The 57,113-nt window shown below is 64.1% G+C and carries 52 protein-coding genes (1 of these 52 running past the window's edge); 24 read left to right on the plus strand and 28 right to left on the minus strand.

Going from position 1 to position 57,113, the window contains the following annotated elements:
- Positions 1-125 precede the first annotated feature (125 nt).
- On the minus strand, positions 126-1,412 hold the full coding sequence (gene ispG, locus ACZXDY_RS14860) for a flavodoxin-dependent (E)-4-hydroxy-3-methylbut-2-enyl-diphosphate synthase (RefSeq protein WP_464346002.1): 1,287 nt from the start codon (positions 1,410-1,412) through the stop codon (positions 126-128).
- Between the two features lie 270 nt (positions 1,413-1,682).
- Between ispG and ACZXDY_RS14865 the strand changes: the two genes are divergently transcribed.
- Entirely contained in the window at positions 1,683-2,555 is an 873-nt protein-coding gene (locus ACZXDY_RS14865; RefSeq protein ID WP_464346003.1) for a sulfurtransferase, read from the plus strand.
- 139 nt (positions 2,556-2,694) lie between these two features.
- Here the strand turns inward: ACZXDY_RS14865 and ACZXDY_RS14870 are convergent, their stop codons facing one another.
- A complete protein-coding gene (locus ACZXDY_RS14870; protein ID WP_464346056.1) occupies positions 2,695-3,570 on the minus strand; it encodes a DMT family transporter in 876 nt (291 codons plus the stop codon).
- Positions 3,571-3,830: 260 nt separating this feature from the next.
- Positions 3,831-4,334, minus strand: a complete 504-nt coding sequence (locus tag ACZXDY_RS14875) for a Fur family transcriptional regulator (protein ID WP_456641483.1) — start codon at positions 4,332-4,334, stop codon at positions 3,831-3,833.
- Between the two features lie 153 nt (positions 4,335-4,487).
- Here ACZXDY_RS14875 and ACZXDY_RS14880 point away from each other — a divergent pair, with 153 nt between their 5' ends.
- From ACZXDY_RS14880 to ACZXDY_RS14895, 4 genes are all read left to right on the plus strand, one after another.
- The gene (locus ACZXDY_RS14880; RefSeq protein ID WP_028168004.1) at positions 4,488-4,967 is read left to right on the plus strand and encodes a MarR family winged helix-turn-helix transcriptional regulator; all 480 of its coding nucleotides are present in this window, start codon (positions 4,488-4,490) and stop codon (positions 4,965-4,967) included.
- On the plus strand, positions 4,960-6,120 hold the full coding sequence (locus ACZXDY_RS14885; RefSeq protein WP_464346004.1) for an HlyD family secretion protein: 1,161 nt from the start codon (positions 4,960-4,962) through the stop codon (positions 6,118-6,120). Before ACZXDY_RS14880 ends, ACZXDY_RS14885 begins: the two co-directional genes overlap by 8 nt.
- Positions 6,121-6,343: 223 nt before the next feature.
- Complete coding sequence (locus tag ACZXDY_RS14890) at positions 6,344-7,909, plus strand: MDR family MFS transporter (protein WP_456641485.1); 1,566 nt, start codon at positions 6,344-6,346, stop codon at positions 7,907-7,909.
- A 102-nt stretch (positions 7,910-8,011) separates the two neighbouring features.
- A complete protein-coding gene (locus ACZXDY_RS14895; RefSeq protein WP_464346005.1) occupies positions 8,012-9,073 on the plus strand; it encodes an SDR family oxidoreductase in 1,062 nt (353 codons plus the stop codon).
- A 6-nt stretch (positions 9,074-9,079) separates the two neighbouring features.
- Here ACZXDY_RS14895 and ACZXDY_RS14900 read toward each other — a convergent pair whose 3' ends face one another.
- The 10 genes from ACZXDY_RS14900 to ACZXDY_RS14945 all read right to left on the minus strand — a co-directional run bounded on the left by ACZXDY_RS14900 (position 9,080) and on the right by ACZXDY_RS14945 (position 18,760).
- Positions 9,080-9,544: an SRPBCC domain-containing protein gene (locus tag ACZXDY_RS14900; protein WP_464346006.1), complete on the minus strand. Its 465-nt coding sequence runs from the start codon at positions 9,542-9,544 to the stop codon at positions 9,080-9,082.
- 10 nt (positions 9,545-9,554) lie between these two features.
- On the minus strand, positions 9,555-9,878 hold the full coding sequence (locus ACZXDY_RS14905) for an ArsR/SmtB family transcription factor (protein ID WP_130225373.1): 324 nt from the start codon (positions 9,876-9,878) through the stop codon (positions 9,555-9,557).
- A gap of 171 nt (positions 9,879-10,049) precedes the next feature.
- Positions 10,050-10,769, minus strand: coding sequence for an HAD family hydrolase (locus tag ACZXDY_RS14910; protein ID WP_464346007.1), 720 nt, complete (start codon positions 10,767-10,769; stop codon positions 10,050-10,052).
- Positions 10,766-11,689 carry a CbbX protein gene (cbbX, locus tag ACZXDY_RS14915; RefSeq protein ID WP_464346008.1) on the minus strand — a complete coding sequence of 308 codons (924 nt, stop codon included), beginning with the start codon at positions 11,687-11,689 and terminating at the stop codon, positions 10,766-10,768. Before cbbX ends, ACZXDY_RS14910 begins: the two co-directional genes overlap by 4 nt.
- A gap of 109 nt (positions 11,690-11,798) precedes the next feature.
- Entirely contained in the window at positions 11,799-12,224 is a 426-nt protein-coding gene (locus ACZXDY_RS14920; RefSeq protein ID WP_464346009.1) for a ribulose bisphosphate carboxylase small subunit, read from the minus strand.
- Positions 12,225-12,236: 12 nt separating this feature from the next.
- Positions 12,237-13,697 carry a form I ribulose bisphosphate carboxylase large subunit gene (locus tag ACZXDY_RS14925; RefSeq protein ID WP_464346010.1) on the minus strand — a complete coding sequence of 487 codons (1,461 nt, stop codon included), beginning with the start codon at positions 13,695-13,697 and terminating at the stop codon, positions 12,237-12,239.
- A gap of 32 nt (positions 13,698-13,729) precedes the next feature.
- Entirely contained in the window at positions 13,730-14,812 is a 1,083-nt protein-coding gene (gene fba, locus ACZXDY_RS14930) for a class II fructose-bisphosphate aldolase (RefSeq protein WP_464346011.1), read from the minus strand.
- Positions 14,813-14,814: 2 nt separating this feature from the next.
- On the minus strand, positions 14,815-16,839 hold the full coding sequence (gene tkt, locus ACZXDY_RS14935; RefSeq protein ID WP_464346012.1) for a transketolase: 2,025 nt from the start codon (positions 16,837-16,839) through the stop codon (positions 14,815-14,817).
- Positions 16,836-17,711 (minus strand): phosphoribulokinase, encoded by an 876-nt coding sequence (locus tag ACZXDY_RS14940; RefSeq protein WP_130225367.1) that lies wholly within the window; start codon positions 17,709-17,711, stop codon positions 16,836-16,838. The genes tkt and ACZXDY_RS14940 overlap by 4 nt, the downstream gene beginning before the upstream one ends.
- Positions 17,712-17,722: 11 nt before the next feature.
- Entirely contained in the window at positions 17,723-18,760 is a 1,038-nt protein-coding gene (locus tag ACZXDY_RS14945; protein ID WP_464346013.1) for a class 1 fructose-bisphosphatase, read from the minus strand.
- A gap of 154 nt (positions 18,761-18,914) precedes the next feature.
- On the opposite strand from ACZXDY_RS14945, the gene ACZXDY_RS14950 reads away from it, so the two are divergent.
- On the plus strand, positions 18,915-19,841 hold the full coding sequence (locus tag ACZXDY_RS14950; protein WP_028167990.1) for a LysR family transcriptional regulator: 927 nt from the start codon (positions 18,915-18,917) through the stop codon (positions 19,839-19,841).
- A 129-nt stretch (positions 19,842-19,970) separates the two neighbouring features.
- Here the strand turns inward: ACZXDY_RS14950 and pcaG are convergent, their stop codons facing one another.
- From pcaG to pcaF, 3 genes are all read right to left on the minus strand, one after another.
- Complete coding sequence (gene pcaG / locus ACZXDY_RS14955) at positions 19,971-20,576, minus strand: protocatechuate 3,4-dioxygenase subunit alpha (protein WP_464346014.1); 606 nt, start codon at positions 20,574-20,576, stop codon at positions 19,971-19,973.
- Positions 20,573-21,277: a protocatechuate 3,4-dioxygenase subunit beta gene (pcaH, locus tag ACZXDY_RS14960; protein ID WP_464346015.1), complete on the minus strand. Its 705-nt coding sequence runs from the start codon at positions 21,275-21,277 to the stop codon at positions 20,573-20,575. The genes pcaG and pcaH overlap by 4 nt, the downstream gene beginning before the upstream one ends.
- Before the next feature lie 189 nt (positions 21,278-21,466).
- Entirely contained in the window at positions 21,467-22,675 is a 1,209-nt protein-coding gene (gene pcaF / locus ACZXDY_RS14965) for a 3-oxoadipyl-CoA thiolase (RefSeq protein WP_027580801.1), read from the minus strand.
- Positions 22,676-22,886: 211 nt separating this feature from the next.
- On the opposite strand from pcaF, the gene mutS reads away from it, so the two are divergent.
- Positions 22,887-25,616 (plus strand): DNA mismatch repair protein MutS, encoded by a 2,730-nt coding sequence (gene mutS, locus ACZXDY_RS14970; RefSeq protein ID WP_464346016.1) that lies wholly within the window; start codon positions 22,887-22,889, stop codon positions 25,614-25,616.
- 111 nt (positions 25,617-25,727) lie between these two features.
- Here mutS and ACZXDY_RS14975 read toward each other — a convergent pair whose 3' ends face one another.
- The 5 genes from ACZXDY_RS14975 to ACZXDY_RS14995 all read right to left on the minus strand — a co-directional run bounded on the left by ACZXDY_RS14975 (position 25,728) and on the right by ACZXDY_RS14995 (position 30,116).
- Entirely contained in the window at positions 25,728-26,525 is a 798-nt protein-coding gene (locus ACZXDY_RS14975) for a hypothetical protein (RefSeq protein ID WP_464346017.1), read from the minus strand.
- A gap of 177 nt (positions 26,526-26,702) precedes the next feature.
- Positions 26,703-27,212, minus strand: coding sequence for an OsmC family protein (locus ACZXDY_RS14980; RefSeq protein WP_464346018.1), 510 nt, complete (start codon positions 27,210-27,212; stop codon positions 26,703-26,705).
- Between the two features lie 53 nt (positions 27,213-27,265).
- Positions 27,266-28,051, minus strand: coding sequence for an ABC transporter ATP-binding protein (locus tag ACZXDY_RS14985; protein ID WP_464346019.1), 786 nt, complete (start codon positions 28,049-28,051; stop codon positions 27,266-27,268).
- Positions 28,051-28,893, minus strand: a complete 843-nt coding sequence (locus tag ACZXDY_RS14990) for an ABC transporter permease (protein ID WP_464346057.1) — start codon at positions 28,891-28,893, stop codon at positions 28,051-28,053. Before ACZXDY_RS14990 ends, ACZXDY_RS14985 begins: the two co-directional genes overlap by 1 nt.
- A 248-nt stretch (positions 28,894-29,141) precedes the next feature.
- Positions 29,142-30,116, minus strand: coding sequence for an aliphatic sulfonate ABC transporter substrate-binding protein (locus ACZXDY_RS14995; RefSeq protein ID WP_464346020.1), 975 nt, complete (start codon positions 30,114-30,116; stop codon positions 29,142-29,144).
- Between the two features lie 205 nt (positions 30,117-30,321).
- Here ACZXDY_RS14995 and ACZXDY_RS15000 point away from each other — a divergent pair, with 205 nt between their 5' ends.
- The 12 genes from ACZXDY_RS15000 to ACZXDY_RS15055 all read left to right on the plus strand — a co-directional run bounded on the left by ACZXDY_RS15000 (position 30,322) and on the right by ACZXDY_RS15055 (position 44,136).
- The gene (locus tag ACZXDY_RS15000) at positions 30,322-33,126 is read left to right on the plus strand and encodes a [protein-PII] uridylyltransferase (RefSeq protein WP_028166272.1); all 2,805 of its coding nucleotides are present in this window, start codon (positions 30,322-30,324) and stop codon (positions 33,124-33,126) included.
- Positions 33,127-33,323: 197 nt separating this feature from the next.
- The gene (obgE, locus tag ACZXDY_RS15005; RefSeq protein ID WP_464346021.1) at positions 33,324-34,379 is read left to right on the plus strand and encodes a GTPase ObgE; all 1,056 of its coding nucleotides are present in this window, start codon (positions 33,324-33,326) and stop codon (positions 34,377-34,379) included.
- A gap of 80 nt (positions 34,380-34,459) precedes the next feature.
- Complete coding sequence (proB, locus tag ACZXDY_RS15010) at positions 34,460-35,602, plus strand: glutamate 5-kinase (RefSeq protein WP_464346022.1); 1,143 nt, start codon at positions 34,460-34,462, stop codon at positions 35,600-35,602.
- Positions 35,603-35,739: 137 nt separating this feature from the next.
- Positions 35,740-37,032 carry a glutamate-5-semialdehyde dehydrogenase gene (locus ACZXDY_RS15015; RefSeq protein WP_464346023.1) on the plus strand — a complete coding sequence of 431 codons (1,293 nt, stop codon included), beginning with the start codon at positions 35,740-35,742 and terminating at the stop codon, positions 37,030-37,032.
- A gap of 19 nt (positions 37,033-37,051) precedes the next feature.
- Positions 37,052-37,693, plus strand: a complete 642-nt coding sequence (locus tag ACZXDY_RS15020; protein WP_035691165.1) for a nicotinate-nucleotide adenylyltransferase — start codon at positions 37,052-37,054, stop codon at positions 37,691-37,693.
- 226 nt (positions 37,694-37,919) lie between these two features.
- Complete coding sequence (gene rsfS, locus ACZXDY_RS15025; RefSeq protein WP_028166267.1) at positions 37,920-38,270, plus strand: ribosome silencing factor; 351 nt, start codon at positions 37,920-37,922, stop codon at positions 38,268-38,270.
- Between the two features lie 48 nt (positions 38,271-38,318).
- Positions 38,319-38,801: a 23S rRNA (pseudouridine(1915)-N(3))-methyltransferase RlmH gene (rlmH, locus tag ACZXDY_RS15030; RefSeq protein ID WP_208827485.1), complete on the plus strand. Its 483-nt coding sequence runs from the start codon at positions 38,319-38,321 to the stop codon at positions 38,799-38,801.
- A complete protein-coding gene (locus tag ACZXDY_RS15035) occupies positions 38,798-40,225 on the plus strand; it encodes a murein hydrolase activator EnvC family protein (protein ID WP_464346024.1) in 1,428 nt (475 codons plus the stop codon). The genes rlmH and ACZXDY_RS15035 overlap by 4 nt, the downstream gene beginning before the upstream one ends.
- Complete coding sequence (locus tag ACZXDY_RS15040; RefSeq protein ID WP_464346025.1) at positions 40,222-41,586, plus strand: S41 family peptidase; 1,365 nt, start codon at positions 40,222-40,224, stop codon at positions 41,584-41,586. Before ACZXDY_RS15035 ends, ACZXDY_RS15040 begins: the two co-directional genes overlap by 4 nt.
- Positions 41,587-41,741: 155 nt before the next feature.
- Entirely contained in the window at positions 41,742-42,938 is a 1,197-nt protein-coding gene (locus ACZXDY_RS15045) for a divergent polysaccharide deacetylase family protein (protein WP_464346026.1), read from the plus strand.
- 188 nt (positions 42,939-43,126) lie between these two features.
- Positions 43,127-43,630, plus strand: a complete 504-nt coding sequence (locus ACZXDY_RS15050) for an RNA pyrophosphohydrolase (protein WP_028166262.1) — start codon at positions 43,127-43,129, stop codon at positions 43,628-43,630.
- Positions 43,631-43,632: 2 nt separating this feature from the next.
- Positions 43,633-44,136 carry an RNA pyrophosphohydrolase gene (locus ACZXDY_RS15055; protein WP_464346027.1) on the plus strand — a complete coding sequence of 168 codons (504 nt, stop codon included), beginning with the start codon at positions 43,633-43,635 and terminating at the stop codon, positions 44,134-44,136.
- Positions 44,137-44,262: 126 nt separating this feature from the next.
- On the opposite strand, the gene glgX is transcribed toward ACZXDY_RS15055, so the two are convergent.
- Complete coding sequence (glgX, locus tag ACZXDY_RS15060; RefSeq protein WP_028166260.1) at positions 44,263-46,509, minus strand: glycogen debranching protein GlgX; 2,247 nt, start codon at positions 46,507-46,509, stop codon at positions 44,263-44,265.
- Positions 46,510-46,799: 290 nt separating this feature from the next.
- Between glgX and groL the strand changes: the two genes are divergently transcribed.
- From groL to ACZXDY_RS15085, 5 genes are all read left to right on the plus strand, one after another.
- Complete coding sequence (gene groL / locus ACZXDY_RS15065) at positions 46,800-48,422, plus strand: chaperonin GroEL (RefSeq protein ID WP_028166259.1); 1,623 nt, start codon at positions 46,800-46,802, stop codon at positions 48,420-48,422.
- A 234-nt stretch (positions 48,423-48,656) separates the two neighbouring features.
- The gene (locus ACZXDY_RS15070; RefSeq protein WP_130225350.1) at positions 48,657-49,109 is read left to right on the plus strand and encodes an Hsp20 family protein; all 453 of its coding nucleotides are present in this window, start codon (positions 48,657-48,659) and stop codon (positions 49,107-49,109) included.
- A 78-nt stretch (positions 49,110-49,187) separates the two neighbouring features.
- Positions 49,188-49,685 (plus strand): Hsp20/alpha crystallin family protein, encoded by a 498-nt coding sequence (locus ACZXDY_RS15075; RefSeq protein ID WP_464346028.1) that lies wholly within the window; start codon positions 49,188-49,190, stop codon positions 49,683-49,685.
- Positions 49,686-49,762: 77 nt separating this feature from the next.
- Positions 49,763-50,089, plus strand: a complete 327-nt coding sequence (locus tag ACZXDY_RS15080) for a hypothetical protein (protein WP_464346029.1) — start codon at positions 49,763-49,765, stop codon at positions 50,087-50,089.
- Between the two features lie 139 nt (positions 50,090-50,228).
- Positions 50,229-51,332 (plus strand): trypsin-like peptidase domain-containing protein, encoded by a 1,104-nt coding sequence (locus ACZXDY_RS15085; RefSeq protein WP_464346030.1) that lies wholly within the window; start codon positions 50,229-50,231, stop codon positions 51,330-51,332.
- 205 nt (positions 51,333-51,537) lie between these two features.
- On the opposite strand, the gene ACZXDY_RS15090 is transcribed toward ACZXDY_RS15085, so the two are convergent.
- The 6 genes from ACZXDY_RS15090 to ACZXDY_RS15115 form a co-directional block, all read right to left on the minus strand.
- Positions 51,538-51,945: a F0F1 ATP synthase subunit epsilon gene (locus ACZXDY_RS15090; RefSeq protein ID WP_130225347.1), complete on the minus strand. Its 408-nt coding sequence runs from the start codon at positions 51,943-51,945 to the stop codon at positions 51,538-51,540.
- A 110-nt stretch (positions 51,946-52,055) separates the two neighbouring features.
- Complete coding sequence (gene atpD / locus ACZXDY_RS15095; protein WP_028166254.1) at positions 52,056-53,498, minus strand: F0F1 ATP synthase subunit beta; 1,443 nt, start codon at positions 53,496-53,498, stop codon at positions 52,056-52,058.
- A 120-nt stretch (positions 53,499-53,618) separates the two neighbouring features.
- On the minus strand, positions 53,619-54,020 hold the full coding sequence (locus ACZXDY_RS15100) for an organic hydroperoxide resistance protein (protein WP_028166253.1): 402 nt from the start codon (positions 54,018-54,020) through the stop codon (positions 53,619-53,621).
- 15 nt (positions 54,021-54,035) lie between these two features.
- On the minus strand, positions 54,036-54,914 hold the full coding sequence (locus tag ACZXDY_RS15105; protein WP_028166252.1) for a F0F1 ATP synthase subunit gamma: 879 nt from the start codon (positions 54,912-54,914) through the stop codon (positions 54,036-54,038).
- A gap of 152 nt (positions 54,915-55,066) precedes the next feature.
- Complete coding sequence (atpA, locus tag ACZXDY_RS15110) at positions 55,067-56,596, minus strand: F0F1 ATP synthase subunit alpha (RefSeq protein WP_130579676.1); 1,530 nt, start codon at positions 56,594-56,596, stop codon at positions 55,067-55,069.
- Positions 56,596-57,113, minus strand: the 3' portion of a protein-coding gene (locus ACZXDY_RS15115; RefSeq protein ID WP_028166250.1) for a F0F1 ATP synthase subunit delta. The gene runs 43 nt beyond the window's last position; the window shows 518 of its 561 coding nt (coding positions 44-561); the start codon falls outside the window, past its right edge; it ends in the stop codon at positions 56,596-56,598. The genes atpA and ACZXDY_RS15115 overlap by 1 nt, the downstream gene beginning before the upstream one ends.

The following is a 57,113-nucleotide window of genomic DNA, read 5'->3' on the forward strand; positions in this document are numbered from 1 at the left end:
TTCCCGATTCTGGAATCCCTCACACCCGCCCCGAGTCAATCCGCCGCACCGCACCACATCTGTGCATGCCCTAGCGCGAAAGCGGGGACGACAGCGGAGAAGCGGGTGGTCGGCGGAGAGAACCGTTACTCCGCCGCGGTCACCGTGCTCGCGGGCACGCTGCTGCCCTGGCCGTAGCGCTGGTCGATGTAGTCGATGACCAGCGCCTTGAAGTCGGCGGCGATCGCGGGGCCGCGCAGGGTGCGGAACTTCTTGCCGTCGACGAAGACAGGCGCGGCCGGCGCTTCGCCGGTGCCTGGAAGCGAGATGCCGATATTGGCGTGCTTGGATTCGCCGGGACCGTTGACGATGCAGCCCATGACAGCGACGTTGAGCTGCTCGACGCCGGGATATTTCGTCTTCCAGGCCGGCATCTCGTCGCGGATGAAATCCTGGATCGAGCGCGCCAATTCCTGGAAGGTGGTCGAAGTGGTGCGGCCACAACCCGGGCAGGCCGCGACCAGCGGCACGAAGGTGCGGAAACCCATCGTCTGCAACAGTTCCTGCGCGACCTGGACTTCCAGCGTGCGGTCGCCGCCGGGCTCGGGCGTCAATGAGATCCGGATGGTGTCGCCGATGCCGTCCTGCAAGAGGATGCCGAGGGCTGCCGAGGATGCGACGATGCCCTTCGATCCCATGCCGGCCTCGGTGAGGCCGAGATGGATCGCGTAATCCGAGCGGCGCGCCAGATCCTGATAGACCGCGATCAGATCCTGCACGGCCGAGACCTTGGCCGACAGGATGATGCGGTTCTTGGGCATGCCGAGCTCTTGCGCGCGGGCCGCTGACAATAGCGCCGACTGCACCATGGCTTCGCGCGTCACCGCGCGGGCATCGCGCGGGTTCGGCGAGGCCGTGTTCTCGTCCATCAGCTTGGTCAAGAGTTCCTGGTCGAGCGAACCCCAGTTCGCACCGATGCGCACCGGCTTGTTGTTCTTGTTAGCGATCTCGATGATGTCGGCGAATTGCGAGTCGCGCTTGTTCTTGAAGCCGACATTGCCGGGATTGATGCGGTATTTGTCGAGCGCCTCGGCGCAGGCCGGATATTCGGCGAGCAGCTTGTGGCCGATATAGTGGAAATCACCGATCAGGGGCGTGTCGATGCCGCGCTTTCGCAGGCCATCGCGGATATGCGGGACGGCGGCAGCGGCTTCCTCGCGGTCGACCGTGATGCGGACCATTTCCGAGCCGGCGCGCGAAAGTGCTGCGACCTGGGCGATGGTGCCATCAACATCGGCGGTGTCGGTGTTGGTCATCGACTGCACGACGATCGGGGCGCCCCCGCCGACGGCGACATGGCCGACCATGACCTGGGTTGTCTGATGCCGGGGCGCTGGGCCGGCGACGTCGCTGAGAATTTCGGGCTTGTTCATGGCGTCTCGAATATCAGGTTTTGGTGACATTCACCAAGGGGGGCACGAAGGCGGGCTGGCGGTTTATTGGATCACATATTTTCTAACGGAGATTCAACAGCTTGCGCCTGAAAGCGGGATCGAACGCAAGACCGGCGGCCGTCCGATGGGCTGACCGGTATATCGGGGGAGGATTCGGGGGATTAAAGGGCCCGCGAACACGCGAGGACGGCTTTTCATCCCCTGCCGCGCGCCATACCTTGAAGCAAATACAACCCGCGGGAGGTGCAGATGGCGAGGGATGAGCTTATCACCACGGCGGAACTTGCCGATATCCTGCATCAGCCGGATCTTCGCCTCTTCGACTGTACGACCTATCTGGAGCCGGCGCCGGAAGGCAGCGGCGTTCCCTATATTGCGGTGCCGGGGAAAGAAACCTTCGAGGCCGGCCATATCGCCGGCGCCGATTTTCTCGACTTGCAGGGCGAATTCTCCGCTCCGAACACGGAACTGCGCTTCATGATGCCCCTCGTCGCGCAACTCGAAACCGCCTTCGGCCGCCACGGGATCGGTCCCGACAGCCGGGTGGTGCTGTATTCGATCGGCACGCCGATGTGGGCGACGCGCTTCTGGTGGATGCTGAAATCGCTGGGCTTCGACGGCGCCTCCGTGCTCGACGGCGGCCTGGACAAGTGGAAAGCGGAAGGACGCCCGCTCGAGACCGGCCCCGCCAAGGGCTATCCGCCCGCGACGTTTACCGCGAAACCGCGAGCGGGTTTCTTCGTCGGCAAGGACGACGTGCTCGCCGCACGAGGGGACCAAGGCACCGTCACCGTCAATGCGCTGGGTCCACAATTCCACGCAGGCCTCGAACCCAGCCGCTACGGCCGGCCGGGACGCATTCCCGGCAGCGTCAATGTGCCGGCGGCGACGTTGCTCGATCCCACGGCGAAGACGTTCATCGCGCGCGCGGACGCGGAAGCGAAATTCGCAAGCCAAGGCATCAGCAAGGACAAGCGCGTGATCGCCTATTGCGGCGGCGGCATTTCCGCCACGGTCGATTTATTCCAGCTCCATCGGCTCGGCTACGACAACCTGACTCTCTATGATGCCTCGATGGGCGAATGGGCCAAGGACGAGACCCTGCCGATCGAACGGGGATAGGCGCGCATCTTTCGTCGTCCTGGCGAAGGCCAGGACCCATAACCACAGGCGCGTGTCGTAGCGTGAGCAAGTAGTTGCTGCGGAGCATATCACAAAGACCTGTGGTTATGGGTCCCGGGTCAAGCCCGGGACGACGACATTACGCCGGCACATTGGGATCCGGCGTCACCTTCGGATCCGGCTTGTTCACGAGATAGAGGCCGATGATCACCAACAGCGCCGCGACGCCGAATACCGGCGTCAGCGTGTCATGCATGATGATATAGGCAGCGACGACGCCGAACAGCGGCGTGATGAAAGTGAAGGCCGACAGCTTGCTGGCGGAATACATCTTCACCATCGCAAACCAGATCACGAAGGTGCAACCCACCACCCAGATCGCCTGATACGCCATCAAGGCGAGCGACAGCGGGCTGGGAAAATGGGTGATGGTTTCGCCCGCAAGCCACGAGGCGATACCCAGGATCGGAATCGACAGGGCGACCTGATAGCCGAGCGCCTTTTCCGGCGCGGCCTTGCGCAGCGCTGTCCCCTTGGCGACCAGCGTGGTGGCCGCCCAAAGCGCGCCGCCGCCGACCACCATCAGATCGCCCAGCAAGACCTTGGCGTCGACATCCGGCTGCGGCACGCCGATCGCAAGCGCGACGCCGGCAAAGCTCAAGGCGAGCCCGCTCCATTGCAAGGCGGAGAGCCGCTCGCCGAGGAACTGATGGGAGCCGAATGCGACGAAGAACGGCGCCGTATAGAGGAAGACCGACGCGCGCGAGGCCGAGGTGAACACCAGGCCGCTGAAGATCAGCACGAACTCGATGCCGAACATCAAGCCCGCGGCCAGGCCGGCCAGAAGCGTGCCGTCGCGCTCGAAGAATTTGACGCCGCGCAGCCAGCCCACGATCAGCATCACCGGCAACGCGCCGGCGGAGCGGAACATCGCCTGCAGCATCGGCGGAATGTCGGGCAGCGCGAGCTTGACCGCGATCTGGTTGAATCCCCAGCTCACGCACAGCATCAGCATGATCGCGACCGCGCCCGGGGTGAGCGCGCGCCCGGTTGCGGCCACGCTGGAGATGGTTTGCGTTGACATGTTGCCTCGGTTTCCGGCTTGGCGCCGTGTTATCGTTTGGAATCCGGAGCAGGGGACTTCCGGGTTGCATGATCCGATCGGATCGGATCGTGATCTCATCTCTTTCTCTGAGCATGATCTCCGCGCAAACGCTTCGCGTTTGTCGCGAGGGAAAACCGGTTTCCACTTTTCCGGATCATGCTCAAATTCAATCAGACAACGGCCCTGGTTTCTTTCTGGCAATGCGCGCAAGTGCCGGCGATCTCGACCACTGACAGCTTCGGCGCAAAGCCCGCGGCGCGCGCCGCGGCCTTCAGGCTCTGTGCCACCGGCGCCGCCGGAATTTCGCCGACCGCGCCGCAGCGATCGCAGATCAGGAATGCCACCATCGAAGTCTCGTCGTGATCATGCGCGCAGGCCAGAAACGCGTTCCGGCTTTCGATGCGGTGGACGAGGCCGTTCTCCATCAGGAAATCGAGCGCGCGGTAGACGGTGATCGGCGCCGGGCGCGGCATCGACTTGGCGAGCTCGTCAATCACCTCATAGGCGCCCAGCGGCCGGTGGCTGGACAATAGCGCCCCGAGCACCTGACGGCGGATCGGCGTGAACTTCTGCGCCCGCCGCGCGCAGACCTCCTCGGCATGCGCGATCCCTTCCGCAGTGCAGCGGCCGTGATCGTGGTCAGGTGCGGGAAATGTGGGTTTTGCCAACGTCATATGCACCATTTTAGCAGCCTGACCGGCGATCCCAAAGCCCCGGGGCTCGCCCCGTTCCCAGCCATGTTCTGGAAGCGGAGCTGCCTTCCGTTAACCGGACATGCGGAAATCATAAGCTAGCTTATTATAGCCAAAGCTTATGGAGGGTAGATTATGCCGGGGTCCGTCGACGCGAACTTCATGTTCACGCTCGGTGAATTGTTTCGCCTGATCCGCGTCTACGCGGACAAGGAGGCCGCGCGCTACGGAATTACCCGCGCGCAGTGGGCGGTGCTGACCAAGGTCGAGCGCAGCGAGGGAATGAAGCAGACCGAGCTTGCCGAGTTGCTCGAGATGCAACCGATCACGCTGACCCGGCTGATCGACAAGCTCTGCGACAATGGCTGGATCGAGCGCCGCGGCGACGAGAATGACCGCAGAGTCAATCGCCTCTATCTGCGCAAGGCGGCGCGCCCGCTGCTCGCCAAGCTCGCCGGCCTTCGCTCCGAACTCACTGCAACCGCGCTGGAAGGCATCAGCCCCGCCGATGCCCACCGTCTGCTCGCCCAACTCGAATCTATCAAGGAAAACGTCCGCAATGCCATCCAGACCCCGGCCGGCGAATCTCCCAGAAAAGAGCAGCGCTATGGCTGATCCCGTACTGAAACTCGCGCCCGAGCAGAGGGACAATCCGGCCTCGGCTCCAGCGAAGACCGATCAGCCGCGCGGCCTGATGGCGGGCTTGCGGCGCTATCGCCGATTCCTCCTCCTCGTCGTGTTGCCGCTGGTGGTGCTGGTCGGCGGCGTCGTCTTCTATCTCAACGGCGGCCGCTACGTGTCGACCGACGACGCCTATGTCGGCGCACAGAAGGTGCTGATCACGCCCGACATCTCCGGCAAGATCGAGAAGGTCGTGGTCAAGGAAGGCCAGCAGGTCAAGCAAGGCGACGTGCTGTTCGAGATCGACCCGGTGCCGTTCCGCCTTGCGGTGGACCAGGCCAAGGGGGCGCTCGATCAGGCACGCACGAACTATGACAATTTGGTCGCCAATATCAAAATCTACGGCCAGATGCTCGATCTGGCACAACGGGGGGTCGACCTGAAGCAGCGGGACGTCGACCGCAAGCAGTCGCTGGTGAAGAGCAATTTCGGTTCGCAGCTCGACCTCGACAATGCCGCGACGTCGCTGGTGACGGCGAGCGCGCAGGCCGAGTTCATCAAGCAGCAGATCTCCAGCTCCAAGGCGCAACTGCTCGGCAATCCCGACCTGCCGCTGGAGCAATTCCCGCCTTATGCGCAGGCGAAGGCCAAGCTCGATGAGGCCCAGCGCAACCTCGACCACACCGTGATGCGCGCGCCGATGGCGGGCACCGCCACCCAGGTCGAGCAGATCCAGCTCGGCCGCTTCATCGCCGCCGGCACGCCGGTGTTCTCCATCATCGACGTGGCGAACCCCTGGGTCGACGCCAACCCGAAGGAATCCGACTTCACCTATGTCGCGATCGGCCAGCCGGTCGACCTCGAGGTCGACGCGTTCCCGAACCATTTGTTCAAGGGCACGGTCGGCTCGCTCTCGCCCGGCACCGGCGCGCAATTCGCGATCCTGCCGCCGCAGAACGCGACCGGCAACTTCGTCAAGGTGGTGCAGCGCGTGCCGGTCAGGATCTATTTCGATAAGAACGACAAGATGGTGCGCAAATTGAAGGCGGGCATGAGCGTCTACGCCACCATCGACACCAACCATCGCCGCACGCTGTCCGGCCTGCTCGGCCTGTCCTCGGCCGCAGCGACCCACGAGCAGGACTAGGTCTAATGAAATCAGGTCGAGTTGGTGCGGCATCGGAACTCGCCACCTCTCCTATCGGGAGAGGTCGGATCGCATCGCAAGATGCGATCCGGGTGAGGGGTTGCGCTCTCTCGTGGGACCTGATCCCCCTCACCCGCGCCTTCGGCGCGACCTCTCCCCGGCGGGGAGAGGTGGTGCCCGCGGCCCGACCGATTCAACCAACCAGCACCAGGCGATAGAACAGATGTCGACGGCGGCCCCCTCGCCCAGCATGGTGCCCGGCCTGCGCCGGAACATGGTGACGGTCTGCGCGATGACAGCGACCGTCATGCAGGCGCTGGACACCACCATCGCCAATGTCGCGCTGCCCTATATGCAGGGCACGCTGTCGGCATCGCAGGACCAGATCAACTGGGTGCTCACGTCCTACATCGTGGCGGCCGCGATCATGACCGCGCCGGTCGGCTGGATCGCCAACCGGTTCGGCCGAAAGCGCATCTTCATCATCTGCTCCGCCGGCTTCACCGTGGCTTCCGTGCTGTGCGGCCTGGCGCAGGACATCAGCCAGATGGTGCTGTTCCGCCTGCTGCAGGGCGTGTTCGGCGCAGCGCTGGTGCCGCTGTCGCAAGCCGTGATGCTCGACTCCTACGCGCTGCACGAACGCGCCAAGGCGATGTCGATCTGGGGCATGGGCGTGATGATGGGCCCGATCATGGGACCCTCGCTCGGCGCCTGGCTGACCGAGACCTATTCCTGGCACTGGGTGTTCTTCGTCAACCTGCCCTTCGGGGCCATCACCGTGCTCGGCCTCATCATCTTCATGGACGAGACCAAGCAGAACCTGGAACTGCGCTTCGACTGGTTCGGCTTCGGCGCGCTCGCGGTCGCGATCGGCTCGCTGCAGCTTGCGCTCGACCGCGGCGAGCAGCTCGGCTGGCTCGAATCCAACGAGATCATCGCCGAGTTCATCATCAGCGGCATCGGTTTCTATTACTTCTTCGCCCATTCGTTCACGACGTCGAAGCCGTTCATCCGGTTCGAGCTGTTCAAGGACAGGAATTTCGTCGGCGGCTGCGTGTTCATGACCGTGATGGGGCTTGTGCTCTACTCGACCATGGCGCTGTCCTCGCCTTACCTGCAGAACGTGATCGGCTATCCCATCATCACCGCCGGTGTGCTGCTGGCGAGCCGCGGCTGCGGCACCTTCGTCGCGATGATGCTGGTCGGACGCATGATGCGCTTCATCGAGGCGCGCACGCTGATCATCTCCGGCCTGGCACTGACCGCCGCGTCGCTGTTCGTGATGACCGGCTGGACCGACCAGACCAGCGCGACCGAGATCGTGGTCGTGAGCATCGTCCAGGGTTTCGGCTTCGGACTGGTGTTCGTACCGCTCTCGACCGTGGCGTTCCTGAGCTTGCCCAATCACCTGCGCACTGATGGCACCTCGATGCTGACGCTGCTGCGCAACGTCGCCAGCTCGATCGGCATCTCCATCGTGATCGCGCAGCTCACGGAAGGCTCGCGGCGCATCTACGCGACGCTGTCCGAGCACATCACCCCCTTCAACCATGCGCTGCAGATGCCCAATGTCAGTGGCATGATCAATCTCAACACCGACACCGGCCGCGCGATGGCGGATAAGATCGTCGCGGTGCAGGCGCAGATCATCGCGTTCGCCCACGACTACCAGCTCGTGATGGTGTTCATCCTGGCCTCGATCCCGCTTGCGATCATGATCGGTTCGACCAAGGCGGCGCTGCGGTCGCAGTCGCAGGCATCCTCGGACCATGCGGCGGTGATGGAGTAGTCGAGGCGAGGCTCGCTCACGAAAGAGTTATTCCCGGCGCGGCTGCCCTGGTTGATGCGTCGACCAATCCTATCTCCCACCGATATCACTGGAGGTTGGAACATGGCGGGTTCAGCGCTGGTCGTGGGCGCAAGCGGTATCGTCGGCAATAATCTGGTCCGGCACCTGCGTCAGCAGGAGTGGCAGGTCTACGCGCTGGCGCGCCGGCCACCAGCCAACATCGGCGCGCAGCCGGTGGCGGCGGACCTGCTGGACCCCGCATCGGTTCGCAAGGCGCTACATGATCTGAGACCGACGGACGTGTTCATCTGCACGTGGTTGCGCCAGAACACCGAGGCCGAGAATATCAGGGTCAATTCTGCGATGGTGCGCAACCTGCTCGAGGCGTTGTCGCCTGCAGGCTCGGTCAGGCATGTCGCGCTGGTGACCGGGCTGAAGCACTATCTTGGTCCGTTCGAAAATTACGGCAAGGGCAAGCTGCCCGCCACGCCGTTTCGGGAAGACCAGCCCCGGCTCGAGATCGAGAATTTCTACTACGCCCAGGAAGACGAAGTGTTCGCGGCGGCTGGTCGCGACGGCTTTGGCTGGAGCATCCATCGGCCGCACACCATCATCGGCTATGCCGTGGGCAACGCGATGAACATGGGCGTGACGCTCGCGGTCTACGCCACCATCTGCCGCGAGACCGGACGTCCGTTCCTGTTTCCGGGCTCCGCGACGCAGTGGAATGGTCTTACCGATATGACGGATGCGCGGCTGCTCGCACGCCATCTGGAATGGGCGGCGACAACGCCGGCCGCCCGCAATCAGGCGTTCAATGTCGTCAATGGCGACGTGTTTCGCTGGAGCTGGATGTGGCAGCGGCTGGCCGACTGGTTTGGACTAAAGCCGGCGCCATTTCAGGGCGAAGGAATTCCGCTGGAGCGACAATTGGCCGATGCGGGCCCGATCTGGTCCGACATCGCCAGAAAATATCGGCTGGCCGAGTCCGATCTCGGCGTGCTCACCTCGGCCTGGCATACCGACGCCGACCTCGGTCGCCCGATCGAGGTCGTTACCGATATGAGCAAGAGCCGCAAGCTCGGCTTTCTCGATTACCAAACAACCGATGATAGCTTCTTCGATCTGTTCGCGCGTTTACGCGACGAGCGTCTCATCCCGTAAGACCGGCTACGCAAGCGCATCGAGCCGGGCGTAGCTGTCTTCCATTCCGTGCTCCATGCCGGTCGCCAGCATCGCCTCCCGCGTCGCTGCATCCGGCAGCGTCATTCGCATCGTCATCAAGGTGCCGCTGCCGTCGGGCGCGAAAATGGTCTCGACGTGATTGTCCGGCGTCGGGTCCGGCAGATGCATGCGCTCGACGTGGACGATGCGGCTGAACGGCGCGAGCTCCAGATATTCGCCGGTCAGATAGAACCCGCCGCCTTTGCCATTGCTCCACTCGTAGCGGATCTTGCCGCCAGGACGGGCTTCGCTGATGCAGACCGGCATGGTCCAGCCCGGCGGACCGAGCAGCCATTTCTGCAAGAGTTCCGGCTCGGTATGGGCGCGATAGACGGCTTCTGGCGGCGCGGCGAAGCGGCGGGTGACGATGACATATCGATCGCCTTCGGTCTTCAGCGTCAGTCTGGTCATGGGAAGCCTTTCACTTCTCGGTTTTCATATCGGCCAGAACCTGGTCGAGCCGGTCGTAATTCGCGTTCAGGGCTTGCCGTAGCATCGAAAGCCACTGGTCGATCTCGGCCACGGCGGTCGGCGCGAGCCGGCACGGTCGCTTGGTGCCTTCAACGCGGCGAATGATCAGGCCGGCGCTTTCCAGCACCTTGAGATGGCGGGAGATGGCGGGCTGCGTCAGCTCGAACGGCTCGACCAGCTCCATGACGGTCGCTTCGCCCAGCGCAAGGCGAGCCAGGATAGCCCGGCGGGTCGGGTCGGCGAGCGCTGAAAAGGCGGCGTCGAGGTTTGGCATATCGAGTGTCCATTATATAACTGTATTATTATATAACTGAATGCTGATAGTCAAGGGCCGTGGCCCGGGTGGAGCGAAGCGCAACCCGGGACATCTGCATCAACTTTGTGAGCGGCCCCGGGTTACGGCGCTCCACCCGGGCTACGGCGCTCCAGCTGGCACGCGGCAGCGTCAGCCGGCGATCTCGGTGAGTTCATCGACGGCGAGCAGCGCTTCCGAGCAATCATCGTCGCGGAAGTAGGCGCTGCGGGTGAACAGCACGGGAATGCCGGCGCGCGAGGCCGCGATCAATCCGTTGCGCGAGTCCTCGATGGCTATGCAGCGGGAAGCAGGGAGCGACAGTCGCGCCAGCATCATGAGATAGACGTCGGGTGCCGGCTTCTTCTCGGGCACATCGTCGCCCGCGACGATCGCCTCGAACCACTCGGCCCAATCCTCGCCCAGCGCCACCGACAGCAGCGCATCGATATTGGCATGCGAGGTCGTCGTCGCGATCGCCAGGCGCTGGCTGCGCCATCGGGCCTTCCGGAGCAAGGCTTCCACACCAGGCCGCAGCGGGCAGCCGCCCGTTGCGATCAGTTCGGCATAACGCGCAGTCTTGATCTGGTGCAGCTCCGCGATCTCGCGCGTCGACAGCAGCGGCATGGTTCGCTTGCGCATGGAAAACGCACGGATGCGCTCCTTGCCCCCGGCGACGCGCAGCAACTGTCCGTAGGTGGCTTGGTCCCAGTACCAGTTGAGGCCTGCGCGCGAGAACGCCTCGTTGAAGGCGCGGCGGTGCACCTCCTCGGTCTCGGCCATTGTGCCGTCGACGTCAAAGATCAGTGCGTGGGCGCGGGCAAGGAGGTCTCCGAAGGCCGCCGCCCGCACGGCTGTCAGCGTCTCGCTCATGTCTCCTTGTCCGTCGCGCCTTTCGAAAAGACCCGGCTCGCCAGCACATCGCCGGCCTCGATCGACATCACGTCGTCGGCCGTGAGCACCCGGTCCAGCCGGGAAACGATGCGGTTGGCCTGGCGCAGCCGGATACGATCCAGCGCATTGCGGATCGAGCGCGCGTTGGAGAACAGCGGCTGGGTCTTGCGCACGGCGATGTAGCGGATGAAGGCATCGCGTGCCGCCGCTGAGAAGTGGTAGTTCTGCTGCTGCAGCATCAATTCGGCGATCGCGAACAGCTCGGGGTCGGAATAATCGGGGAAGTCGATGTGATGGGCGATGCGGGAACGAAAACCCGGATTGCTCTGGAAGAATTTCTCCATGCGGTCGCCATAGCCGGCGAGGATCACGACCAGATCCTCGCGCTGTTGCTCCATGATCTGCAACAGGATCTCGATCGCCTCCTGGCCGTAGTCGCGCTCATTGTCGGGGCGATAGAGGTAGTAGGCCTCGTCAATGAACAGCACGCCGCCCATCGCCTTCTTCAAGATCTCCTTCGTCTTTGGTGCGGTGTGGCCGATATATTGCCCGACCAGGTCGTCGCGGGTGACGCTGATGACGTGGCCGCGGCGCACGAAGCCGAGCCGGTGCAGGATGCTGGCCATCCGCATTGCTACCGTAGTCTTGCCGGTGCCGGGATTGCCGGTGAAGGACATATGCAGGGTCGGAAAGGTGGTGGCGAGCGCCATCTTCTGCCTGATGCGCTCCACCAGCAGCAGCGCTGCGATCTCGCGGATGCGCGTCTTCACTGGCCTAAGGCCGATCAGCTCGGAATCGAGCTGGTCGAGCACGGCGCCGATGCCAAGATCGGCGAATTCGCGGCGGAGATCGACGGCCTCCAGCGGGCCTTCGTTGGTCTGTGGCTGTGGTTGCGTCATCCTGCTCTCGTGTCGAAAAGCTCCGTCGCCGCAACCTGGCGACGACGGAGAAGTGCATCCGGACCAGGTCGGCCGAGGGAGCCACCCGCCTGGCTTGAACCGGACGCGGTTAACGGTCTGCGTAGCGCTCGCCCTCCGGGCGTTCCGCCGCGTAAGCGTGTGTCGAATAGCGGAGGTTGCGACCGACGGATTCCTGCCGGTCGAGCCGGAAGCCGGGCTCGTTCGTGGGCCGGTTGACGATGAAGGAGATGCGCACGGACTCCCATCCGTGGCTCGAATCGAAGCCGGAGATCCGGATATAGCGGTCGCCATACACGCGCCGGCATTCGGCAAGCTCCCGCATGATACCCGCGGCGTCGCGCAGATCGAACATCGGCAGGCCCCACATCTCCCAATAGGTGTTGCGGGGATGCGGATCGTCGGTGAACTCGATGTTAACAGCCCAACCCTTGTCGAGACAGTACTGCACCTGCGCGGTGATCTGCTCGTCGGTGAGATCGGGCAGGAAGGAGAAGCAGCCCTGGGTTATGCGCATGATGTACCCCTTTCAGACCGCGACGCTCGGCGTCGGAACGAAGTCCGGCGCATCGGTCGATTCATAGTTGAAGGTGACGTCCTTCCAGACCTCGAGCGCCTCGCGCAGCGGCGTGCAGCTTTGCGCCGCCTTGGCCAGGATCTCTGGACCTTCATGGACGTAGTCGCGCCCCTCGTTGCGGGCGAGGATCATCGCTTCCAGCGCGACGCGGTTGGCGGTGGCACCCGCCTGGATGCCCTGCGGGTGACCAATGGTGCCGCCGCCGAACTGCAGCACGACGTCCTCGCCCAGGAGGTCGAGCAGCTGATGCATCTGGCCGGCATGGATACCGCCCGACGCCACCGGCATCAGCTTGTTGAGGCTGGCCCAATTCTGGTCGAAGAACACGCCGTGCTCGAGTTGCATCGGATTGAAGTCTTCGCGGCAGATATCGTAGTAGCCGCGCGTGGTGTTCGGATCGCCCTCGAGCTTGCCGACCACAGTGCCGGCGTGAATATGATCCACGCCCGCGAGCCGCATCCATTTTGCGATGACGCGGAACGAGACGCCATGCGACCGTTGCCGGGTGTAGGTGGAATGGCCGGCGCGGTGCAGATGCAGGATCATGTCGTTCTTGCGCGCCCATTTCGCCATCGACTGGATCGCGGTGTAGCCGATCACAAGATCGATCATGACGATGGTCGAGCCGAGTTCGCGGGCGAAATCGGCGCGCTCGTACATGTCCTCCATGGTCGCCGCGGTGACGTTGAGATAGGTGCCCTTGATCTCGCCGGTCGCGGCCTGCGCGCGGTTGACCGCCTCCATGCAGTAGAGGAAGCGCTCGCGCCAGTGCATGAAGGGCTGCGAGTTGATGTTTTCGTCGTCCTTGGTGAAATCGAGTCCACCCTTCAGCGCCTCGTAGACGACGCGGCCGTAGTTGCGGCCGGAGAGGCCGAGCTTCGGCTTCACAGTCGCGCCGAGCAAGGGACGCCCGAACTTGTCGAGCCGCTCGCGCTCGACCACGATGCCGGTCGCCGGGCCCTGGAACGTCTTCACATAGGCAACCGGAAGCCGCATGTCCTCGAGCCGCAGCGCCTTCAGCGGCTTGAAGCCGAAGACGTTGCCGATGATCGAGGCAGTGAGGTTCGCGATCGAGCCCGGCTCGAACAGATCGAGGTCATAGGCGATGTAGGCGAAATAGCTGCCTGGCGAACCCGGCACCGGATCGACGCGATAGCATTTCGCGCGATATTTTTCCGCCGCCGTCAGACGATCGGTCCACACCACGGTCCAGGTCGCGGTGGAGGATTCGCCTGCTACCGCCGCGCAGGCTTCGGTCGGATCGACGCCGTCCTGCGGGGTGACGCGGAACAGCGCGATGACGTCGGTGTCCTTCGGCTGGTAGTCGGGCTCCCAATAGCCCATGCGCTTGTATTCCATCACGCCGGATTTGTAGCGATCCTTGCCGCGCAGGGTCATCGACTGCATGTTCATATGGTCCTCCTGAAATTGTTCCGGCGTGCCCCTCACGCTGCTTCGGTCATCGCCCCAATTTGCGGATCGAGCGCGCCGGCGCGGTAGCGCCTCGCCATCTCGGACAGCGGAATCACCTTGATCTTTGCGGCATTGCCCGCCGTGCCGAACTGCTCGAAGCGGTCGCGGCAGAGGTCGCGCAAGGCTTCCATCGCCGGTTTCAAAAACTTGCGCGGATCGAATTCGCTTTTCGATTGGGTAGCGACCTTGCGGAAGGCCGCGGCCATCGCGAGCCGGCAATCGGTATCGATATTGACCTTGCGGACGCCGTGCTTGATGCCGCGGACGATCTCCTCGACCGGCACGCCCCAGGTCTGCGGCATCTCGCCGCCGAACTGGTTGAACATGTCCTGCAATGGCTGCGGCACCGAGGACGAGCCGTGCATCACCAGATGCGTATTCGGTAGCCGCTGATGTATCTCCTCCACCACGCGCATCGCGAGGATGTCGCCGTCGGGCCGCCGCGTGAACTTGTAGGCACCATGCGAGGTGCCCATTGCGATCGCGAGCGCATCCACCTTGGTAGCGCGGACGAAATCGACCGCCTGGCCCGGATCGGTGAGGAGCTGGTCATGGCTGACCTTGCCTTCGACGCCATGGCCGTCTTCCTGCTCACCGCCGCCATGCTCGAGCGAGCCGAGCACGCCGAGCTCGCCCTCGACGGAGGCGCCGACCCAATGCGCGATGTCGACGACGCGGCGGGTAATGTTGACGTTGTAGTCATAATCGGCTGCCGTCTTGGCATCGGCCTTCAGCGAGCCGTCCATCATCACCGATGTGAAGCCATAGCGGATCGCGGTGGCGCAGGTGGATTCCTCGTTGCCATGATCGAGATGCAGGCACAGCGGCACGTCCGGATACATCTCCTCGAGCGCATCGATCATCTTCGACAGCATGATGTCACCCGTATAGGCGCGCGCGCCGCGTGAGGCCTGGATGATGACGGGCGCATCGCAGGCAGACGCCGCCTCCATGATCGCAAGGCCCTGTTCCATATTGTTGATGTTGAAAGCGGGCACGCCGTAGCGGCGCTCGGCGGCATGATCCAGCAGTTGCCTCAAGGTTATACGCGCCATGCTTATTTCCTTTCGCTTGCGTGCTGGATCACGCGCCTGGCCGCAGCCGCGACGGCGGCCGGCGTAATGCCGAACTCGCGGTAGAGCACATCAGCGGGCGCGGAGGCGCCGAAACCGTTCATGCCGACGAACTCGCCATCATCGCCGAGCCAGCGCGCCCAATCGCCCTCGATCGCGGCCTCGACGCCGACACGTGGCGCATCGCCCAGCACCTTGGCCTGGTAGTCGCGCGGCTGCTTCCGGAACAGATCGAAGCACGGGGCGGAAACGACGGCGGCACGGACATTCTCACTTCCGAGCAGCTTGGCCGCTTCGAGCGCGATCGAGACTTCTGAGCCGGTTGCAATCAGCGTGACGTCACGGCCTCCATCCGGCTCGATCGTCACATAGGCGCCAAGCGCGACGTGGTTGGTATCAGTAACATCGCGAAAAGCGGTCAGCGCCTGCCGCGACAGGCACAGGATCGACGGCGAGGTTTCGGCCTTCAGCGCGCAGTCCCAGGCTTCCGCGGTCTCGATCGGATCGGCGGGGCGAAACACCAGGAGATTGGGGATCGCACGGAGCGCAGCGAGATGCTCGACCGGCTGGTGCGTCGGACCGTCCTCGCCCAGCCCGATCGAATCGTGCGTCATGACGTGGATGACGCGGACGCCCATCAGCGCGGCGAGCCGGATCGCGGGGCGGCTATAGTCGGCGAACGCGAGGAATGTTCCGCCGTAGGGGACGAAGCCGCCGTGCAACGCGATGCCGTTCATCGCCGCCGCCATGGCATGCTCGCGGACGCCATAATGGATATAGCTGCCGTGCAGCCAGCCCGACCGCACTGGCACCTGTGATTTCGCCAGCGTGAGATTGGAGTGCGTCAGGTCGGCCGAGCCGCCGAGCAGGTTCGGCAGCGCTTCGGCGATCACATCGATCACCTGCTGCGACGCCTGCCGTGTCGCAAGCTTGGGACGCTCGGCCGCGAAACGCTCCTTCAGCTTCGCCATCGCCTCGGTATAGGCGCCGGGCAGCTTTTTGTTCAGCGCATCGTGGAACGGCGACCTCCCGCCGCCGTTGCAGGCGCTCCGTGAACGCTCGATCCAGGCGCGGCGCGCCGCCCGGCCGCGTGCGCCGATCTCGCGCCATTCGGCAAGCACGGCTGGCGGAACTTCAAATGGCTGGTAGCGCCAATCGAGCGCTGCCCGCGTTTTGGCGACCTCGTCCGATCCGAGCGGTGCACCGTGAACCTTCTCGCTGCCTTCCCGGTTCGGCGCGCCGAAGCCGATCACTGTCTGGCAGGCGATCAGCGACGGCAGGTCACTCTTCCTGGCTTCATCGATCGCCCTCGCAACCGCTTGCGGATCATGGCCGTCGATCCGGCAGGCCGACCAGCCGGAGGCCCTGAAACGCGCGAGCTGATGGTCGGAACAGGACAGTGACGTCGCGCCATCGATCGAGATCCGGTTGTCGTCGAACAGCACGATCAGCCGGTTCAACCGCAAATGCCCGGCGAGCGAGATCGCCTCGTGGCTGATGCCTTCCATCAGGCAGCCATCGCCGGCGATGACATAGGTGAAGTGGTCGACGAGTTCGTCGCCGAACCGCGCATTCATCAATCGCTCGGCGAGCGCCATGCCGACGGCGGTCGCGATGCCCTGCCCGAGCGGGCCGGTCGTCGTCTCCACGCCGGGCGTGTGGCCATATTCGGGATGGCCTGGAGTCGCCGATCCCCACTGGCGGAAGGCCTTGAGCTGATCCAGCGTGACGCCTTCATAGCCGGTCAGATGCAGCAGCGCGTAGAGCAGCATCGAGCCATGGCCGGCCGAGAGCACGAAACGGTCGCGGTCGGGCCAGGCCGGGTCATCGGGGTCGAATTTGAGGAAGCGCGAAAACAGCACGGTCGCGACATCGGCCATGCCCATCGGCATGCCGGGATGCCCGGACTTCGCCTTCTCCACGGCATCGATGGCGAGGAAGCGGAGGGCGTTCGCCATCTCGGCATGGCTGACTTGGGTGCGGCTGGCCACAGACGCAAGTGCGGTCATATCGTTCGCCTCTTTCGTTCCATCAGTTGCAGAATCAGCGGGGTGAGGATGAGCTGCATCGCCAGGTCGAGTTTGGCGCCGTGGATCACGATCGAATTGGCGCGCGACATAAAGCTGTGCGGGATCATCGAGAGCAGATAGGGAAAATCGATGCCACGCGGATTCTTCAGCCGGATCACGACCATCGATTCGTCCGGCGTCGGGATCCAGCGCGCGATGAACGGGTTCGACGTGTCGACCGTCGGCACGCGCTGGAAGTTGATGTCGGTCTCGGTGAACTGCGGGCAGATGTAGTTCACATAATCAGGCATGCGCCGCAGGATGGTGTCGGTCACTGCCTCCGTGGAATAGCCGCGGTGGCTGCGATCGCGATGCAGCTTCTGGATCCATTCGAGATTGATGACGGGGACGACGCCGATCTTGAGGTCGGCATATTTGGCAACATTCACCTTCTCGGTGACGACGGCGCCATGCAGGCCCTCATAGAACAGCAGATCGGAACTCTCCGGCAACGACTCCCACTTGGTGAAAGTGCCGGGATCGCCGCCGTAGAGCCGCGCCTCCTGCTCGTCGTGCACATAGTGCCGCGTCGTCCCGGTGCCGGACTCGCTATAGTCGCGGAACAGTTTTTCGAGCTCCTCGAACAAATTGGTTTCGGGGCTGAAATGGCTGAAATGCTTGTTGCCGCGCTCGGCCTCCTCGACCATCTTGCTGCGCATCTCGGCGCGATCGTAACGGTGGAAGGCATCGCCTTCGACATAGGCGGCGCTGACATTCTCGCGCCGGAAGATGTTCTCGAAGGTCTTCCTGACCGATGTCGTTCCGGCGCCGGAAGAACCTGTGACCGATATGATGGGGTGACGCCGCGACATGCCGGCCTCCTTCAGCGAAACAGTCCGCGGCGCGCGAACAACGGCGCGTCGGCGTTTTCGAACAGCGGCTCGACGCCCTCGTGCATCATATCGATGTCGCGCACGGTGCGCGGCGATCCCATGATCAAGGGCACCCGCTGGTGCGGCGTCCGCGCCGAAAGTTCGAGAATGCGGGCGCGCCCGCTGGAGGCGGCGCCATCAGCCCATTCCATGATCAGCGCCACCGGGTGGGCTTCGTAGAGCAGGCGCAGACGGCCTTCGCGGTAGCCCGGGCGCGCATCGGCTGGATAGAGAAACACGCCGCCACGGACCAGGATGCGGTAGGCTTCCGCCACCAGCGAGCCGATCCAGCGCATGTTGAAGTCGCGGCCGCGTTCGCCATTGGCGCCCGCGAGGCATTCGTCGATATAGCCGCGCACCGCGCCGCTCCAGTGCCGGCGATTGGAGGCGTTGATCGCGAACTCCGGCGTATCAGGCGGAATCCGGATACCGCGCCCGGTCAGCACGAATTCGCGCCGCGGCGGATACAGGGTGAAGACGTCGACGCGCTGGTCGAGCGCGAGCACCAGCACGGTCTGCGGGCCGTAGATGAAACAGCCGGCGGCAATCTGCGCGGTGCCGGGCTCGAAGAAGGTAGAGAGGATGTCGCGCGCCTTGGGCCGGATGGAAAATATGGTGCCGACCGAGATGTTGTTCGCAAGGTTGGCCGAGCCGTCGAGCGGATCGATCGCGACACAGAGCTGCGCCTCGGCGTCAAGCGTCTCCGGCAGATCCACTTCCTCCGAGAGCACGGCGGCCACCGGCGCTGTGCGCAGGGCGTCGCGCATCAGGCGATCTGCGACAACATCGATGTCCTTTTGGGTGTCGCCGGCCGGATTGACCGCACCGTCACGGCCGGTGATGCCGACCAGCGGGCCCGAGGCGATGATGCCTGCGAGTTCGACCGCGGCCGCTGCCAGCGCCTCGACCACCGCCACGGCTGCGGCGCGGACGGTGTCCTGACGCGCGGCGTCGTCGAGATAGGCATGCAATGCAGGAAGATGATCCACGGCCGCTCTCCCGTTCACCGAGCCCTCTCGACGGGGCTTCGCTTGAAGCGGCTCCGGAGCGGAGTCGCTGTCGCCACTATCAACACGCGAATTGCAGAATTAGTGAAATTTTAATATCTTAAGTGTGGCCAAAGTATTTTTTATGGAGGTACTCATGCCGGGACATTTCTCGCGCGACCTCACCATTCGTCAGCTGCGCGCGTTGACCGCCGTGCATGCGGCCGGCTCGATCACGGGCGCGGCCAACCGGCTCAACCTCACCCAGCCGGCGGTCACCCTGCAGCTTCGCAACCTGCAGGAGCTCGCCGGCCTGCCGCTGATCCAGCGCACCGTTGAAGGCATGGCGTTGACGGATGCCGGCCGCACCGTTCTCGCGCTGGTCGAGCGTATCGAATCCGCGCTCGCCGACTGCGAGCAGTCGCTCGACATGATCGCGGGCAAGAACGGCGGGCGCGTCGCGATGGGCGCAGTCAGCACCGCCAAATATTTCGTGCCGTTCGCGATCGCGGCGTTCTCGCAACGCTTCCCGAAGATCGACGTGACGCTCAGAATCGGCAATCGCGAGGACATCCGCGATGCGCTACGCGGCTACGATCTCGATATCGCCGTGATGGGGCAGCCGCCAGCGGACATCGAGGTCGAGATGCGCCCGCTCGGCAGGCATCCGCACGTGATCATCGCCGCCGCCGATCATCGGCTCAATGGAAAGAAGCGCGTCGCCGCGACCGATCTTGCCTTTGAAACCTTCATCACCCGCGAGCACGGCTCCGGCACGCGGCTGCTGATGGAGCAGTTCCTCCAGAAGCATCGGATCGAGCCCAAGGTCGGCATGGCCATGGACAGCAACGAGACCATCAAGCAGGCGGTGATGGCCGGGCTCGGCATCGCCTTCATCTCCCAGCACACCGTCTTCCACGAGTTGGAGGAAGGACGGCTGGTGGTGCTCAAGGTCGCGGGCCTGCCAGTGATGCGCCAATGGCACGCGATCCGCCGCGCCGACAAGATCCTGCTGCCGCCGGCGCAGGCGATGCTGGATTTCCTCGGAAAGGAGGGATCGCGCTATTTGCCGAATGTGCGGTGAGGCCTGCCGCGCAACCCAGCCGTCATACGCGGGCTTGACCCGCGTATCCATCCATCATCGCAAACGACTCATTGGAGATGGATGGCCGGGTCAAGCCCGGCCATGACGAGAGAATGCTGAGGCGTGACCTTAGACGTCGAAGAACACGGTCTCGTTGTCGCCCTGCAGGTGGATGTCGAGCACATAGGCCGGATTGGCAGCGCCCGCCTTGCGCTTGGCGATCAATGTCGCGCGGCGATCGGCCGGCACCAGCGCCAGCACGGGGTCCTCGGTGTTGGCCGTCTCATCATCGAAATAGATCCGCGTGTAGAGATGCAGCAGCATGCCGCGCGCATACACCGCGAGCAGGATGTGCGGCGCCTGCGGCTTGCCGTCGGGGTCGGGCACTTGCCCCGGCTTGATGGTGTCGAAGGAATAGCCGCCCTTGGCATCGGTGCCGACGCGGCCGAACCCCTTGAACGAACTGTTGGGCAGTGCGCGGGCATCCTGCGGATCGGAGAACCGGCCCTGCGCGTCGGCTTGCCAGATCTCCAGCATGCAGTCCGGGACCGGCGCGCCGTCGCCGTCGAATACCGTGCCTTCGACGCGGATGCGCTCGCCGGAAACGTCGGGGGTGATCAGGTTGTTGGTGAAGGCGTCGCTCCACGCGTACTCGCCGTTCGGCGTCAGGCCGTATTTGAAATACGGGCCGACCGTCTGCGATGGTGTGATGCCGTCCGGCCGCTGCTCGCTCACTGTTTATTCTCCATCGGCGTCGCGTTCCTGCCGCGCAGGACAATGTTGAAGCGGTAGCACAGCGCCCATTCCGGCTGGGTGTTCTCAAGGTCGAAGGAGGAGATCATCCGCGCGCGCGCCTTCTCGTCCGTCACCGAGTTGAAGATCGGATCGAACGGAAACAAGGGATCGCCCGGGAAATACATCTGCGTCACCAGGCGCGAGATGAAGGCATGGCCGAACACCGAGAAATGGATGTGGGCCGGGCGCCAGGCGTTGTGGTGATTGCCCCACGGGTAGGCGCCGGGCTTGATGGTGACGAACCTGTAATAGCCGCTCGCGTCGGTCTGCGCGCGGCCGGCGCCGGTGAAGTTCGGATCGAGCGGCGCCGGATGCTGGTCGACGACATGGACGTAGCGGCCGCAGGCATTGGCTTGCCACAGTTCGACCAACGCGTTGGGCACGCCGCGGCCGTCCTCGTCGAGCACATGGCCGTGCACGATGATGCGTTCGCCAAGCGGCTCGCCCTTGTGCTGAATGGTGAGGTCGTGATCGTTCTCGCGCACTGTTTCGTGGCCATAGACCGGACCGGTCAGTTCGGAGAGCGTTTGCCGGATCGGGATCAACGGCTTTTGCGGCGAGCGCTTGACCGTCGAGCGATAGCCCGGCGACAGCCGCGGCGGGTGCGCCGCGAGCGATTGCAGCGGATAGAGCAAGGTCATGATGATTTCCTCCCTGGCGCTCCTTGCCGGTGAGCCAGCCGTCAGATCATTATAGGATATAACTAATCCGGAAAAGCGGTGTTTTGCTTTTTCTATCCCGTCATTGCGAGCGAAGCGAAGCAATCCATCTCGCCGCTCGTGGAGGCATGGATTGCTTCGTCGCTCGCTCCTCGCAATGACGGAGAGAGGTCAGTTCAGCTTCTCGATCGCCGCCGCGACGCCCTGGCCGACGCCGACGCACATGGTTGCCAAGGCAAGCTTCCCGCCCCGCTTTTCCATGCCATGCACCGCCGTCAAGGCGAGCCGCGCGCCGCTCATGCCGAGGGGATGGCCGAGCGCGATCGCGCCGCCATGCGGGTTCACGAAGTCGGCATCCTCCTTGACCCCGAGCTGGCGCAGGCAGGCTATGCCCTGCGAGGCGAAGGCCTCATTGAGCTCGATCAAATCGAAATCAGTGATCTTGAGGCCGAGCCGCTCCATCAATTTGCGCGTCGCTGGCACCGGGCCGATGCCCATGATGCGCGGCGGCACCGCGGCGGACGCAAGCCCGAGGATGCGCGCCCGCGGCGTCAATCCGTGCTTCTTCACGGCGGCCTCGGAGGCAAGGATCATCGCGGCGGCGCCGTCATTGACGCCCGAGGCGTTGCCGGCCGTCACCGTGCCGGGGTTGCGCACTACCGGCTTCAGCTTGGCGAGGCCTTCCAGCGTCGTCTCCGGACGTGGATGCTCGTCCTTGTCAACGGTAATGGGGCCCGCCTTGCCACCCGGCGCGGAGACCGGGGTGATCTCCTCGGCGAAATAGCCGGCCGCGATTGCGGCACCAGCGCGCTGCTGCGAGCGGATCGCGAACGCATCCTGGTCGGCGCGCGAAACCTGGAATTCCTCGGCGACGTTCTCGCCGGTCTCCGGCATCGCATCGACGCCATACTGCGCTTTCATCAGGGGATTGATGAAGCGCCAGCCGATCGTGGTGTCGAAGATTTCGGCCGAGCGCGAGAACGCTTCCGCCGCCTTGCCCATCACGAACGGCGCCCGCGTCATCGATTCGACGCCGCCGGCGATCGCGAAGTCGATCTCGCCGGCGCGGATGGCGCGGCCGGCCGCGCCGACCGCGTCGAGACCGGAGGCGCAAAGCCGGTTCAGCGTCTGGCCGGGAACCGTATCAGGCATGCCCGCGAGCAGCAGCGCCATGCGCGCAACATTGCGGTTGTCCTCGCCGGCCTGGTTGGCGCAGCCGAAAAAGACCTCATCCACCTGCGACCAGTCTAGGTTCGGATGCTTGGCCATCAGCGCCTTGATCGGGGTGGCAGCGAGATCGTCGGTGCGCACCTTGGCGAGCGAACCGCCGAAGCGGCCGATCGGGGTCCGGACGGCATCGCAGATATACACATCACGCATTGATTTCTCTCCCTGATTGCCGCGGACTTGCGCGCTAGAGGCTTGGATTGATGGCGAGTTTTAGGAGCGGGTTAGCAGGAGGTCAATTGAGGCGGACGCGTCCCTCGCCCGCGTTGAAATGAGGTCGGGGGCGTGGAGAGGGTGGAAAACCCAATATCGCGGGGCAAAGCGGTGGGACGGGAGAGCGAAATTTTGTAGTTTCCGCCCCCTCATGACCGTCCAGCAGCCCATTCCCGTTCCATCCGAGGCGACACCGAGTGCGGAAACGCCCGCACGCATCACGCCGATGATGGAACAGTACCTCGAAATCAAGTCCGCCAATCAGGGCCTGCTCCTGTTCTATCGAATGGGCGATTTCTACGAACTGTTCTTCGAGGACGCCGAGATCGCTTCAAAGACACTCGGCATTGTCCTGACCAAGCGCGGCAAGCATCAGGGTATGGACATCCCGATGTGCGGGGTGCCGGTAGAACGCGCCGAGGATTACCTGCACCGATTGATCGCGGCAGGCCACCGCGTCGCGGTGTGCGAGCAGAGCGAGGATCCGGCGACAGCGCGCGCCCGCGGCAACAAGAGCGTGGTGAAGCGCGACGTGGTGCGGCTGGTGACGCCGGGCACGCTGACCGAGGACACGCTACTCGATGCCCGCACCAACAATTACCTGCTCGCGATCGCCCGCGCCCGCGGCTCGTCCGGCGGCGACCGCATCGGGCTGGCCTGGATCGATATTTCGACTTCCGAATTCATGGTAACGGAGTGCTCTGTCGCCGAGCTTCCGGCGACGCTGGCGCGCATCAATCCAAATGAAGCCATCGTCACCGACGCGCTCTACAGCGACGTCGAGTTCGGGCCAGTGTTGCGCGAATTGCCGGCGGTGACGCCGCTTACTCGTGACGTCTTCGACGGCGCCACCGCCGAGCGGCGGCTGTGCGACTATTTCGCGGTCGCGACCATGGACGGCCTCGCCGCGATGTCGCGATTGGAAGCAACGGCCGCCGCGGCCGCCGTCACCTATATCGACCGCACGCAAGTTGGCAAACGCCCGCCGCTGTCGCCGCCCTCGCGCGAGGCGGTCGGCACCACCATGGCGATCGACCCGGCGACGCGCGCCAATCTCGAATTGACACGCACCTTGGCCGGCGAACGCCGCGGCTCGCTGCTCGATGCGATTGACTGCACCGTGACCGCCGCCGGCTCGCGCCTGCTCGCGCAACGGCTCGCGGCCCCTCTCACGGACAGCGCTGCGATCACGCGGCGGCTCGATGCCATCTCGACCTTCGTCGCCGATAGTGCCGCACGTGAGGATATCCGCAGCGTGCTACGCGCGGCGCCGGACATGTCGCGCGCGTTGGCGCGGCTGTCGGTCGGCCGCGGCGGCCCGCGCGATCTCGCTGGGCTCCGCGACGGCATCCTGGCCGCCGATCAGGCATTGGTGCGGCTGGCGCAGCTCGACCAGCCGCCGGCGGAAATCGTGGCCGTGATGGAGGCGCTGCGCCGCCCCTCGCGGGACTTGGCGCATGAGTTCGAGCGTGCGCTCGCCGAGCAATTGCCGCTGATCAAGCGCGACGGCGGTTTCGTCCGCGAAGGCTATGAGGTCGCGCTCGACGAGAGCCGCAACCTGCGCGACGCCTCGCGCCTTGTCGTCGCTTCGATGCAGGCGCGCTACGCCGAGGACACCGGCGTCAAGGCGCTCAAGATCCGCCATAACAACGTGCTCGGCTATTTCGTCGAGGTGACCGCGCAGCACGGCGACAAATTGATGACGCCGCCCTTGAACGCGACCTTCATCCATCGCCAGACGCTTGCCGGCCAGGTCCGCTTCACCACCTCCGAACTCGGCGAGATCGAAGCCAAGATCGCCAATGCCGGCGACCGCTCGCTCAATCTCGAGCTCGAGATATTCGACCGGCTCTCTGCCATGGCACTCGCCGCAAGCGACGATCTGCGCGCCGCCGCGCTCGCCTTCGCACTGCTCGATGTCGCGACCGCGCTGGCAAAGCTCGCGGTCGACGAGAATTATGTGCGGCCCGAGGTCGATCATTCCCTAGGCTTTGCGATCGAAGGCGGCCGCCATCCGGTGGTCGAGCAGGCCTTGAAGCGCGACGGCCAGCCGTTCATCGCCAACGCCTGCGACCTGTCGCCAGGGCCGGCGCAGAAATCCGGACAGCTCTGGCTGCTCACCGGTCCGAACATGGCCGGCAAATCGACCTTCCTGCGCCAGAATGCGCTGATCGCGCTGCTCGCCCAGATCGGCAGCTATGTGCCGGCATCACGAGCGCGGATCGGCATCATCGATCGCCTGTTCTCCCGCGTCGGCGCGGCTGATGATCTCGCGCGCGGACGCTCGACCTTCATGGTCGAGATGGTCGAGACGGCGGCGATCCTCAACCAGGCCAGCGAGCGCTCGCTCGTGATCCTGGATGAGATCGGCCGCGGCACGGCCACCTTCGACGGCCTTTCGATCGCCTGGGCCGCGATCGAGCATCTGCATGAGAACAACCGCTGCCGCACGCTGTTCGCGACGCATTATCACGAGCTCACCGCGCTCTCGGCAAGACTGCCGCGGCTGTTCAACGCCACGGTGCGGGTGAAGGAATGGCAGGGCAATGTCGTGTTCCTGCACGAGGTGCTGCCGGGCTCGGCTGACCGCTCCTACGGCATCCAGGTGGCCAAGCTCGCGGGATTGCCGGCGGCGGTGATCAGCCGCGCCAAGTCCGTGCTGGCGAAACTGGAGGCGCAGGACCGCGGCCAGACCGCCCGCGCTTTGGTCGACGACCTCCCGCTGTTCGCTGTCCCCTCCCGCGCCGCCGCCGAAGCCGCGCCGCCGAGCGAGGCAGAGCTGTTGGTGGAAGCCGTGAAGGCGCTGCACCCGGACGAGATGTCCCCGCGCGAGGCGCTGGAAGCGCTCTACGCACTGAAGGCGAAACTGCCGAAGGGGTAGACGCTGCCGTAGCCGTGATCGAACACCGTCATTCCGGGATGGTCCGCAGGACCAGACCCGGAATCTCGAGATTCCGGGTTCGATGCTGCGCATCGCCCCGGAATGACAGCTTCACCGCACCAACCTTCGCCGCCCGTGCCACCAGAGGCCGAGATTCCAGGTCACGCAGGTCGCAAGGGCCAAGCTGAGACCGATCGCCGAACCGAACTGCAGCGCGGCGACATGCAGCACAGCAATCGCAATTCCAAATCCCATCAGGCCCCAGGCGCCGTTGGCGATCACGGCGGCCGTCGGCGGGCCGCCGATGCGCGGATGCAGGATTAGCATCATCGAGGTGAACACCACCGGAAACAGCGCGATGATGCCGCTGACCTGCGGGCCGACCCAGCCTGAGGACGTCACCACGATCGCGACCAATGTCGCGACCAGCGAGGCGCGCAGCGGGATGTCGTACCAGCGGCGCGTGATCAGCGGCATCTTCTTCACATGGCGGTAGCGCTGCAACAGCGGCACGCAGATCGCAAAGGTGATGACGTTCACGATCAGCCCCGCGGCCAGCGTCCAGTGGAACTGGCGGAAGATGGACGCGAGCAGGAGCCATACCGCGACGGCTGCCGTCGTGCTGAGCAACGCGCCGTGCCGCTGTGCCAACACGACATAGGTCAATCCGAGATAGATCGTCGCCGCATTGATGGGCAGGCTGGCGAGCGCGCCCTCGGCGATGAACGCCGCATCATGGTCGAGCGCGAGGAAGACATAGGATGGCCCCGCCGAGATCGGCAGCGTTGCCACCAGCGCGCCGATCACCGGCCCCGAACGCTCGGTGATGATGGAGGCGGTCACGACAAAGGCGGCGGTAGTCGCCATGCGCAATAGCAGCGTCAGCAGGAAGATGAATTCGGGGGGCATCGGCGCGGAAGAATTTATTGCAGGATCGCCGTAGCGACGGCCGCTTTCACCTCTCCCATAGGGAGAGGTCGATTTGCGCAGCAAATCGGGTGAGGGTTCAGGTCCCTCGAGGAAGCGGAGCCCCTCACCCGCGCCTCGGCGCGACCTCTCCCTATGGGAGAGGTAAGAGCAACGACATCACACCCGCTTCAGCGAGACCGCGACCTCCGGGCCGTGCCTGATGGTCTGGTAGACCACGCAATAGCGTTCTGTGAGCTTCAAGAGGAGGTCGAGCTTGTCCTGCGGCGCGTCGGTGTCGACCTCGAAGCGCAGGCGGATCTCGGCGAAGCCGACCGGGGCCTCCTTGTCGACACCGAGCGTGCCGCGGAAATCGAGATCGCCCTCGGCGAACACGTTGCCGCTCTTGAGCGGCACTTCGATCGCCGTCGCCACTGATTTCAAGGTCACGCCGGCGCAAGCGACCAGCGCTTCCAGCAGCATGTCGCCGGAGCAGAGTTCCAGCCCGGAGCCGCCGGTCGCTGGATGGAGGCCCGCGACCGCGAGCGCGCGGCCGGTTTCGACCTTGCAGGCGATGCCTTCGCTCTCGATCGAGCCTTTGGCTTTCAGCGTGATGACGGCGGTGGCGGGGTCGGCCTTGTAGCGTTCCTTGATCGGGGCTTGCAGCGCGCGGAGCTCGGTGGCGTCCATTGTTGTTCTCCCGGATTTTCTGCCTCCGGGTGTACTGCCTTATCGCACGGCTGTCACCACCACATCGCCTCGCCTGCGTTCGCGGCCGCCTCGCTGTCAGGCACGTTGCGGTCGAGCGAACGATCGAGCGCCGTCAGCACGCGGCGCTTGAAATTGTCGAAATGTGCCGAACTTCGGTCGCGCGGCCGCGCCAGGTTGATCGCGATCTCCTCGAACAGCCGGCCCGGCCGCGGCCGCATCACCAGCACGCGGTCCGCCAGCACCACGGCCTCGTCGACGTCATGCGTCACCAGGATCAGCGTCGGGCGAGTGTCGGCCCAGAGGTCGAGCAAGTGATCCTGCAGGTCGCGCCGGGTGAAGGCGTCGAGCGCGGAAAACGGCTCGTCGAGCAACAGCACCTCCGGCTGCGGCACCAAAGCGCGCGCGATCGCCACCCGCTGCGCCTGCCCGCCGGAAAGCTCGCGCGGCCAGGCATTGGCCTTGTCAGTGAGGCCGACACGGGCCAGCGCGCGCGCCACCTTTTCACGCCGTGCATCGGCCGGCAGGTCTGACAGGCCAAAGCCGATATTGTCGGCGACGCTGAGCCATGGCAGCAGCCGCGGCTCCTGGAAGATGATGCCGATCTTGGCGTGCGGCGCGGTGATGGTGGCGCCATCGAGCGTCACCGTGCCTGACGTCGCGCGATCGAGCCCGGCGATGGCGCGGAGCAGTGTCGACTTGCCGCAACCGGAACCGCCGATGATGGCGATGATTTCGCCCAGCTTGATCTCGGCAGAGAAGCGCGACAGTGCGTGGACGCCATTGGGATAGGTCTTGCCGACTTTATCAAGCGCGAGCATCAGGCCGCTCCGCGCTCGCGGCCGAAGGCGTCCTGCCAGCGCAGGAGCGGCGCGGTGGCGAGCTCGATCAGCCAGTCGGTGGTCTTGCCGAGGATCGCGAAGATCACGATCGCGGCGACGATCTGCGCCGGCTTGCCGAGCTGCTGGCCGTCGATCAGGAGATAGCCGAGCCCCTCGGAGGCGCCCATGAACTCGGCGGCCACCACGAACATCCAGCCGAGACCAAGGCCGACGCGGAGCGCCACCACGTAAGCCGGCAAAACCGCCGGCAACAGGATGCGCCGGATCATCGCCGGGCCCGAGAGGCGGAAGATGCGGCCGACCTCGACAATCTTGCGGTCGACCGAGAGGATCGCGCCCATCACGCCGAGATAGACCGGGAAGAACACGCCGACCGCGATCAGCGCGACCTTCGAGGTTTCGAAAATGCCGAGCCAGAGGATGAACAGCGGCACCCAGGCAATCGAGGGGATCGCCCGCAGCGCCTGCACGGTCGGATCGAGCAGCCGCCGCGCCAGTCCCCAATAGCCGGAGACGGCGCCGAGCAGCGTGCCGGCGACGACGCCGAGCGCAAAGCCCGCGGCAACGCGAGAGAGCGTCGTGATGATGTGCCGCGACAGCTCGCCGCTTTTCGCCAGTTCCACGATCGTGGCGAAGACTTTCGTCGGCGGCGGCACCAATCGGCCGTTGGAATAGCCGAGCCAGACCGCCAGCTCCCAGCCGAGGGCGAGCCCGACTGGCAGCAGTAACCCGAGCGCGGGCCGGGCAAAACGCGACAGCCGCGCCGCCGCAGGCGGCATGGCGGCGTCGGGTTGTTCCAGCACTGGCACTTCAATGGTCATCGCCACGGCAAGAACCCTTTCCCGCGCCGGATTGCAAGGTGGGTCTCACCCCACGTCGTCACCGCGAAAGCGGGGATCCATAACCACAGGAGCCGGTGGTAAGGCAGGGCTGGGGCCCCAACGTCGCGCCACATCGAACATTCGTGGTTATGGGTCCCGGGTCGCGCTTCGCTTGCCCGGGACGACAGCTCAAATCGTCGAGGCTTCGTAGCCCGAGTTTCGCTGCGCTCCACCCGGGCTACGGATCGTCAATTCGTCGGCAGAGGGACTTGGTCGTCGATCAGCGAATTCAGCACCGCCTTCACGTCGACCTTGGCATCGACCACGCCGGCCTGCTGCAGCGCGAGCCCTGCGGCGAGGATCGAATCGCGCTGCGGGGCGCCGACACGGCTGTGGGTCAACTCGGTGCGCTCCTTGAGCTGCTTGTCGACCACGGCCTCCGGCAGCTTGGTTACGGCAATGAAGGTCTTCTTCAGCTCGTCGTAATTCGCCAGCGAATATTTGCGGGCCTCTTCGTAAGTAGCGAGCACGCGGCGCACGACGTCCGGGTGGTCCTTCAGGAACTGCTCGCGCACATTAAGGATGCCCCAGGTGTTGGCGTCCGCCTTGCGGAAGAACAATTTTGCGCCGTCCTCGACTTCGGCCTGCGCCATCATCGGGTCGAGGCCGGCCCAGGCATCGACATCGCCGCGGATCAGCGCGGTCTTGCCGTCGGCGTGCTGGAGCAGCACCGGCGTGATGTCCTTTTCGGAGAGGCCGGCGTCAAGTAGTGCCCGCACCAGGAAGATGTGCGGATCGGTACCGCGGGTCACCGCGACGCGCTTGCCCTTGAGGTCGGCGACCGAGGCGATCTTGGAATCCTTGCCCGTGACCAGCGCGGTCCATTCGGGACGCGAATAGACATAGATCGACTTGATCGGGTTGCCGTTGATCTTGGCGACCAGCGCGGCCGAGCCCGCCGTCGAACCCAAATCGATCGATCCCGCGTTGAGGAATTCGAGCGCCTTGTTGGAGCCGGCGGATTGCACCCAGACGATGCTGATGCCGTCCTTGGCGAACTCCTTTTCCAGGAGCCCTTTCTGCTTCAGGACCAGCGAGACCGGATTGTAGGTCGCCCAGTCGATGCGTATCTCCTTGAGCGGCTCCGCCGCAAAACTTGCCGCGGGCGCAAGCGCCAAACCTGCAATCATCGCAGCCACAATGCGCCGTGAAATCCGGACCATCCTCAGCCTCCAGGTACTGGAAAATCTTGTTAAAACGTCATTTCATCTCAATGAGTTAGGCCGCAAGGTCAATGAGAAAATCCGGATCCTGAAGGCGGCAGCGCGAGAATGAATTTGCCCAAATCAACTGGAATTCAGCACAGAGTGATCGCGGGGCCACAATGTCCCGTGACAGCACAGGCGCCGTCCTTTATCGGGATAGACCATGGATAGTGTCGTGGCCGAACCCCGCCCGGAAGTGGATGACCGTTTCGATACCGCGCGGATCACCGCCGCGGTCGACGCGCTCGCCGAGAAACACGCGGGACGCGAGGACCAATTCCGCTCGGCCATGGCGCAACTGCTCAAGGCGGAACTGATCGCGGCACGCGCCACGGCACAGGCCGTACTGCTCAAGGACCGCCACGGCCGACGCTGCGCGGAGCGGCTCTGCATCGTGCAGGACGAGATCATCCGCATCCTCTATGCGGCGGCGACCAAGCATCTCTATCACTCGCCGATCCCCTCCGGCGAGGAGCGCATGGCGGTCGTCGCCACCGGCGGCTACGGCCGCGGCCTGATGGCGCCGGAATCCGACATCGATCTGTTGTTCATCCTGCCCTACAAGCAGACCGCCTGGGGCGAGCAGGTCGCCGAAGCGATCCTTTATTGCCTGTGGGACATGGGACTGAAGGTCGGCCACGCCACGCGGTCGGTCGACGAATCGATCCGCCAGGCGCGCGGCGACATGACGATCCGCACCGCCATCCTGGAGACGCGGTTCCTGACCGGCGACCGGCCGCTCTATGACGAACTGGTCGACCGATTCGACAAGGACGTCGTGCAGGGCACCGCTGCCGAATTCGTCACCGCCAAGCTGGCCGAGCGCGAGGAGCGGCACCGCCGCGCCGGACAGTCGCGCTATCTGGTCGAGCCCAATGTCAAGGACGGCAAGGGCGGCCTGCGCGACCTGCACACGCTGTTCTGGATCGCGAAATATGTCTACCGCGTGCGCGAGACCGATGAATTGCTCGAACGCGGCGTGTTCGACGCGCAGGAATACCGCACCTTCCGCCGCTGCGCCGATTTCCTGTGGTCGGTGCGCTGCAACATCCATTTCTTCGCCGGCCGCGCCGAGGAGCGGCTGTCGTTCGACGTCCAGCGCGAGATCGCGGTCAGGCTCGGCTACACCTCGCATCCCGGGATGCAGGACGTCGAGCGCTTCATGAAGCATTACTTCCTGATCGCCAAGGACGTCGGCGACCTCACCGCGATCCTGTGCGCCAAGCTGGAGGAAGAGCAGAAGAAGCCGGCGCCGGTGCTGAGCCGCATGGTGGCGCGCCTGCGGCCCGGCAGCACCAAGCGGCGCGTGCCCGAGAGCGACGACTTCATCGTCGACAACAACCGCATCAACCTGGCCGCGCCCGACGTCTTCAAGCACGATCCGGTCAATCTGATCCGCATCTTCCGTCTGGCGCAGAAGAACAACCTCGCCTTCCATCCCGACGCGATGCGCACCGTGACGCGCTCGCTCAAGCTCGTGAACACACAGCTTCGCGAAGACGCGGAAGCCAATCGGCTGTTCATGGAGATCCTGACCTCAGACAATGCCGAGATCGTGCTGCGGCGAATGAACGAGACCGGCGTGCTCGGTCACTTCATCCGCGCCTTCGGCAAGATCGTGTCGATGATGCAGTTCAACATGTACCACCACTACACGGTGGACGAGCATCTGATCCGCTGCATCGGCTTCCTGCAGGAGATCGAGCGCGGCGGCAATGACGAGTTCATTGTCGCCAGCGACCTGTTCCGCAAGATCCGCCCCGAGCATCGCCCGGTGCTCTATATCGCGACCCTTTTGCACGATATCGCCAAAGGCCGGCCCGAGGATCATTCGGTCGCCGGCGCGAAGGTGGCGCGACGGCTATGCCCCCGGCTCGGCTTCAGCAACGCCGACACCGAGCTCGTCGCATGGCTGATCGAGGACCACCTGACGATGTCGACAGTCGCGCAGTCGCGCGACCTCTCCGACCGCAAGACGATCGAGAATTTTGCCGCCGTCGTGCAATCGGTCGAGCAGATGAAACTGCTCACGATCCTCACCACCGCCGACATCCGCGGCGTCGGCCCCGGGGTGTGGAACGGCTGGAAGGCGCAACTCCTGCGCACGCTCTATTACGAGACCGAGCCGGTGTTGACCGGCGGCTTCTCGGAAGTGAACCGCGCCCGCCGCATCGCAGTGGCGCAGGCCGAATTCCGCGCCGCCTTCACCGAATGGCCGGAAGCGGAACTCAACGCCTATATCGAGCGGCATTACCCGGCGTACTGGCTCAAGGTCGAACTGCCGCGCAAGATTCGTCAGGCGCGCTTCATCCGCGCCAGCGAGCAGGCCGGGCACAAGCTTGCGATCAATGTCGGATTCGACGAGGCGCGCGGCGTCACCGAACTGACGATCTGGGCAACCGACCATCCCTGGCTATTGTCGATCATCGCCGGCGCCTGCGCTTCCGCTGGCGCCAATATCGTCGACGCCCAGATCTACACCACGACCGACGGCCGCGCGCTCGACACCATCGCGATCTCCCGCGAATACGACCGCGACGAGGATGAAGGCCGCCGCGCCACCCGGATCGGCGAGATGATCGAGGACGTGCTGGAAGGCAAATTGCGCCTGCCCGAGGCGATGGCACGCCGCGCCGTCCATCGCAGCAGCGGCAACAAGGTGAAGGCGTTCACCGTCGAGCCCGAAGTGACGATCAACAACCAGTGGTCGGACCGCTACACCGTGATCGAGGTTTCCGGCCTCGACCGGCCCGGCCTGCTGTACCAGCTCACCACCGCGATCTCGAAGCTCAACCTCAATATCGCCTCCGCCCATGTCGCGACCTTCGGCGAGCGCGCCCGCGACGTGTTCTATGTCACCGACCTCCTGGGCGCGCAGATCACTGCGCCGACCCGGCAGGCCGCGATCAAGAGTGCGCTGTTGCACCTGCTGGCCGACGAGAACGCGGCCGCCCAGCCGGCGGCCTGAACCTTCGCCGTAATTTTACGGAACCAGCAACCGGCTGACAGTTAAGCCTTTTATCCGATCAGCCAGCTTCAGGGTTGCCGCCTCAACGCCGCTGCCTTACCTAGAGCCTTGGTAAACCGTGGCTCTAGCCTTTTGTTTCGACGCGTTTTCTCGCGCGAACCGGTATCCACTTCGCTCGAAAACGCTATGGTAGGCTCATGAAATTCCTCGATGAAGCAAAGGTCTATGTTCGCTCCGGCGACGGCGGCAACGGCTGCGTCGCGTTCCGGCGCGAGAAGTTCATCGAGTTCGGCGGGCCCTCCGGCGGCAATGGCGGGCGCGGCGGCGACGTCATCATCGAGGCGGTCGACGGGCTGAACACGCTGATCGACTACCGCTACCAGCAGCATTTCAAGGCGCAAAAGGGCACCAATGGCATGGGCAAGGACCGCCATGGCGCCAATGGCAAGCCGATCGTGCTGAAGGTGCCGGTGGGAACCCAGGTGTTCGACGAGGACCGCGAGACGCTGATCTACGATTTCACCAAGCTCGGCGAGAAATTCGTGCTGGCCGAGGGGGGCAATGGCGGTTTCGGCAACGCGCATTTCAAATCATCCACCAACCGCGCCCCGCGCAACGCCAACCCCGGCCTGCCCGGCGAGGAACGCTGGATCTGGCTCCGCCTGAAACTGATCGCCGATGCGGGCCTGGTCGGACTGCCGAATGCCGGCAAATCGACCTTCCTGTCCGTGGTCAGCGCCGCCAAGCCGAAGATCGCGGACTATCCCTTCACCACGCTGCACCCGCAGCTCGGCGTCGTGAGCGCGCAGGGCCGCGAATTCGTGCTCGCCGACATCCCCGGGCTGATCGAGGGCGCGCATGAAGGCGCTGGCCTCGGCGACCGCTTCTTGGGCCATGTCGAGCGTTGCCGCGTGCTGTTGCACCTGATCGACGCCACCTGCGAGCATGCCGGCAAGGCCTACAAGACGGTACGTACCGAGCTCGAGGCCTATGAGGGCCATCTCGCCGAGAAGATCGAGATCGTCGCGCTGAACAAGATCGACGCGGTCGCGCCGGACGAATTGAAGAAGCAGAAGGACCGGCTGAAACGGGCGGCCAAGAAGACGCCGCTGCTCGTCTCCGCCGCCACCGGCGAGGGCATTCCGGACGCGTTGAAGGCGCTGGTCGAGGTGATCGGCGAGGCGCCGGTGTCGGCCAAGGCCAAAGGCGGCACTGATGCCGAACCCTGGGCGCAACCGACGCCGCAGGGCTGATTCCAACGCTCTTTCCCGGGCGCCGCTTTCAAAGTAAGGGGTGGTGCGCATCCCTCCGCTGCTCTGCTCCGACCGAACCCATGAAACGCCCCGCGCTCAATCGCTTTCGCCGTATCGTCGTCAAGGTCGGCTCATCGCTCCTGATCGATTCCGAGGCGGGCGAGGTCAAGTCGTCGTGGCTGTCTGCGCTCGCCGCGGACATCGCCAAGCTGCACCGGGAAGGCCGGGAGGTGTTGATCGTCTCCTCCGGTTCGATCGCGCTCGGACGTAGCCAGTTGAAACTGCCGCGCGGGCCCCTCAAGCTCGAGGAGAGCCAGGGTGCGGCCGCCGTCGGCCAGATTGCGCTGGCACGGATCTGGTCGGAAGTGCTTGGCGATCACGGGATTCGCGCCGGACAGATCCTGGTCACGCTGCAGGATACCGAGGAGCGCCGCCGCTATCTGAATGCGCGCTCGACGATCGCCAAGCTCCTGGAATGGCGCGCGGTGCCCGTGATCAACGAGAACGACACGGTCGCCACCAACGAGATCCGCTATGGCGACAATGACCGCCTCGCTGCCCGCGTCGCTACGATGGCGAGCGCCGATCTCCTCGTCCTGCTGTCCGACATCGACGGCCTCTATGACGCGCCGCCAGCCGGCAACCCCAACGCAAAACTGATCCCGGTGGTCGAAAGCATCAGCGCGGAGATAGAGGCGATGGCGGGCGAGGCTGGATCCGAGCTGTCGCGCGGCGGCATGCGCACCAAGATCGAAGCGGCCAAGATCGCGACCACCGGCGGCACGCACATGCTGATCGCCTCCGGCAAGATCGAGCATCCCTTGCAGGCGATCACGGACGGCGGGCGCTGCACCTGGTTCCTGACGCCGGCCAACCCGATCACAGCGCGTAAACGCTGGATCGCCGGCTCGCTGGAACCGAAGGGCACGCTGACCATCGACGCCGGCGCGGTGGCCGCGCTGCGGGCCGGAAAGAGCCTGTTGCCGGCCGGCGTGATCCGGATCGACGGCCAGTTCGCCCGCGGCGACGCGGTGATCGTCCGTGGCCCCGATACCCATGAGATCGGCCGCGGCCTCGTCGCCTACGACGCAGAGGACGCCGACAAGATCAAGGGCCGCTCCTCCCCCGACGTGATGGCCATCCTAGGCATCAGCGGCCGGGCGGAGATGATCCACCGCGACGATCTGGTGGTCGGCCCTGCAGGGGTCATTCCGGCCAAATAGGGCATTGGCCGAGCTCCTGCGGACTTGCGGCGACCGGTGGAGCCCGCCCGGTTCGACCTGCCATGCCGGTTCCTCGCCTCGCCAAGGCCCCGATTTCCGTGCTAGACCATGGTCTTAACAGAACGCTGGGACACTCCATGACTGCGCCGCTGAAGGCGATCGACGGTAACGCCGATCTGCCGACCCTCATGAATGAACTCGCGACACAAGCGCGTGCCGCTGCGCGCGTGCTGGCGCTCGCGCCGCCCGAGCAGAAGAACAGGGCCCTTGCCGCGATCGAGCGTGCCATCCGCGAGAATGCACCGACCATCCTTGCCGCCAATGCCGAGGATGTCGCCGAGGCGCGCGCGAGCGGTGCGACCTCGGCATTCGTCGACCGCTTGACGCTGACGCAGGCGCGCATCGAGGCGATGGCCGATGGCGTCGCCACCGTGCGCAACATTCCCGATCCGGTCGGCGCCGTCACCGAGAGCTGGCAGCGGCCTAACGGCATGACCATCGAACGTGTCCGCGTGCCGCTCGGCGTCATCGCCGTAATCTTCGAAAGCCGCCCCAATGTCGCGGCCGATGCCGGCGTGCTGTGCCTGAAATCCGGCAACGCCGTAATCCTGCGCGGCGGCTCCGACAGTTTCCGCTCCTGCCGCGCGATCCATGAGTGCCTGGCGCAGGGCCTGCGCGAGGCGGGTCTGCCGGAAGCCGCGATCACGCTGGTGCCGACCCGCGATCGGGCCGCGGTTGGGCTATTGCTCACCGGGTTGAACGGCGGCGTCGATGTGATCGTGCCGCGCGGCGGCAAGAGCCTGGTCGCGCGGGTGGAAGCCGAAGCGCGCGTGCCGGTGTTCGCCCATCTGGAGGGCGTCAACCACGTTTATGTCGACCGCTCGGCCAATCTGGAGATGGCGAAGTCGATCGTGCTGAACGCCAAGATGCGGCGTCCCGGCGTCTGCGGCGCGGCCGAGACGCTTCTGGTCGACCGCGCCGGCGCCTCCGCCAGCCTGAAGCCGCTGGTCGAAATGCTGATCGATGCCGGCTGCGAGGTGCGCGGTGACGAGACGGTGCAACGCGTCGATGCCCGCGTGAAGCCGGCAGCCGAGGAAGACTGGGACACCGAATATGAGGACGCGATCATCGCGGCTCGAATCGTCGACGGCGTCGATGAAGCGATCGCGCATATCCACCAGCACGGCTCGCGGCATACCGATGCCGTCGTGACGGATGATAAGGCTGTTGCGGAGAAATTCCTCAATGAGGTCGACTCCGCGATCGTGCTGCACAACGCCTCGACCCAGTTCGCCGACGGCGGCGAGTTCGGCTTCGGCGCGGAGATCGGGATAGCCACCGGCAAGTTCCACGCCCGCGGGCCGGTCGGCGCCGAGCAACTGACGAGCTTCAAGTATCGCATCCACGGCACCGGACAGACGCGGCCGTGAAGCCAAACTTGTGATCCCATTGAAGCCAGCCCAGATCGCGTCGCCATCGGTCGCGCGGGCGCTTCCGTTCTACACCAACGGAATGCGCATCGGCCTGCTTGGCGGCTCCTTCAATCCGCCGCATGCCGCGCATCGCGCGATCAGCCAGTTCGCGCTCAAGCGGCTGCAGCTCGACCGCGTCTGGTGGCTGCTCACGCCCGGCAACCCGCTCAAGAATCACGACGGCCTGCATGCGCTCGCCGAGCGCGCTGCAGCCGCACTGAAAGTGGCCGACGATCCTCGTATCGATGTGAGCTGTCTCGAAGCTGTCATCGGCACGCGCTACACTGTAGACACGATCATCCATTTGCGGCGCCGCGTCTCCGGCGTGCATTTTGTCTGGATCATGGGCGCCGATAACCTCGCGCAGTTCCACCGTTGGAAAGACTGGCGGCGCATCGCCTCCGATGTGCCGATCGCCGTGATCGACCGTCCGCCACAAAGTTTCCGCGCGCTCGCCGCGCCCGCCGCACAGGCGCTCGCCCGCTATCGTCTGCCCGAGAATCAGGCGCCCCGGCTGGCGGATCAGCGGGCGCCGGCCTGGGTCTTTCTCACTGGCATGAAATCCAATCTGTCTTCGACCGGCCTTCGGAACCCTGATGGGAGCTGGAGGACGGTCTAGCGCATGATCGAGATGGATCATGCGGCAAGTGGCGTGGGGCTTACTGGAATATTGAAACCCTTAACCCCACATGCGTAGTATAGGCGGCGGGCACCGAGATTCGGCGTTCGCGATACAGTGAAAGGAATGGTCCCTGGCCACACCTGTATTGTCCAAGTCTGTTTTACCCAAGGCAGCCAACAAGGCAGCAAAACCTGCGCGTAAAACATCGACCCCGACTGCGGCCTTGAAGGCGCAAGGCGACGCCGACAAGACCCTGAATATGATCCTCTCCCGCCTCGACGATATGAAGGCGGAAGAAACGGTCACCATCGACCTTCGCGGCAAATCAGCATACTCCGACTACATGGTCATCACCTCGGGCCGGGCCAACCGGCACGTCGGTGCGATCGCGGAGAACGTCACGAAAGCCCTGAAGGAAAACGGCATCAGCAAAATCCATGTCGAAGGCTTGCCCAATTGCGACTGGGTGCTGATCGATTCCGGCGATGTGATCGTGCACGTGTTCAGGCCCGAGGTGCGCGAGTTCTACAATCTCGAGCGGTTGTGGACGCAAAGCCCGGTCGCGGCGGTCTAGATCTCTGAGCCGATGCAAATCGGCCGATGCGCATGCTAACATGCGTTAATGCGGTTACTTGTCATCGCGATCGGCCGATTGAAGCAGGGCCCGGAGCGGGAACTGGCGGAGCGCTATCGCGAGCGCTTCGACGATATCGGTCGCAAGCTCGGCTTCCGCGGCCTGGACGTTCATGAAATTTCGGAAAGCCGCGCGCGCGACGCGGCAACAAGGATGGCCGAGGAAGCCGCGGCGATCTCGGCGCTGATCCCGGAAAAACACCTGCTCGTGGCGCTGGATGAGCGCGGCGAGAACGTCGACAGCGCGGCATTTGCCGGGTATCTCGGGCGCTGGCGGGACCAATCGGTCGCCAATACTATTTTCGTCATCGGCGGCGCCGACGGACTTTCGCCTGATTTGCAGCGCAAGGCCAAGCTGCGCGTCGCATTCGGCGCAGCGACTTGGCCGCACCAGATGGTCCGGGTCATGCTTCTGGAACAGATTTATCGGGCGGCGACCATTTTGGCCGGCCACCCCTATCATCGCGCGTGAACCGTCAAGAGAAAGCGCTGAACAATCCGATGCCGTCGCTGCGCGACCTTCACCGTTATCCCGACGCCGCGCACCGCGGCCGGTATCCGGCATCCTGGCTTCCCCTTCCGGTTGTGTTGCTGTCGGCAACCCTTTTGTGGTCCGGAAGCCTTGCCACAACCGCGATCGCGCAAACACCGCCGCAACAGCAACAGACCGCGGCAACCGCGCCTTCGCCCGATATCATCAAGCAGCGGGAGCAGGAGCTTGAGGCCGTCCGCGAACAGCAACGAAAAGCCACCGAGCTGCAGGAGAAATTGAAGGCCGACATTGCCGCGATCGGTCAGGACCGCAGCAAGCTCAACCAGCAGATCATCGACATTGCGGGCCAAGTGCGCGGCGTCGAAGGCCGGATCGTCGATGCAGAGGCGCGGCTGCGCCCGCTCGACGGCCGCGAGCAGGAGATCCGCGCCTCGCTCGATTCTCGCCGCGCCGAGATCATCGAGGTGCTGGCGGCGCTGCAACGTGCCGGCCGGCGCACGCCGCCGGCGCTCCTGGTGCGGCCAGAAGACGCACTGCAGTCGCTGCGGACCGCGATGCTGCTCGGTGCGGTCGTGCCTGAATTGCGGGGGCGCGCGGAAAAGCTGACCGCCGACCTCGGCGAGCTGGTTGCGCTGCGCAAGACCATCGCCAGCGAGCGCGATGCAATGGCGCGCGACCGCGACAAGCTCAGGGAAGACCAGGTCCGGCTCGCGGCGCTGGTCGAGGAGCGACAACGCCAGCAGAGCGCGATCGAAAAGGACATGGCAGCGGAAGGCGCGCGGGCCATCGCCCTGTCCAAGCAGGTCGACGACCTGCAGGGCCTGATCGCCAAGATGGAACAGGATCTGAAGAGCGCCGCGAAAGCGGCCGCCACCGCCAACCTCCAGGGCACGCCCGCCGCCCCGAACGGCAAGCCAAATCTGGGCGCTTTGAAGGATTCGGCGCGGCTGAGGCCGGCGGTCGCCTTTGCCTCGGCCAAGGGCCTGTTCGCCTACCCTGTTAACGGTACCAGGATTCGTGATTTTGGCGGCTCTGACGGTGCTGGCGGCGTGCAAAAAGGCATTTCTTTGGCAGCGCTGCCCGGTGCCCAGGTCACAACCCCGTGTGACGGCTGGGTCGTCTATGCCGGACCCTTCCGAAGCTACGGTCAACTCTTGATCCTCAACGCCGGGGGCGGGTATCATGTTTTGATCGCCGGGATGGAGCGTATTTCGGTAAACATCGGCCAGTTTGTACTTACGGGGGAGCCGGTCGCGACCATGGGGTCTACGTCCCAGGTTGCCTCTATTTTCGCTACAAACGCGAGCCAACCCGTGCTCTACGTCGAGTTCCGTAAGGACGGCACTCCAATCGATCCAGGCCCATGGTGGGCCGCAAATGAAGGCGAAAAGGTTCGCGGATGATGCGCAAGACTTCTGTAGTTCTCCTCAGCGCCGCATGCGGTGCAGCGTTGACGCTGTTCGTTACCCAACCGCGCGCCGTGCTGATGGGATCAAGCGCGCGCGCCGCGACCTCGGATACCTACCGCCAGCTCAATCTGTTCGGCGACGTGTTCGAGCGCGTGCGCAGCGACTATGTCGAGAAGCCCGATGACAGCAAGCTCGTGGAATCCGCCATCAGCGGCATGCTGGCCGGGCTCGATCCGCACTCGAGCTACATGGACGCCAAGAGCTTCCGCGACATGCAGGTGCAGACGCGCGGCGAGTTCGGCGGCCTCGGCATCGAGGTCACGATGGAAGACGGGCTGATCAAGGTCGTCTCCCCGATCGACGATACCCCCGCCTCGAAGGCCGGCATCATGGCCAACGACATCATCACCACCCTCGACGACGAAGCCGTGCAGGGTCTGACCCTCAACCAGGCCGTCGAGAAGATGCGCGGGCCGGTGAACACCAAGATCCGGCTGAAGATCGTCCGCAAGGGCCAGGACAATCCGATCGAGGTCACGCTGGTGCGTGACAACATCCGCGTCCGCTCGGTGCGCGCCCGCGTCGAGGCCGACGACATCGCCTATATCCGCATCACCACCTTCAACGAGCAGACCACCGAAGGCCTGAAGAAGGAGATCGCGAATCTCTCGAGCCAGATCGGCGACAAGCTGAAGGGCTACATCATCGACCTCCGCAACAATCCCGGCGGCCTCCTGGAAGAAGCCGTGACGGTGTCCGACGCCTTCCTGGAGCGCGGCGAGATCGTCTCGACCCGCGGCCGCAATGCCGAGGAAACCCAGCGCCGCGCCGCCCATGCGGGCGACCTGACCAAGGGTAAGCCGGTCATCGTGCTGATCAACGGCGGCTCGGCCTCGGCCTCGGAAATCGTCGCCGGCGCGTTGCAGGACCACAAGCGGGCGACGCTGGTCGGCACCCGCTCCTTCGGCAAGGGTTCGGTCCAGACCATCATCCCGCTCGGCAGCGGCAACGGCGCGTTGCGGCTGACCACCGCGCGCTACTACACGCCATCAGGCAAGTCGATCCAAGCCAAGGGCATCGTGCCCGATATCGAGGTGCTGCAGGATGTGCCGGATGAACTGAAGGCCCGCACCGACACCAAGGGTGAGGCCTCGCTGCGCGGCCATCTGAAATCCGACGGCGACGAGAAGACCGGCTCGCAGTCCTACGTGCCGCCGGACGCCAAGGACGACAAGGCACTCAAGCTGGCCGACGACCTCCTGCATGGCATCAAGTCCACCGCCAGCTCGGCGCCGCCGCCCGGCGGTGACAAGGCTGCGGTCGACAACAAGCCAGGCAGCAAGGCCGCGAACTGATCGGCCATCGCGAATTCAGACCAAGGGCGGCCCCTTCGGCCGCCCTTTTCATTTCGAGGGTCCTGTAGCCCCGTCGGCTCCACCCGAGCTACGGGTGTCCGGCGTCCTCCGAGAAGCGGCTGTGCTATCGTCGGCGGAGCTGATTCGGGGGGTTCATGGCAGAGGCGGCCGACGAACTGAGCGCACCGCTCGGACAGGAAACCGTGGCCAAAAAACGCCGGTTCCAGGTGCCGTTCACGGCCACGCAGGTGCTGGCGGTGATGCTCGGCCTGATCCTGGTCACTTTCGCCGGCATCGCCTTGTTCAACGATGATCCGCTCGGCGGCGAGCCGATCGCCCATATCGCCTTGCGCAAGGCGCCGGTGGCGGAGGAAAAACCCGCAGCCGCCGGCCCTGCCGCCGAGCCCATGGCGAAATCGCCGCCCAGGCAGGCTGCCGGCGAGAGCAAGACGGTCACCATCATCGACGGCTCGAGCGGCGCGCGGCATGACGTCGTCGTCAGCGGCGATGCCGCCGACAAGGCCGAGTCCGACGCCGCGCCAGGGCCGATGACCGGCATAGACCAGCGCCTCCTGGAAAAATCGCGCTATGGCATGATCCCTGTGGTCGCCGACGGCTTGAGGCCGTTTACGGTCTATGCGGCCGATGCCGACCGCGCCAAGGCGGCAAAAACACCCGTGGTGGCGATCGTGGTCGGGGGGCTCGGCGTCGGCGCCGCCAAAACCACCGACGCCATCATGAAACTGCCGCCGGCGGTGACGCTGGCCTTCACGCCCTATGGCGCCGACCCGACCAAGCTTGCCGAACGGGCGCGTGCGCAGCGTCACGAGATCCTGCTGCAGGTCCCGATGGAGCCGTTCGACTACCCGGACAATGACCCTGGCCCCCAAACGCTGCTGACGACCCTGAACGCGGAACAGAATCTCGACCGGCTTTATTGGCACTTCAGCCGCATCCAGGGCTATGCCGGCATCGCCAATTTCATGGGCGCCCGTTTCGTGGCGACCGATCCGGTGATGCAGCCGATCATGCGTGAAGCAGCCAAGCGCGGCTTGAGCTATTTCGACGACGGCGCCACGCCACGCAGCGTCGCGGCCTCGCTCGCCGCCGGCCAGGCGCTGCCCTTTGCCAAGGCCGATTTCACCATCGATGCGGTTCCGACGTCGGTGGAGATCGACCGCGTGCTGGTCAAGCTCGAGACGCTTGCCAAGGAACGCGGCGTCGCGGTCGGCGTGGCCTCGGCGCTGCCGATTTCGATCGAGCGCCTCGCGGCCTGGACCAAGACGCTGGAGGCGCGCGGTATCCTGCTTGTGCCATTGACAACCGCGATGCTGAAATCAAAATCGGGCTAGAACTTCAACCTGATGGCGCGACTTCGGACTTCCGGACCGCCTGTCTTCTAGATCATGATCCGCCAGGTGAATCGGGTCATGGTCTCGTCTTTTTGTTGGAGCGTGATCTTCCCACGCAAACGCTTTGCGTCGCGAGGGAGAAACGATTTCCGACTGGTTCCGGATCACGCTCTGGGAGTCCTGATCGAATGACGCGTTACGAGGAACTGCCCTACCGGACCTGCGTTGGCGTGATGCTGCTCAACCGAGACGGGCTGGTCTTTATCGGACGCCGCGCTGGCGGCATCGAGCATGTCGACGACACCCACATCTGGCAGATGCCGCAAGGCGGCGTGGATCCCGGTGAAGACGTCTGGGACGCCGCCAAGCGCGAGCTCTACGAGGAGACCAGCGTCCGATCGGTCGAGAAACTCGGCGAGGTCGAGGACTGGCTGATTTACGATATTCCGCGCACGGTCGCAGGGCGCGCCTGGAAGGGCCGCTATCGCGGCCAGCGCCAGAAATGGTTCGCGGTTCGCTTCACCGGCAAGGACAATGAAATCGACGTGGAACATCCCGGCGGCGGCCACAAGGCCGAGTTCTCGAACTGGCGCTGGGAGCCGATGAAGAATCTCCCCGAATTGATCGTGCCGTTCAAGCGGCCGGTGTATGAGCGGGTCGTGCAGGAGTTTTCCAGGCTCGCGGGCCGATAGGAATGTCCGAAGAAAAACTATACCGCCCCAATGTCGGGGTCGCGCTGTTCAACACGTCCGGCCACGTGCTGATCGGCCACAGATTCAGGGACGATGGTCCGGAAATCATCCTTCCCGGGCTTGAATGGCAGATGCCGCAGGGCGGCATCGATGCTGGCGAGGAACCGCGCCAGACGGTGATGCGGGAACTTTGGGAGGAGACGGGCGCCGTCTCGGCCGATTATCTCGGCGAGACCGATTGGATCACTTATGAATTCCCGCCCTACAATGGACCGCCGCATCGTCTCGGCAAATTCCACGGACAGCGGCAAAAATGGTTCGCGCTGCGATTCACCGGGCGCGACGAGGAAATCGACCCGCTGACACCGCGCAACGGACAACCGGCCGAATTCGACGCCTGGCGCTGGGAGCGGCTCGACCGCGTCCCCGATCTCGTCGTGCCGTTCCGCCGCGAAGTGTACCGGCATGTCGCCCGCAGCTTTGCCGCCTTTGCGCAAGCGCGCTGAGACCGGATTGCAGAACCTCACCTCGTCTAAAGCGCGATGAGACGACGATGAATCATTATCGCGCTTTAGGTTATTGTTGAGCATGATCTTTTCGGAAAACCGCTTCACACTTTTCCGGATCATGCGCTAGGTGAACGCATTATCGGATAGCGGGAACTCGGCGACATCAAGGATGCTGCCGATGCCATGCCGCAAGCGGCGCACGGCGCTGTCTTCGCTCGCGAGACCGAACGCCAGCATGGAGCGTCCGGTCACGGCATAGACGTGGCCGAACGGAAAGGTTGGCAGTTGCCCCTCCGGCTGGTTGGTATCGATCAACCCCTGCCAGTGCTGTCCTTCCGGAACTTCCGGCAGCGTAAAGTTCACGACGTCATAATGGGCGTTGTAGATCAACAGCAGGGTCGCGTCCGATCCGCGACGTTTGATTCCGGTTTCCTGGGCGCGACCATCAAGCAGCATCCCGAAGCAGCGCACATTGCCGTCCTGCCACTGCTCGACGGTCATTTCTTCGCCCGACGGGGCAAGCCAGGTCACGTCCTTGACGTCGAGCTCCTCATTGTGGGTGCCGATCAGGAAACGGCTCCGATAAAGGATCGGAAACGCCTTGCGCATCGCGATCAGCTTTCGCGTGAATTCGCGCAAGGCGCGTCCTTCAGGCGATATCTTCATCCAATCGAGCCAGGTGGTCTCGTTGTCCTGCGCATAGGCGTTGTTGTTGCCCTTCTGGCTGTGACCGAATTCGTCGCCGGCGAGCAGCATCGGCGTGCCGTGCGACAGGACCATCGTGGCAAGGAAATTGCGCTTCTGCCGCTCGCGTAACGCGACAATCTCCGCATCCGATGTTGGACCTTCGACGCCGTGATTCCACGAGTGATTGTTGGAATGGCCGTCCTGGTTTTTCTCGCCATTGGCCTCGTTGTGCTTGTCGTTGTAGGAGACGAGATCGTTGAGGGTGAAGCCGTCATGGGCGGTAACGAAGTTGACGCTCGCCCACGGTTTGCGGCCGCGCTTGTTGAACAGGTCTCCCGACCCGGTAGTGCGCTTGACGAAATCAGCGACCTGCCCGGCATCCCCTTTCCAGAAGCGTCGCGCCGTATCGCGGAATTTGTCGTTCCATTCCGCCCAGCCCGGCGCGAACTGGCCGACCTGGTAGCCGCCGGGGCCGATGTCCCATGGCTCCGCGATCAGCTTGACGCTGGAGAGCACCGGGTCCTGCCGACAGGCATCGAGGAAGCTGCCGCCTTCATCGAAGCCGTAGGGTTCGCGCGCGAGAATGGTGGCAAGATCGAAACGAAAGCCGTCGACGCGCATCTCCGTTGCCCAGTAGCGAAGAGAGTCGGCGACCATCTGCAGCACGCGCTGGTGCGATAGATTGACGGTGTTCCCGGTGCCGGTATCGTTGATGTAGTAGCGCCTCTGATCGGGCAGCAGCCGATAATAGCTCGCGTTATCAATGCCCTTGAAGGACAGCGTCGGTCCGAGTTCGTTGCCTTCGGCGGTGTGGTTATAGACCACGTCGAGGATCACCTCGATGCCGTGGGCATGGAATTGGTTGACCATCTCCTTGAACTCGGTCGCCAAGCCTGTCCGCAGGTAGCGCGGATCCGGAGCGAAGAAAGCGAGCGAGTTGTAGCCCCAATAATTGCGCAGGCCTCTGTCGACCAGATAGCTGTCGTCGACGAAAGCATGAATCGGCAACAGCTCCGCGCTGGTGACGCCGAGCGAGCGCAGATACGCCGATACGTTCGGGCAGGCGAGGCCCGCGAACGTGCCGCGATCGGCTTCCGGCACCAATGGATGCAGCTTGGTGAAGCCCTTCACATGCATCTCGTAGATGATGGTGCGCTCCCACGGCGTCGCAGGCTTGCGGTCACGCCCCCAGGTGAAAGCGGGATCGATCACCCGGCACTTCTGCACCAGATGGATATTGTCGCGGTCATCAAACGATTTGTCCTTGTCGGCATCGCCGATCTTGTAGCCGAACAGTTCGGGACCCCATTGCAACTGCCCGACCAATTGCCGGGCGTAAGGGTCGATCACCAGCTTGTTCGGATTGAAGCGATGGCCGGCGTCGGGTTCATAGGGACCATGGACGCGATAGCCATAGACCAATCCTGGCCGCGCGGTCGGCAGATAGCCGTGCCAGACTTCGTCGGTATATTCGGGAAGCTCGATCCGCTCGACCTCGGTTTGGCCGGCGTCGTCGAACAGGCATAGCTCCACCTTGGTGGCATGCGCTGAAAACAGCGCGAAGTTGACACCCAGGCCGTCCCAGGTGGCGCCCAGGGGAAACGGCCTGCCTTCGCGAACAGCGGAGCGCCGCAGCAACTGGGCTGCCTGCGCGAGCTCACGACCTGCGGCTGATCTATCCATCAGAAGGCCTGCCCTTCGGTGACATAAACGCCTGCACCTCACCATCGTTCCTCTGGTCGGGCGGCTCGGCTCTACCCGATCTCCGCCGCCGGAACGGGTTCCCGGCTTCCCGGTCCTGTGACATCATGGAGCAGAGCAACACTCTCGGCCCAGGCCGGACGGCCGAGGCCGCGCGGAAGGCCGCTTAGAGTACGATCCGGAAAAGCGGATACCGCTTTCCCGAAAATAACGATGCTCAGACAAGGACGAGAGAACGCAGTTGATCCATCAAGGGGAGAGGAGAAAACGTCATGGCCGCGAAAGACGTGAAGTTCTCAACCGAAGCCCGCGAGCGCATGTTGCGTGGCGTAGATCTGCTGGCGAATGCGGTCAGGGTGACGCTCGGACCGAAGGGCCGCAACGTCGTGCTGGAAAAATCCTTTGGAGCACCGCGCATCACCAAGGATGGCGTCACCGTTGCCAAGGAGATCGAGCTCGAGGACAAGTTCGAGAACATGGGCGCACAGATGGTGCGGGAGGTCGCGTCCAAAACCAGCGACATCGCGGGTGACGGCACAACCACCGCGACTGTGCTCGCACAGGCGATCGTCAGGGAGGGCGCCAAATCGGTCGCCGCCGGCATGAATCCTATGGACCTGAAGCGCGGCATCGACCTCGCGGTCGAAGCGATCGTCGCTGACCTCAAGACCCATGCCAGGAAGATCACCTCCAATGATGAGATCGCCCAGGTCGGCACCATCTCCGCCAACGGAGATGCCGAGATCGGCCGCTTCCTTGCCGATGCCATGCAAAAGGTCGGCAATGAAGGCGTGATCACGGTCGAGGAGGCGAAGAGCCTCAACACCGAGCTGGAAGTGGTCGAGGGCATGCAGTTCGACCGCGGCTATGTCTCGCCCTATTTCGTCACCAATGCGGAGAAGATGAAGGTCGAGCTCGAAGAGCCCTATGTCCTGACCAATGAGAAGAAGCTGACCACGCTGCAGTCGATGTTGCCGCTGCTGGAAGCGGTGGTGCAGTCCGGCAAGCCGCTGCTCATCGTCGCGGAGGACATCGAGGGCGAGGCGCTGGCGACGCTCGTCGTCAACAAGCTGCGCGGCGGCCTGAAGGTCGCCGCGGTGAAGGCGCCGGGTTTCGGCGATCGCCGCAAGGCGATGCTCGAGGATATCGCCATCCTCACCGGCGGCACCGCGATCTCGGAAGATCTCGGCATCAAGCTCGAGAATGTCACGCTGAACATGCTCGGCCGTGCCAAGAAGGTCGTAATCGAGAAGGAGAGCACGACCATCGTCGATGGCGCGGGCGCCAAGAAGGACATCGAAGCACGCACTGCCCAGATCAGGACGCAGATCGACGAAACCACCTCTGACTATGATCGCGAGAAGCTTCAGGAGCGGCTCGCCAAGCTCGCCGGCGGCGTCGCCGTGATCCGGGTCGGCGGCGCGACCGAAATCGAGGTGAAGGAGCGCAAGGACCGGGTCGAGGACGCGCTGCACGCCACCCGCGCAGCCGTCGAGGAAGGCATCCTTCCCGGCGGCGGCGTGGCGCTGCTGCGTGCCTTGAAGGCGCTGGACAAGATCAAGACCGCCAATGCCGACCAGAAGGCGGGCGTCGATATCGTCCGTCGTGCCTTGCAGATACCGGCGCGCCAGATCGTCGAGAATGCCGGCGAGGACGGTTCACTCGTGGTCGGCAAGCTCCTGGAGCGCGGCGACTACAATTGGGGCTTCAATGCCGCGACCGGCGAGTACGAGGACCTGGTACGCGCCGGCGTGATCGATCCGGCGAAGGTGGTTCGCACCGCATTGCAGGACGCGGCATCCGTTGCCTCGCTCCTGATCACGACGGAAGCATTGGTCGCCGACAAGCCGAAGAAGTCCGAGCAGACGCCCACCCCGCCGCCGATGGACTTCTGATCGACAACAAGGGCGGCCCGCGGATAATGCCGCCGGTCGCCTTACGCGATTGGCGAACTTTCCTGAGTGGCCGGAAAATTTCGGACACCCCTCTTGAAAGTTCGCGCCGGTTTTCTAATTCGATTTTGCCGCCAAGAAAGGTGGTGCCGGATGCCAGCTTGGGTCCGGCGAACTGGGCGGCGGACAGTGTCCGACGCTCCTTCGTATCCATCTTGCTCTGAGGAGGACTTGGTTATGAGGACCTTTGACTTCTCGCCCCTGTGGCGCTCCACAGTCGGCTTTGACCATCTTGCGGATTTGCTCGATGCGAGCCTACGGCAGTCCGCCGACGACAACTATCCCCCTTACAATATCGAGCGGTCCGGCGAGGACAGCTATCGGATCTCGCTGGCAGTTGCCGGCTTTGGCGTGAATGACATCACCGTCACCGCCGAGCAGGACATGCTCACGATCGAAGGCAGGAAACCTGAGGGACCGGCGCGCGATTATCTCTACCAGGGCATCGCCGCGCGACCGTTCCGGCGGGTATTCAGCCTCGCTGACCATGTGCAGGTTAGGCAGGCCTCCATCAAGGATGGCCTCTTGATCGTCGATCTCGTCCGCGAGGTGCCGGAATCGATGAAGCCGCGACGCATCCCGATCGCGGGTACGGGCTCCCAAGCAATCGAGCAGAAGCAGGCGGCCTGACTTGCCTGATGCTTGACGAGGACACGCGTGGGCCAAACCGCCCGCGCGGGAGATCGTAGCTGAGACAAGGAGGATAAGATGGCTTTTCGTGATCTCATTCCCTGGTCGAAGAGCCAGGAGCTTGCGCCGACGCGCGAGAATTTCGATCCTTTCATCACGCTTCACCGCGAGATGAACCGTCTGTTCGACGACGTGTTCCGCGGTTTCGGCTCCTTCGGTCCCATCAGCAGCCCGCTGTTGGAAGGCCGCTTCGGTTGGCCGAAGATCGAGCTCAGCGAAACCGACAAGGAGCTTACCGTCTCCGCAGAGCTTCCGGGCATGACGGAGAAGGACGTTCAGGTCGAGATCGCCAATGGCGTGCTGACGCTCAGGGGCGAGAAGAAAGCCGAGCGGACGGATAACGGAAAGTACTTCTCCGAACGCTACTACGGCGCGTTCGAGCGGCGGATCGCCCTTGATGGTGTTGCCGAAGACAAGGCGCAAGCTTCCTTCCGCGACGGCGTATTGACGATCACGCTGCCGAAATCGGAGGAAGCGCGCGAGAGCGTCAAACGCATCCCGATCGGCAAGCAATAACATGAAAGGCGGCGCGTCCGGCGCCGCCTTTCAACTCAAACGGTGTCCTTGGAAAGGAGCGTAAAGGAGACACTTCGATGAGCGAGACCAACGTTAGCGCCGCCACACACCCCCTCTTCCACCCCGCCGCCCATTACGACTCACCCGCCCAGGTCCTGGCGGACCCGCGGCTATCCCGATCCGAGAAGCGCGTCATCCTATCGTCCTGGACATCCGACATGTTCGCGGTGGAATCCAGCCCCAGCCTGCGCGACATCCCGGGGATCGACCACAGCATTCGCCTGGCCGATATCCTTTCCGCGCTGCGGCAGCTAGATGACGACGACGATCCGCCGCCAGGCGGCGGCGCTGCGCTGCCGCGGCCTTCGCGAACCAATCTCTCCCATGAGGCCCCGCCTTGTTGACGCCAACTATTTTGGCTTTGGCATGGGTCAATCAGGCGTCCGCGCTGCTGGCGATGCCATGGTTCGCGTGGCAGCGGGATTTGCTTTCTCGCGACATCTTGCGCGCGGGATTCCAGCTGGACCGATAGAGAGAGCGGACGTGAAGCGAGCAATATCGACTGCATTCGGCGCCGTGCTCGGCGCGCTCATCATCATCGTGCCGGCGGCAGGTCAGGTCCCGAATCTGAAAACCGGGGGCACGGTGCCGACGCTGGCGCCCCTGGTACGCGAAGTGACTCCCGCGGTCGTCAATATCTCCGTGCATGGCAAAATCCGCGAGGACAACCCGCTTTATCGCGATCCGCTGTTCCGCGAATTCTTCGATGTCCCGAAGCAACTCGAGAAGGAGATCAGCGCAACCGGCTCCGGCGTCATCGTCGACGGTGAGCGGGGCTACATCCTGACCAACAATCACGTGGTGGATCAGGTCTCGGCGGTCCAGATCACGACCAAGGACGGTCGTCAGTTTTCTGCCAAGGTAATGGGCCGCGATCCCGCGACCGATATCGCGGTCCTGAAAATCCACTCCCCGACCGCACTCAAGGCGATTGCACTGGGCGACAGCGATGCGCTTGAAGTCGGCGATTTCGTCATTGCCATCGGCAACCCCTTCGGCCTCGGCCAGACCGTGACATCGGGGCTTGTAAGCGCGCTCGGCCGCACCGGGCTGGGCAAACAGGGCTATGAGGATTTCATCCAGACCGACGCCGCGATCAACCCCGGCAACTCCGGCGGCGCGCTGATCAATCTGAAGGGCGAACTGATCGGCATCAACTCGGCGATCATTTCGCCGGCCGGCGGCAATGTCGGCATCGGCTTTGCGATCCCGATCAACATGGCACGCCGCGTGATGGACCAGATCGTCGAGAACGGCAAGGTCGTGCGCGGCCGGATCGGTGTCTCGCTGCAGGATATGCATCCCTCGACGGACGGCGGGCGCAGCGAGGGGGCCAGGATCGCCGACATCAGTCCGGGATCGCCTGCGGAGGCCGCCGGTCTGCGCAAGGGCGATGTCGTGCTGCGAGCCGACGATCGTCCGATCCGCAGCGCTGCGCAGCTCCGTAACCGTGTCGGCCTCGCTCGCATCGGGGAGCAGGTCAGGCTGACAATCGAGCGCGGCGGCGGGACCCAGAATGTCACGGTCGCAGTGGCGCCGATGGTGGACGCCAATGCTGCGGTTTCAAGCAGGACGCAGCGCCGTTAGAGCGTTTTCGAGCGAAGTGGATACCGATTCGCGTGAATAACGCGTCAAAACAAGAATCTAGAGCTTCGGTTCTGATCCAATCAGAACCGAAGCTCTAAGCCCGCGCAATGTTTGGAATTCGGCATCGAAAAACCTTCGTCCGCCACGATGTGACGGACGAAGGTCGTTCAAGTTTTTGTTCGGCCCCGGCGCGGTGCACCGGGGCCTAGTGCATAGCCGTCGCGTTGAGGATGTTCTCGATGCTCTTGAAGTGGTCGAGCCGCTCGATCTCGCGGTCGAGCTCCGAACCGTGCTTCTCTTTCAGGTTCTCTTCCATCTCGGCGATGGTTTCCCTGAACTCGGCGCGATCGACTTCCTGGATCGAGGTCGCGACATCAGCGAGCACAGTGAGGCGATTGTCGGAGACCTCCGCAAGACCGCCGAGCACCACCATCTTCTGATGCGCCCCGCCGGTCGTGATGGTCAGGATGCCCGGACGGATCGCCGCCACGACCGGTGCGTGACCGGCGAGCACGCCGAAATCGCCTTCCACGCCGGGAACATCGACCTGATCGACCTCGCCGGAGAAAGCGAGCGCTTCGGGGGAGACGAGGTCGAAGTGGAAGGTGGCCATGGTCTTTCCGTTCTTTCCGCTGTCACCCGCGGGCGTGACCCGCGGGTCCATCGATCAAAGAGTTCTGCCTTGATGGAGTGCCGGGCCAAGCCCGGCAATGACGAGTGTGCTTAAGCTGCTTCGGCAGCCAGCTTCTTGCCCTTCTCGACCGCCTCTTCGATGGTGCCGACCATGTAGAAGGCAGCCTCCGGCAGGTGGTCGTACTTGCCTTCGCACAAGCCGCGGAAGCCCTTGATGGTGTCGGCGAGCTCGACGAACTTGCCCGGCGAACCGGTGAAGACTTCGGCGACATGGAAGGGCTGCGACAGGAAGCGCTCGATCTTGCGGGCGCGGGCCACCGTCAGCTTGTCCTCTTCCGAAAGCTCGTCCATGCCGAGGATGGCGATGATGTCCTGCAGCGACTTATAGCGCTGCAGCACCTGCTGCACCATGCGCGCGGTGTTGTAATGCTCCTCGCCGACGACCAGCGGCGACAGCATGCGGGAGGTCGAGTCGAGCGGGTCCACCGCCGGATAGATGCCCTTCTCCGAGATCGCGCGCGACAGCACGGTGGTGGCGTCCAAGTGGGCGAAGGAGGTCGCCGGCGCCGGGTCGGTCAAGTCGTCGGCCGGCACATAGATCGCCTGCACCGAAGTGATCGAGCCCTTCTGGGTGGTGGTGATGCGCTCCTGCAGCGCGCCCATGTCGGTCGCAAGCGTCGGCTGGTAACCCACCGCCGACGGGATGCGGCCGAGCAGCGCCGACACTTCGGAGCCGGCCTGCGTGAAGCGGAAGATGTTGTCGACGAAGAACAGCACGTCCTGACCCTGGTCGCGGAAGTGCTCGGCCACCGTGAGGCCGGTGAGGCCGACGCGCGCGCGTGCGCCCGGCGGTTCGTTCATCTGGCCAAACACCAGCGCGCATTTCGACTGTACGCTCGGATCGGGATTGCGCGGGTCCGCATTGACCTTGGACTCGATGAACTCGTGATAGAGGTCGTTGCCTTCGCGGGTACGCTCGCCGACGCCGGCGAACACCGAGTAACCGCCGTGCGCTTTCGCAACGTTATTGATCAGTTCCTGGATCAGCACGGTCTTGCCGACGCCGGCGCCGCCGAACAGGCCGATCTTGCCGCCCTTGGCGTAAGGCGCGAGCAAATCGACGACCTTGATGCCGGTGACGAGAATTTCCGCCTCGGTGGACTGGTCGGTATAGGTCGGCGCTTCCTGGTGGATCGCGCGAACGCCTTCGGCCTTGATCGGGCCGGCCTCGTCGATCGGCTCGCCGATGACGTTGATGATGCGGCCGAGCGTACCGACGCCGACCGGCACCCGGATCGGCTCGCCGGTATCGGTCACTTCCTGGCCGCGCACCAGACCCTCGGTCGTATCCATCGCGATCGTCCGCACGGTGGATTCGCCGAGATGCTGCGCCACCTCGAGCACGAGACGGCTGCCGCCGTTCTTGGTTTCCAGCGAGTTGAGAATCGCCGGCAGGTGGCCCTCGAACTGGACGTCGACGACGGCGCCCATAACCTGGGTGACGCGACCGATCTGGTTGGCTGCTGTAGCCATTTACTCTGTCTCCTTCGATCCGAATTTCCAGATCATGATCCGACAGGTCGGATCATGATCGCATCTTTTTTTGCGCATGATCTCTTCGGAAAACCGGTCCCCACTTTTCCGGATCATGCTTTAAACCACGGTCAGCTTGACCGGGATATTACCTTTAGTGGCCTTCGAATACGGGCACACCGTGTGAGCTTCCTCGACCAGCGCCTGGACCTTGGCCTTATCAGCGCCTGGGATTGAAACCTTGAGTTCGACGGCGAGCGAAAAGCCGCCATCGGTATTGAGCGTCACGTCGGCCGTGACCTTTGCCGCCTGGCCGTCGACGCCATGGTTCTTGGCGACCACGAGGATGGCCTGGCCAAAGCAGGCCGAATAGCCCAGCGCAAAAAGCTGCTCGGGATTGTGGCCGTCGCCGGCGCCGCCCAATTCCTTCGGCAGCGCCATTGCGAGCGCCAGCCCGCCGTTGTCGAGCACGGAGCGGCCGTTGCGTCCGCCCTTGGTGGTAGCCGATGTGACGTAAGCCATTTCGCGCTCCCTTGGTTAGACCGCCTCGGCGCCGGAAATGATTTCGATCAGTTCCTTGGTGATCATCGCCTGACGGGTTCGGTTGTAGACCAGCGTCTGCTTGCGGATCATTTCACCGGCGTTGCGCGTCGCGTTGTCCATCGCGCTCATCTGCGCGCCGTAGAACGAGGCGTTGTTTTCCAGGAGTGCACGGAATACCTGCACGGCGAGGTTACGCGGCAACAGGCTGGTGAGGATCTCGTCCTCCTCCGGCTCGTACTCGTAGGCGGTCGCCGGACCGCCGTTTCCGGCCGGCGTTTCCACCACCAGCGGAATGACCTGCTGCGCGGTCGGGACTTGCGCGATCACCGATTTGAATTGTGAATAGAACAGCGTGCAGACGTCGAATTCGCTCGCATCGAAGCGCGCCAACACTTTCTTGGCGATGTCCTCGGCATTGACGAAGCCGAGCTGCCGCACCGCGCGCAGGTCGACATGCTCGACGATCTGCCGTTCGAACAGGCGGCGAAGCTGCTCATAGCCCTTGCGGCCGACGCAGAAGAATTTGACTTCCTTGCCCTGACCGAGCAGCGACAGCGCGTGCTCACGCGCCAATCGTACGATCGCGGAGTTGAATGCACCGCAAAGGCCACGTTCGCCGGTGCAGACCAGGAGCAGATGCACCTGGTCCCTACCCGTCCCGGCGAGCAGCGCGGGCGCGCCGGGCGAGCCTGCGGCGGCGCTGGCGATATTGCCGATCACGGCGCCCATCTTGTCTGCATAGGGCCGGGCGGCCTCGGCCGCGGTCTGCGCGCGGCGCAGCTTTGACGCCGCCACCATCTGCATGGCCTTGGTGATCTTCTGCGTCGCCTTGGTCGAGGCGATGCGGACCCGCATGTCTTTTAGTGACGCCATTCTTCGTCCACCCCGGCGATCCGATCGGGCGATCCGACCGCTAGCCTATCCCATTGTTCTGCCCGGCGCCTGCGCCGGGCATCCGCTTCTCGTCGGCCGGGAGCAGCAGGCGCGAAGACCAGCTCCGCACCCTTGTCCGGCCGCGACGACGTTTAGGCAAACGTCTTGGCGAAACCTTCGACCACGTTCTTCAGCTTGGCGGCGACGTCGTCGTTGAGGTCGCGGCTATCGCGGATCGCGTCGAGGATGTCGGCATTCTTGCCGCGCAGCAGCGACAGCAGGCCGTCCTCGAAGGCACGCACCTTGTTGAGCGGCAGCGGATCGAGATAGCCGTTGGTGCCGGCCCAGATCACGCAGACCTGTTCTTCCATCTTCAACGGCGAGAACTGCGGCTGCTTCAACAGCTCGGTCAGGCGCGAGCCGCGGTTGAGCAGGCGCTGGGTCGAGGCGTCGAGGTCGGAGCCGAACTGCGCGAACGCCGCCATTTCACGGTACTGCGCGAGCTCGCCCTTGATCTTGCCGGCGACCTTCTTCATCGCCTTGGTCTGCGCCGACGATCCGACGCGCGACACCGACAGACCGACGTTCACCGCGGGACGGATGCCCTGGAAGAACAGGTCGGTTTCCAGGAAGATCTGACCGTCGGTAATCGAGATCACGTTGGTCGGGATGTAGGCCGACACGTCGTTGGCCTGGGTTTCGATCACCGGCAGCGCGGTCAGCGAGCCCAAACCGTGCTCCTTGTTGAGCTTGGCGGCGCGCTCGAGCAGGCGGGAGTGCAGATAGAACACGTCGCCCGGATAGGCTTCGCGGCCCGGCGGGCGGCGCAGCAGCAGCGACATCTGGCGATAGGCGACGGCCTGCTTCGAAAGATCGTCATAGATGATGACCGCGTGCATGCCGTTGTCGCGGAAATATTCGCCCATCGTGCAGCCGGTGAACGGCGCGATGTACTGCATCGGCGCGGGGTCCGACGCGGTGGCGGCAACCACGATCGAATATTCCAGCGCGCCCTGCTCTTCGAGCACCTTCACGAACTGCGCCACGGTGGAACGCTTCTGGCCGACCGCGACGTAGACGCAATACAGCTTGATGCTCTCGTCCGGCTGGGCGTTGAGCGGCTTCTGATTGAGGATGGTGTCGAGCGCGATCGCGGTCTTGCCGGTCTGGCGGTCGCCGATGATCAGCTCGCGCTGGCCGCGGCCGATCGGAATCAGCGCATCGATCGCCTTCAGGCCGGTCGCCATCGGCTCGTTCACCGACTTGCGCGGAATGATACCCGGCGCCTTCACGTCGACGCGCATGCGCTTGTCAGCCTGGATCGGACCCTTGCCATCGATCGGGTTGCCGAGCGCATCGACGACGCGGCCGAGCAGCCCCTTGCCGACCGGCGTGTCGACGATGGCGCGAGTGCGCTTGACGGTCTGGCCTTCCTTGATCTCGCGGTCAGCGCCGAAGATCACGATGCCGACGTTGTCGTTTTCGAGGTTGAGCGCCATGCCGCGGGTGCCGTTCTCGAACTCGACCATTTCACCGGCCTGGACATTGTCCAGCCCGTAGACGCGGGCGATACCGTCACCGACCGACAGCACCTGGCCGACTTCGGTGACCTCGGCCTCCTGGCCGAAATTCTTGATCTGGTCCTTGAGGATCGCGGAAATTTCCGCGGCGCGGATGTCCATCAGCCTGCCTCTTTCATCGCGTGCTTGATCGAATTGAGTTTGGTGCGAAGCGAACTATCCACCATGCGGCTACCGACCTTGACCACAAGGCCGCCGATGATGGAGGGATCGATCTTCACGTTGAGCGCGACGTCCTTGCCCGTCACCGACTTCAGTGCGGCCTTCAGCGCGTCGAGATTCTTGTCATTGAGCGCTTCCGCGACGGTGACCTCGGCGGTCGCCTCGCCCTTGAAGTTCGCCACCAGCGCGTTGTAGGCGCGGATCACGTCCGCGACCGCAAACAAGCGGCGATTGGAGGTGAGCACTTTCAGGAACTTGGCGGTGATGCCGGAGATACCGGCCTTGTCGAGCACCGCGGAGAGCGCCTTCAATTGCGCTTCGGCGGAAAACACCGGACTGCGAACGAGGCGCTTCAGATCGGCGCTCTCATTCAGAAGGGCATTGAATTTATCGAGATCGGACTTCACGGCATCGACGGACTTTTCGTCGCGAGCCAGATCGAACAGGGCCGTTGCGT

Source organism: Bradyrhizobium sp. LeoB3 (genome assembly GCF_055456055.1).

What these genes read in the sequence shown, in the direction of transcription:
- ispG (WP_464346002.1), bottom strand. Translation starts at nt 1,412, where the DNA reads ATGAACAAGCCCGAAATTCTCAGCGACGTCGCCGGCCCAGCGCCCCGG.
- ACZXDY_RS14865 (WP_464346003.1), top strand. Translation starts at nt 1,683, where the DNA reads ATGGCGAGGGATGAGCTTATCACCACGGCGGAACTTGCCGATATCCTG.
- ACZXDY_RS14870 (WP_464346056.1), bottom strand. Translation starts at nt 3,570, where the DNA reads ATGCTGATGCTGTGCGTGAGCTGGGGATTCAACCAGATCGCGGTCAAG.
- ACZXDY_RS14875 (WP_456641483.1), bottom strand. Translation starts at nt 4,334, where the DNA reads ATGACGTTGGCAAAACCCACATTTCCCGCACCTGACCACGATCACGGC.
- ACZXDY_RS14880 (WP_028168004.1), top strand. Translation starts at nt 4,488, where the DNA reads ATGCCGGGGTCCGTCGACGCGAACTTCATGTTCACGCTCGGTGAATTG.
- ACZXDY_RS14885 (WP_464346004.1), top strand. Translation starts at nt 4,960, where the DNA reads ATGGCTGATCCCGTACTGAAACTCGCGCCCGAGCAGAGGGACAATCCG.
- ACZXDY_RS14890 (WP_456641485.1), top strand. Translation starts at nt 6,344, where the DNA reads ATGTCGACGGCGGCCCCCTCGCCCAGCATGGTGCCCGGCCTGCGCCGG.
- ACZXDY_RS14895 (WP_464346005.1), top strand. Translation starts at nt 8,012, where the DNA reads ATGGCGGGTTCAGCGCTGGTCGTGGGCGCAAGCGGTATCGTCGGCAAT.
- ACZXDY_RS14900 (WP_464346006.1), bottom strand. Translation starts at nt 9,544, where the DNA reads ATGACCAGACTGACGCTGAAGACCGAAGGCGATCGATATGTCATCGTC.
- ACZXDY_RS14905 (WP_130225373.1), bottom strand. Translation starts at nt 9,878, where the DNA reads ATGCCAAACCTCGACGCCGCCTTTTCAGCGCTCGCCGACCCGACCCGC.
- ACZXDY_RS14910 (WP_464346007.1), bottom strand. Translation starts at nt 10,769, where the DNA reads ATGAGCGAGACGCTGACAGCCGTGCGGGCGGCGGCCTTCGGAGACCTC.
- cbbX (WP_464346008.1), bottom strand. Translation starts at nt 11,689, where the DNA reads ATGACGCAACCACAGCCACAGACCAACGAAGGCCCGCTGGAGGCCGTC.
- ACZXDY_RS14920 (WP_464346009.1), bottom strand. Translation starts at nt 12,224, where the DNA reads ATGCGCATAACCCAGGGCTGCTTCTCCTTCCTGCCCGATCTCACCGAC.
- ACZXDY_RS14925 (WP_464346010.1), bottom strand. Translation starts at nt 13,697, where the DNA reads ATGAACATGCAGTCGATGACCCTGCGCGGCAAGGATCGCTACAAATCC.
- fba (WP_464346011.1), bottom strand. Translation starts at nt 14,812, where the DNA reads ATGGCGCGTATAACCTTGAGGCAACTGCTGGATCATGCCGCCGAGCGC.
- tkt (WP_464346012.1), bottom strand. Translation starts at nt 16,839, where the DNA reads ATGACCGCACTTGCGTCTGTGGCCAGCCGCACCCAAGTCAGCCATGCC.
- ACZXDY_RS14940 (WP_130225367.1), bottom strand. Translation starts at nt 17,711, where the DNA reads ATGTCGCGGCGTCACCCCATCATATCGGTCACAGGTTCTTCCGGCGCC.
- ACZXDY_RS14950 (WP_028167990.1), top strand. Translation starts at nt 18,915, where the DNA reads ATGCCGGGACATTTCTCGCGCGACCTCACCATTCGTCAGCTGCGCGCG.
- pcaH (WP_464346015.1), bottom strand. Translation starts at nt 21,277, where the DNA reads ATGACCTTGCTCTATCCGCTGCAATCGCTCGCGGCGCACCCGCCGCGG.
- pcaF (WP_027580801.1), bottom strand. Translation starts at nt 22,675, where the DNA reads ATGCGTGATGTGTATATCTGCGATGCCGTCCGGACCCCGATCGGCCGC.
- mutS (WP_464346016.1), top strand. Translation starts at nt 22,887, where the DNA reads ATGACCGTCCAGCAGCCCATTCCCGTTCCATCCGAGGCGACACCGAGT.
- ACZXDY_RS14975 (WP_464346017.1), bottom strand. Translation starts at nt 26,525, where the DNA reads ATGCCCCCCGAATTCATCTTCCTGCTGACGCTGCTATTGCGCATGGCG.
- ACZXDY_RS14980 (WP_464346018.1), bottom strand. Translation starts at nt 27,212, where the DNA reads ATGGACGCCACCGAGCTCCGCGCGCTGCAAGCCCCGATCAAGGAACGC.
- ACZXDY_RS14985 (WP_464346019.1), bottom strand. Translation starts at nt 28,051, where the DNA reads ATGCTCGCGCTTGATAAAGTCGGCAAGACCTATCCCAATGGCGTCCAC.
- ACZXDY_RS14990 (WP_464346057.1), bottom strand. Translation starts at nt 28,893, where the DNA reads ATGACCATTGAAGTGCCAGTGCTGGAACAACCCGACGCCGCCATGCCG.
- ACZXDY_RS14995 (WP_464346020.1), bottom strand. Translation starts at nt 30,116, where the DNA reads ATGGTCCGGATTTCACGGCGCATTGTGGCTGCGATGATTGCAGGTTTG.
- ACZXDY_RS15000 (WP_028166272.1), top strand. Translation starts at nt 30,322, where the DNA reads ATGGATAGTGTCGTGGCCGAACCCCGCCCGGAAGTGGATGACCGTTTC.
- obgE (WP_464346021.1), top strand. Translation starts at nt 33,324, where the DNA reads ATGAAATTCCTCGATGAAGCAAAGGTCTATGTTCGCTCCGGCGACGGC.
- proB (WP_464346022.1), top strand. Translation starts at nt 34,460, where the DNA reads ATGAAACGCCCCGCGCTCAATCGCTTTCGCCGTATCGTCGTCAAGGTC.
- ACZXDY_RS15015 (WP_464346023.1), top strand. Translation starts at nt 35,740, where the DNA reads ATGACTGCGCCGCTGAAGGCGATCGACGGTAACGCCGATCTGCCGACC.
- rlmH (WP_208827485.1), top strand. Translation starts at nt 38,319, where the DNA reads ATGCGGTTACTTGTCATCGCGATCGGCCGATTGAAGCAGGGCCCGGAG.
- ACZXDY_RS15040 (WP_464346025.1), top strand. Translation starts at nt 40,222, where the DNA reads ATGATGCGCAAGACTTCTGTAGTTCTCCTCAGCGCCGCATGCGGTGCA.
- ACZXDY_RS15045 (WP_464346026.1), top strand. Translation starts at nt 41,742, where the DNA reads ATGGCAGAGGCGGCCGACGAACTGAGCGCACCGCTCGGACAGGAAACC.
- ACZXDY_RS15050 (WP_028166262.1), top strand. Translation starts at nt 43,127, where the DNA reads ATGACGCGTTACGAGGAACTGCCCTACCGGACCTGCGTTGGCGTGATG.
- ACZXDY_RS15055 (WP_464346027.1), top strand. Translation starts at nt 43,633, where the DNA reads ATGTCCGAAGAAAAACTATACCGCCCCAATGTCGGGGTCGCGCTGTTC.
- glgX (WP_028166260.1), bottom strand. Translation starts at nt 46,509, where the DNA reads ATGGATAGATCAGCCGCAGGTCGTGAGCTCGCGCAGGCAGCCCAGTTG.
- groL (WP_028166259.1), top strand. Translation starts at nt 46,800, where the DNA reads ATGGCCGCGAAAGACGTGAAGTTCTCAACCGAAGCCCGCGAGCGCATG.
- ACZXDY_RS15070 (WP_130225350.1), top strand. Translation starts at nt 48,657, where the DNA reads ATGAGGACCTTTGACTTCTCGCCCCTGTGGCGCTCCACAGTCGGCTTT.
- ACZXDY_RS15075 (WP_464346028.1), top strand. Translation starts at nt 49,188, where the DNA reads ATGGCTTTTCGTGATCTCATTCCCTGGTCGAAGAGCCAGGAGCTTGCG.
- ACZXDY_RS15080 (WP_464346029.1), top strand. Translation starts at nt 49,763, where the DNA reads ATGAGCGAGACCAACGTTAGCGCCGCCACACACCCCCTCTTCCACCCC.
- ACZXDY_RS15090 (WP_130225347.1), bottom strand. Translation starts at nt 51,945, where the DNA reads ATGGCCACCTTCCACTTCGACCTCGTCTCCCCCGAAGCGCTCGCTTTC.
- atpD (WP_028166254.1), bottom strand. Translation starts at nt 53,498, where the DNA reads ATGGCTACAGCAGCCAACCAGATCGGTCGCGTCACCCAGGTTATGGGC.
- ACZXDY_RS15100 (WP_028166253.1), bottom strand. Translation starts at nt 54,020, where the DNA reads ATGGCTTACGTCACATCGGCTACCACCAAGGGCGGACGCAACGGCCGC.
- ACZXDY_RS15105 (WP_028166252.1), bottom strand. Translation starts at nt 54,914, where the DNA reads ATGGCGTCACTAAAAGACATGCGGGTCCGCATCGCCTCGACCAAGGCG.
- atpA (WP_130579676.1), bottom strand. Translation starts at nt 56,596, where the DNA reads ATGGACATCCGCGCCGCGGAAATTTCCGCGATCCTCAAGGACCAGATC.